Here is a 40,836-nt window from a genome sequence, read left to right as displayed (position 1 = left end):
GTGCAAGTACTCGATCTCTTCAAGCTTCCAGATCCACTCGCGTCTCTCAACGCTCACGAACCCTTCCACCCGCCTCTATCAAGCACCCACACCTATCGGCTGTAGTTTGTTAAAGAGCGTGCAGCGTTGCCGGGGTCCTGCGATGCACTGCTTCGTACTGCCCGGCTTTCGAAGCGATCAGAAACTGGCGTCTCGGGTGCTTCGTGTGCTGCAAAGAAGGTGAAGTATAGCGAGTGAATTCGAGTCGTCAAGCACTTTTCATCACGATGACACACTGATTTTCCAGACTCGTCGGTTCTCAGTTGTATTAATGAGACGAAACGAACGGGCCTGACGCGCTCAACCCAGGCGTATGCGCGCGAAACGACGCTTGCCCACCTGCAACAGCGCACTCGCCCCCTGGGCGAGCACACGGCCCTTGTCCTCGAGGCGTTCGCCGTCGACCTTCACGGCGCCCTGCCCGATCAGGCGGATCGCGTCCGAGGTGCTCGAGACGAGCCCGGCTGCCTTGAGCAGCGTGGGGATGGCCATGCCCGAAGCGCCGGCAGCGATCTCGATCTCGACCAGGTCAGCGGGGACTTCGTCACGACGGAAGCGGGCATCGAAGGCCTCGATCGCTGCTACCGCAGCTGCCTCTCCGTGGAAGCGGGTAACGATCTCGCGCCCCAGCTCGACCTTCACCTCGCGCGGGTTGCGGCCGTCGGCCACCTCGGCGCGCCAGCGTGAAATGACATCGGTGGGCTGCAGCGACAGGAGTTCGAGGTAGCGCCACATCAGTTCGTCCGAGATCGACATCAGCTTGCCGAACATGTCAGCGGGTGCGTCGGTGATCCCGATGTAGTTGCCCAGCGACTTGGACATCTTGTTCACGCCGTCCAGGCCTTCCAGCAACGGCATGGTCAGCACGACCTGCGGCGCCTGCCCATGCTGGCGCTGCAGTTCACGGCCCATCAGAAGGTTGAACGTCTGGTCGGTGCCGCCCAGCTCCACGTCGGCGCGCAACGCCACCGAGTCGTACCCCTGGACCAGCGGATAGAGGAACTCGTGGATCGCGATCGGCTGCTCGCTCCGGTAGCGCTTGCTGAAATCGTCACGCTCGAGCATCCGCGCCACGGTATGGGCGCCGGCCAGCCGGATCATGTCGGCCGCGCTCATCCGGTCGAACCAGGTGGAATTGAACGCCACCTCGGTGCGCGAAGCGTCGAGCACCCGGAACACCTGCTGCCGGTAGGTCTCGGCATTGGCGGCGACCTGCTCGCGGGTCAGCGGGGGCCGGGTCGCCGACTTGCCGGTCGGGTCGCCGATCATTCCGGTGAAGTCACCGATCAGGAAGATGACGTGGTGGCCCAGCTCCTGGAACTGCCGCAGCTTGGTGAGAAGCACGGTGTGGCCGAGGTGCAGATCCGGAGCGGTCGGGTCGAAGCCGGCCTTGACGCGCAACGGACGTCCGGTACGCAGCCGCTCCGCCAGGTCTACGCGCGAAATGAGGTCGACCGCCCCTCGCCCGAGCAGCGCCAGTTGCGACTCGACCGGGGCAGTGATGACTGCGGGCGAACCGACGGCAGCAGGGGAATCGTCGGCCACCAAGGGTGTATTGCTTTTCTGCTGGATATCCACGGCATTCCGCTGGTCGACGCCGACGCTGCGGCCTGGGGCCGGGGCGTCGGCAGGTTTTCTGTTAGTCTTCGGAAAAATTCAGGCGCATCAATGACTAAACCTACAGATCAGCAGTCGCGCTGGCGGATTCTAGCCGAAAAGGTTTTCAACTCCGGCCGTCGGCGCGGGTGGGCGCTCGTTGCCGCCATTCCGTTGTTCGGTGTGGCTGCTGCATTCGGCATAGCCCCCCCGACAGAGACCCGGCCGGTCGAACTGCGTTCGGTGATCGAATCGATCCAGTTGCCGACGCCGCAGGCGATCGACGATGGCCAGCACTTCGTACGCGAAGAACGCGTGGTTCGTGGCGATACGGTGTCCGCGATGCTCCAGCGACTCGACATCCGCGACCAGGCAGCACTCGAGTTCATTCGCAACGATCGCGCGATGCGGCCGCTGCACCAGCTTGCGCCGGGCCGCGCGGTTCGCGCCAGGACCGACATCGAGGGCGATCTGCACTGGCTCGAGTACGCGACCGGCCAGGGCACCGTGCTCCGACTCGAGCGTGGAGAGGGAAATCGCTTTTCCGCCGCAGAGCATCCGCTGGAACTCGAGCGTCGCATCGAGATGAAGTCGGGCCAGATCCGCAGCTCGCTGTTCGCGGCCACCGATGCCGCGAATCTCCCCGATGCGATCGCCACGCAGATGGCCGAGATGTTCTCTTCGGACATCGACTTCCATCGCGACCTGCGCCGCGGCGACACCTTCACCGTGGTCTATGAATCCTTTTACCACCGGGGCGAGCGGGTGCGCGTCGGCCGCGTGGTAGCCGCCGAGTTCCTGAATGGGCGCCGTGTCTTCCAGGGCGTCTGGTTCGAGACCGAGCCAGGCCAGGGCAGCTACTACACGCCGGGCGGCCTGAGCCTGCGGCGCGCATTCCTGCGTTCGCCGCTCGAATTCAGCCGGATCACCTCGGGCTTCAGCAATGCCCGCTACCACCCGATCCTCCAGGAGATGCGCGCGCACCGCGGCATCGACTACGCAGCGCCGATCGGCACACCGATCAAGGCGGTCGCCAGCGGCAGTGTCGATTTCGTCGGCCGACAGGGTGGCTACGGCAACCTCGTGATCCTGGCGCATGCGAACGGCGTGACGACGGTCTACGGCCACCTCAACAACTTCGCGCCGACGATACGCAAGGGCGCCCGCGTGAACCAGGGCGACGTGATCGGTACTGTCGGCATGACCGGCCTCGCCACCGGTCCGCACCTGCACTTCGAATTCCGGATCGCCGGCGTGCACATGGACCCGCTGAAGGTCGCGATGCCGGAGGCCCTGCCCATAACCAATGCCTTGCGTCCGGTGTTCGAACAGACCACCGCGCAGTACTCCGAGCAGCTGCGCGTGCTGCGCGGCTCGAACCTCGCGCGCCTCGAATAGGCGCCGCGCACGCGGGTCGCCTGCCGCAACCATCGACGGACGCATGGCCGGGCGGCTCTTCATAGGACTGATGTCGGGCACCAGCGTCGACGGTGTCGATGCGGTGCTGGCTGATTTCTCGGGTGCGCGGCCGGTCGTACTGGCGACGCACCACCGGCCGTTCGACGGCGAGCTGCGTGCCCGCCTGCTTGCACTGGCGCAACCGTTCGCCGGCGAACTCGATGCGGCGAGCGAGGTCGGACTGGAACTCGCCACGGCCTATGCCGAAGCTTCCCTGGCCGTCGCCGCGAGCGCCGGCGTGATGCCCGCCGCAGTCGCGGCGATCGGCTGCCACGGACAGACGGTGCGCCACCGCCCTGAACGCGGCTATACCTTGCAGATCGGCGCGCCAGCCTTGCTCGCGGAACGCACAGGCATTGCCGTGGTGGCGGATTTCCGCTCGGCAGACATCGCTGCCGGCGGGCAGGGCGCGCCGCTCGCGCCCGGCTTTCACGCCGCCGTGCTGGCCGACCCGATCGCCCCGCGCATCGTGCTGAACCTCGGCGGCATCGCCAACATCACCCGGCTGGTACCTGGCCAGCCGGTGACCGGCTACGACTGCGGACCCGCCAACATCCTGATGGATGGCTGGACGGAGCGCCACCTGGGCCAGCCGTTCGACCGTGATGGCGCATGGGCACGCAGCGGCCGCACACTCGCCCCGCTGCTCGCGCGGATGCTGGACGAGCCGTTCTTCGCGATGCAGCCGCCGAAGAGCACCGGCCGCGACCTGTTCGACCTCGGCTGGATCGACCGCCGGCTCGACGGCAGCGAGTCGCCTGCGGACGTGCAGGCGACACTGCTGGCACTGTCGGCAACCACGATCGCCATGGCCATCCGCTCGACCGTCGACGTACGCTCAACCGCGCTGGAAGTCGTCGCCTGCGGCGGCGGCGCGCGCAATACCGCCTTCATGGAAGCACTCGCGCTCCAGGTCACTCCGGCGCGAGTGCTGTCGTCGAGCGCATTCGGACTCGAGCCCGAATCCATCGAGCCGCTGGCCTTCGCCTGGCTCGCCTGCGCCCGACTGGATGGCAGGCCAGGCAATCTTCCGGATGTCACCGGGGCTTCCGGACCCCGGGTGCTGGGCGCGGTGTATCCCGCGCCGGCCTGAACGCAGGCGCAGTCAGGCGGAGAACGACGAACCGCAGCCGCAGGTGCTGGTGGCGTTGGGATTCTTGATCACGAACTGCGCGCCTTCGACACCCTCGCTGTAGTCGATCTCGGCGCCCTGCAGATACTGGAAGCTCATCGGGTCGACCAGCAGGGTCACGCCGTGCTTCTCGAGTGCGGTGTCATCCTCGGCGACGGCTTCCTCGAACGTGAAGCCGTACTGGAAACCCGAGCAGCCGCCGCCGCTGACGAACACGCGCAGCTTGAGGTCAGGGTTGCCTTCCTCGTCGATCAGCTGCCGCACCTTGTTCGCGGCGTTCTCGGTGAACACCAGCAGGTTGTTCATTTCGGTCACGGCATTCATGTTCGACTCCCGATTCAGGCGCCGCAGCGCCAGTGAATTGCATTATATGCGGCTGGAGTGCGCGACCTGCAACCCCCGCCGACGTCCGGACCTGCCAGGCCGCCTATTCAGCCGCTGCCGACTTGAACGAAACGATCTTTTCCGATCGCGCCTCTTCTGAATGCAGGAGCCGGCCCTGCAGGACGGCACCGAGGTGAATCTCGATCGTGCGGTAACTGACGTCCCCGGTGACCACAGCCTTCGGTTGCAGTTCGAGGTACTCGGCACCGATGATCGGCCCGACCACCGTACCGTTGACCACTACATGCGACACCCGGATCTCGCCCTCGACCCGCGCCTTCTCGGACAGCACGACCGTACTGGGCTTGTCGTCGACGGCAACGATGTCGCCGCGCACGAAGCCGTCGATGCGAAGGCCACCGCTGAACGTGATGTTGCCGTGGATGTTCGTGCCGGCCCCGATCAGGCAGTCGATGCGGGTCTGCGGCTTGCTGGCGGATTTGCTGAAAATCATTGAGGTCTCCCTGCGAAGATGCGGCCACCTGCGCCTTGCACGCCGCCCGACGATCGCACCGGTACCAACCGTGCGCTGAGGGTCAGGACACCAGTGCAGTCTGCGTTGCCTTCGGCTGTGCCGCTCCGTTCTCGAACACGCGCACCTCGAGGCTGCGCAGCAATGCATTGCCCGGGAGGCGAAAGGTGCCCTCCACCGGCTGGAACAGCTTGAAACTCAGTGCGGTCGACGTTGTCGCCCCACCGCTGGCGATCGGCAGCGAGAGCGCCAGCGGCTTGCCGTCCTGGACCACGTTCGCCACCAGTCTCAACTGCCCCTGAAACTCAAGATCGCCGGTCGCATTGTGCACGAGGGTCAGGCGGTAGCGATAGCCGTCCCCGTCGCGCTGCACCCGGAAACGACTGATGCTCACTCCGGGCGCCTTGCCGGCCTGAGCGAGCAGTGCCTTGAGAACGGCAGACTCATCGCGCGCCGACGCAGCCTCTTCGGCGAGCGTCTTCAACTGCCGGGTCATGTCGGTGCGCATGCCGGCATCGATCTTCAGCGCGCTCTCGCTGGCGGCGAGATCGGCGCGCAGCCGCGTGTTCTCCTGTTCGAGCGCTGCCACCCGTTCCTGCAGTTCGGCGAGCGTCTCGCCGCCGCCGCGGGCGGCAGGCGCTCCCAGGGTCAGCGACCAGACGAACCAGCAGCCGACCGAGACCATACCGATCACCGCAGCGATCCGCGCCCAGCGCCAGTACCACGCGAGGTGCATCTGTACCGCGACCTTCCGCGACGAGATGCCGAAATGGCGGCGGAACTTGCGCAGCAGCATCAGCCCGCTCCGGTGCGCCGCTGCCCTGCCCTGGATCCCGTGCAGTACATGGCGGGGTTCAGGGGAGCAGCGCGATCTGGGTGAGGCCTGCGTCTTCCGGCAGGTCGAACATCAGGTTCATGTTCTGCACGGCCTGGCCGGCAGCACCCTTCACCAGGTTGTCGATCACCGACAGCACGGTCAGGGTGTCACCGCCCTGCGGCCGGTGCACCGCGATGCGGCAGGTGTTCGCGCCACGCACCGACCGGGTGTCGGGCATGCTGCCGGCCGGCATCACGTCGACGAATGGTTCGCCGCGGTAGTGGTCTTCGAAAAGTTTCTGGAAATCGGCCTCTTTCGTGATGCGGGCGTAGAGCGTCGAATGGATGCCACGGATCATCGGCGTCAGGTGCGGGGTGAACACCAGCCCGACGTCTCCGCCCGTGACACGGCGCAGACCCTGGACGATCTCGGGATGATGCCGATGCCCGGAAACCCCGTAGGCCTTCAGGCTGTCGGACGCCTCGGAGAACAGCGTACCGACCTCCGCCTTGCGCCCGGCGCCGGAGACCCCGGACTTGCAGTCGGCGATCAGGTGCAACGGGTCGACCAGCCCGGCGGCAAGCAGCGGCTTGTAGCCAAGCTGCACCGAGGTCGGGTAGCAGCCAGGAAGACCGATGATGCGCGCGCTGCGGATCGCCGCGCGGTTGACCTCTGGCAGGCCGTAGACCGCCTCCTCCAGCAGCGCCGGGCACGCATGCGGCATCTTGTACCAGCGCTCGAATTCGGCCGGATCGCGCAGCCGGAAGTCCGCTGCCAGGTCGATCAGGCGCACACCCGCTTCCAGGAGGCCTGGCGCCGCATCCATCGCTACCCCGTGCGGGGTGGCGAAGAACACGACGTCGCAGTCGGTCAGCGCTGCCGAGGCCGGATCCGAGAACGCGATGCCGACCCGTCCGCGCAGGCTCGGGAACATCTCGGCCACCGGCATGCCGGCTTCCTTGCGAGAGGTGATCGCCCTGAGGTCGGCATTCGGATGGGCAGCCAGCAGGCGCAGCAGTTCCACGCCGGTATAGCCCGTGCCACCGACGATTCCGATGCGCAGGCGCCGGCCGGATGCGCCACCAGGCTCAGCCCGGCGGATATCCGTTGTCGTGTTCGCGGTCGTCATGGAAAACCTCCTGAGGTAGTCCTATGAAAAAAGCCGCCCGCAGGCGGCTTTTCCGGTTGACCGCCGTGGCAGCCAGCTACAGCGTCAGCGCTTCGAGAACTGCTTGGCACGCCGCGCCTTGCGCAGACCGACCTTCTTCCGCTCGACCTCGCGCGCGTCGCGTGTCACCAGCCCGGCCTTGCGCAGCGGCGGTTTCAGCTCCGCATCATATTCGATCAGTGCGCGGGTGATGCCATGGCGCACTGCACCGGCCTGCCCGGACTCGCCACCACCGTCGACGTTCACGAGGATGTCGAACGTGCCGATGTGGTTGGTCAGCACCAGGGGCTGACGCACGATCATGCGGCCGGTTTCGCGCGAGAAGAACTCGTCGACCGGCTTGTCATTGACGATGAACTTGCCGGTGCCACTGCTGATGAACACGCGGGCGACCGCGCTCTTGCGTCGGCCGGTGCCATAGAACTGTTTGTTCGCCACGGTGGTGACCTTTACTTGAGATCGATCGGTTTCGGCTGCTGCGCGGCATGCGGATGCGCTTCGCCCTTGTAGGCCTTCAGCTTCTTGATCATCGCGCGGCCGAGCGGACCTTTCGGCAGCATGCCCTTCACCGCCTTCTCGAGCACGCGTGCCGGATGCCTGGCCTGCAGTTTCTCGAAGGTCGTTTCGTAGATGCCGCCGGGAAAGCCGCTGTGGCGATAGTACTTCTTGTCGGTGGTCTTGCTGCCGGTCACGCGCAGCTTGTCGACGTTGACGACGACGAAGTAGTCGCCGGTGTCCACGTGCGGGGTGAAGATCGCCTTGTGCTTGCCGCGCAGGCGCAGTGCGAGCTGGGAGGCGAGGCGGCCGAGCGTCTTGTCGGCGGCATCGACTACATACCAGTCGTGCGTCGTGGTCTCGGCACGGGCGGAAAAGGTCTTCATGCGGGTATCCTGAAATCGGTCAGCGCCCGTGGTTCAAGGGAATCCAGTGACCCGGGTGCGCAGAGGAAAGCCGCGAATGATATGAGTTTCAGGTACGTGCTGTCAAATGTGAGGCTCAGCCACGGGTCCGGCCGGCCAGGCGCCGCGCGATGAGCGTATTCCTGACCGCCCTGCTGGCATCCCTGCTGCTGCCGCCGCTGTGCTTCATCCTGCCCGCGCTGGGCGGGCTGGCGCTGATGCGCCGCCACCGCGCTGCCGGCGCGTTGCTCGTGCTGGCAGCGCTCACGGCGCTGGCGGCCGCGTCGACCCCTTTCGTCGCCGACCGGCTGCTCGCCGCGCTCGAGACGCCACCCCTGCCGGCGCCACCCGCCCGGGCGCCGGAGACAACGCCGGGTGCGTCGGCAACGCAGGCAGCCATCGTGGTGCTCGGCGGCGGCCTCGGCCGGGAGTCGCCGGAGTACGGCACCGACACCGTCAACCCGCCGACGCTGGAGCGGCTACGCTATGCCGCCTGGCTGCACCGGCGCACCGGATTGCCGATACTGGTCAGCGGTGGCCGGCCGCTCGACACCCGGTTGTCCGAGGCCGACACCATGCGCGACGCATTGACGGCAGACTTCAATGCACCGCCACGCTGGGTCGAGGGCGATTCACTGAACACCCGCGAGAACGCGGTACGCGCCCAGGCCCTGCTCGCGGACGGCTCGATCCGCAGGATCTACCTCGTCACCCACGCCTGGCACATGCCGCGCGCGCGCCGGGCATTCGAGGAGGTCGGGCTCGAGGTGATCGCCGCCCCGACCGGATACGCGTCGATCACGCCGTCGCCGATGGCCTGGGTGCCCTCCGGGCAGGCGCTGCGCAACACTCACCTCGCGATGCGCGAATGGCTGGGTCAGGCCTGGTATCGACTAAACTCCGCCGTCCGGGGCTGACGGCGCGGTGGGCCTGGCCCGATCTGCAGCGAGACGGCGATGAAACTCAGGGTAAAGCTGGTCGAAGGCGTCACCTTCCTCGGCGAAAGCGAGTCGGGTCATGCCATCGTGATGGACGGGCCGCCGGACGGCGGTGGCCGCAACCTCGGGCCGCGGCCGATGGAGACCGTGCTGCTGGGCACCGGCGGCTGCACCGCCTATGACGTCGTGCACATCCTGCGCAAGGGGCGGCATGCGATCACCGACTGCGCGGTCGAGATCGAGGCCGACCGTGCGGACGAAGACCCGAAAGTGTTCACCCGCATCCATTTTCACTTCAAGGTGACCGGGCGCGGGCTCCGGCGCGAAGCGGTCGAGCGGGCGATCCACCTGTCGGCCGAAAAGTACTGCTCGGCGTCGATCATGCTGGCGAAGACCGCCTCGATCACCCACGACTTCGAGCTGATCGAGGCGGCGTAGCCGGTTTCAGACCCAGTACGCGCTGCCGGTCATCACCTTCGAGGTGACGCGCATCGCGGTGGCGATCGGCTTCGGGAGCTTCGCCGCACCGTACGCGATCGCCTGCCGCGCATGCTGGATCTCGTCGCGCCGCATCTGTTCCAGGATGACCCGACTGCGGCCGTCGTTCGCCGGCAATGCGCCAAGGTGCTGGTCGAGGTGGGCCTCGACCTGCCGCTCGGTCTCGACGACGAAGCCGAGGCTCCAGCGGTCGCCTGCAAGGCCGGCGACCGCGCCTAGCGTGAACGATCCGGCATACCAGAGCGGGTTCAGGAAGCTCTGATGGGCCCCGAGCTCACGCAACCGGTCGCGCGTCCAGGCCAGATGGTCGCCCTCTTCCCGAGCCGCGTGCAGCAGTGCCTCGCGCCTGGCCGGGTCGCGCGCGGTCAGCGCCTGCCCGGAGTACAGGGCCTGGGCGCAGACTTCGCCGGAATGGTCGACCCGCATCAGCGCGCCGGACTTGCTGCGCTCTTCCGGCAACAGCTCGGTGAGGTCTTCGCCGGCAGCCGGCGATGGCCGCGACGGGTGCGCGACACCGGACAGCGTGCGCAGTGCACGGTCGAATTCCACGATCCAGCGGTCGGCCAGCGACAGCATCGGCAACTCCTCAGTCGAACAGTGCGCGCAGCTGGGTGCCAGGGTCGGGGGCACGCATGAAGGCCTCGCCGACCAGGAAACCGTACACCTCGTGGGCGCGCATCGCATCCACATGCGATCGATCGAGGATACCGCTCTCGGTGACCACCAGCCGGCCGTCGCCGATCTGTCGCAGCAGGCCGTAGGTGGTATCGAGCGAGGTCTCGAAGGTGCGCAGGTCGCGGTTGTTGATGCCGATCAGCGGCGTTGCCAGGCGCAGTGCCCGTTCCAGTTCTGCGGCATCGTGCGACTCGACCAGCACCGCCATGCCGAGCGACTGCGCGATCGCCTCGAACGCCTGCATCCGCGCATCGTCCAGCGCGGCGACGATCAGCAGGATTGCGTCGGCACCGGCTGCACGCGCTTCGTAGACCTGGTACTCGTCGAGGATGAATTCCTTGCGCAGCACCGGCAGCGAGCACGCCGCGCGCGCCTCGGTCATGTATGCCAGCGTGCCCTGGAAGTACTGTTCGTCGGTGAGCACCGACAGGCAGGTTGCGCCACCGCGCTCGTAACTGCGGGCGATCTCGGCCGGGCGGAAGTCTGCCCGGATCACGCCGCGGCTCGGGCTGGCCTTCTTGATCTCGGCGATCACCGCCGGCTGCCGTGCCTCGACCCGCGCGCGGATCGCGCCGGCGAAATCGCGCGCTGGCGCGGCGCCGGAGGCACGCGCCTTCACCTCGGCCAGCGGCACCGCCGCGCGCGCCTGCGCGACCTCGACCGCCTTGGTCTGAAGGATGCGGGCGAGGATGTCGGGAATGTCGGGGGTGTTGTTCATGCTGCGGCCTGGCGCGAGAACGCAACCAGTTGCTCGAGCTTCGCCTTCGCTGCGCCGGAGGCGATCCGTTCCAGCGCGCGCCGGACGCCGGCTTCGAGCGACGGCGCCAGCCCCGAGACGTAGATCGCCGCGCCGGCATTGAGCGCGACGATGTCGCGCGGTGCCCCGGGCCGGTTGTCGAGCACGCCAAGCAGCATCGCCTTCGCCGCCTCGACCGAATCGACCCGGATATCGGCGATCGTAGACACCTCGAAACCGAACTGTACCGGGTTGACCCGGTACTCGATGACCTTGCCGTCGCGCAGCTCGGCGACATCGGTGTTGCCGGTGATGGTGATCTCGTCGAGCCCGTCCGCGCCGTGCACCACCATCACATGCCGACTGCCCAGTGCATGCAGCACACGGGCCTGCAGCCCGACCAGCTCGCGGCGGAATACGCCCATCACCTGGTTCGGCGCGCCGGCGGGATTGGTCAGCGGGCCGAGGATGTTGAACATCGTGCGCACGCCGAGTTCCTTGCGCACCGGGGCGGCGTGCTTCATCGCCGCGTGGTGGCTGGGCGCGAACATGAAGCCGACGCCGACCTCACGGATCGAGCGTGCGACCATCGCCGGATCGAGCCCGAGGTGCACGCCCAGTGCCTCCAGTACGTCTGCACTGCCGCACAGCGAAGACACCGACCGGCCGCCGTGTTTCGCGACATGTGCGCCGGCCGCCGCGGCAACCAGCGCCGAGGCGGTGGACACGTTGAACGTGTGCTGCGCGTCGCCACCGGTGCCGCAGGTATCGACCAGGTTTGCGACGCCGGCGACATCGACCCGGGTCACCAGTTCGCGCATCACCGATGCCGCGCCGGCGATCTCGTCGACCGTCTCGCCCTTGGCGCGCAGCGCGACGACCAGCCCCGCGATCTGCGCCGGCGTCAGTTCTCCCTGCATCACCTGGCGCATCAGCAGCACCATCCGGTCGCGGTCGAGGTCGCGCCGCTCGATCAGCGCGGTCAGTGCTTCGGAATAGGTCATCGCGGTTTTTTCTTGTATGTGCGCCGCGGCGGGCGGCAGGATCAGGCGGTCGTCTTGAGAAAATTGGCCAGCAGCGAGTGGCCGCACTCGGTGAGGATCGACTCCGGATGGAACTGCACGCCCTGGACTGGTAGCGTCCGATGGCGAACTCCCATGATCTCGCCGTCCTCGCTGGTGGCGGTGACCTCGAGCACATCGGGCAGCGACTCGCGTTCGATCACCAGCGAATGGTAGCGCGTCGCCAGGAACGGACTCGGCAACTGCTCGAAGACGCCCAGCCCTTCATGCCGGATCGCCGACGTCTTGCCGTGCATCACCTGCCTGGCATGGACGATCTTTCCGCCGAAGGCCTGCCCGATCGACTGGTGGCCGAGGCACACGCCGAGGATGGGTACCTTCCCGGCGAAATACCGGATGGCCTCGACCGATACACCCGCCTCGTTCGGCGTGCAGGGCCCGGGCGAGACTACCAGGTGTGTCGGCCGCAGCGCCTCGATCCGGTCGACCGTGATCTCGTCGTTGCGGAACACCTCGACCCGCTGTTCCAGTTCCCCGAAGTACTGGACGAGGTTGTAGGTGAACGAGTCGTAGTTGTCGATCATCAGCAGCATGTCCGCTCCATCCCCTTGAATTCACAGCGATCCGTAAGAAGCCATGCGGGTCTGGCCCGCCTCCGGCCGCGTTCAGGCGCGGCGGCAGTCCGGCCGCCATCGGCGGGCAGTGCGGGAAGCAGGGCGGTCCATCGGGGTCGACATTCGCCAAGGTTATCACGCTGATGCATGGGTCCAGACCGCTTGCGGCCAGCCCCCCCTCGCCCGACTCAGCCAAGGGGATGTCCGATGCGCCCGCACGCCAGACCGGGCTTGAGGCATGATCGTCAGCGGACTTCTGCACATGCGGGGATGGCCAGTGAGACTCGAAGACGAACGCGAAAGCAGCAATGTAGAGGACCGGCGCAGCGTGCGCGGCCTCGGCGGTGCCGGCAGGGGCATCGGCATAGGCACGGTCGCCATCGCGCTGATCGCGATGCTGATGGGCGCCGACCCTTCGACGGTGATCTCGCTGCTCACCGGCGGCGGGCAGGGCGCGCCGCAATCGACGCAGCAGTCGACACCGATCGACGACGAGGCCAGCCGCTTCGTGCGGCGCGTGCTGGCGAAGACCGAAGACACCTGGGGCGCGATCTTCAAGGCGAGCGGTGTGCAGTACCGGGAACCCACGCTGGTACTGTTCAGCGGCGCGACGCGCACCGCCTGCGGCGTCGGCGAGACGGCGATGGGTCCTTTCTACTGCCCGGCGGACGAAAAGGTGTACATCGACCTCGCCTTCAACCGTGAACTCGCGACGCGCTTCGGCGCGCCGGGCGAGTTCGCCCAGGCCTACGTGATCGCGCACGAGGTCGGCCACCACGTACAGAACCTGCTCGGCATCGCGGCCAAGGTACAGGAGGTGCGTTCGCGGGCAAGCGCACGCGACGCCAATGCGCTCTCGGTACGGCTGGAACTGCAGGCCGATTGTTTCGCGGGCGTCTGGGCCCGCACGGCCGACGAAATGAAGGCCTTCCTCGATCGCGGCGATATCGACCAGGCCCTGCGCGCCGCCGCGGCCATCGGCGATGACCGCCTGCAGCAGCAGTCGGGCGGCCGCGTGGTACCGGACTCGTTCACACACGGCTCTTCCGAACAGCGCAAGCGATGGTTCAACCGCGGCTTCGAGACCGGCAGCGTGAAGGCCTGCGACACGTTCAGCAGCCGGAGCCTGTAGCGGGCTGGGGATCCGGCGACTGCGGGGGGCTGGGGGTCCGGGGGCTGGGGGTCAGGTCTTGAGTTTTGCAGCAGGGGGCTGGGGGTCAGGTCTTGAGTTTTGCAGTAAATGCAAAATTCAAGACCTGACCCCCAGCCCCGCTGCCGCTAGCGCGGCGTCACGCCAGGGATCGGGCTGTCCAGCCCGCACAGCGCCATCTCGGCGGCTCGCAGCACCGCGCGCGCCTTGTTCTGCGTCTCGCGCCATTCGCTGGCCGGATCGGAGTCGGCGACGATGCCCGCCCCGGCCTGCACATGCAGCATGCCGTCCTTGAGCACCGCGGTGCGGATGGCAATCGCCATGTCCATGTCGCCATGGAAGCCGAGGTAGCCGACCGCGCCACCGTAGATGCCACGCCGTGTCGGCTCGAGTTCGTCGATGATCTCCATCGCGCGCACCTTCGGCGCGCCGGACAGCGTCCCCGCCGGGAAACTCGCGCGCAGCACCGAGAATGCATCGAGCCCAGGCTTCAGCGTGCCCTCGACATTCGACACGATGTGCATCACGTGCGAGTAGCGTTCGATCGCCATGTTCTCGGTGACCTTGACGGTACCGGTTGCGGCGACGCGGCCGACATCGTTCCGGCCGAGGTCGACGAGCATCACGTGTTCGGCACGCTCTTTCGGGTCGGCGAGCAGTTCGGTCGCCAGGGCCTCGTCGCGCTCGCGCGTGTCGCCACGGGGCCGGGTGCCGGCGATCGGGCGCACGGTCACCTGCCCGGACTCGAGGCGTACCAGGATCTCGGGCGATGCGCCGACGACATGGAACCCGCCGAAGTCGAACAGGAACATGTACGGCGAAGGGTTGGTCGCGCGTAGCGCACGATACAACGACAACGGCGATGCATCGTACGGCTGGCTGGTGCGCTGCGACAGCACGACCTGCATGATGTCGCCGTCGACGATGTAGCGTTTCGCACGGTCGACCACCTCGGCGAATGCATCTTCGCTGAACTCGGACGTGGCACGCGTGGGTTCATGCGCGGCGGCCTCGGGGATACGCACGGGCGTACGCAGCTTCGCGAGCAGTTCCGCCAGGCGCTGCTGGCCGCGCATGAACGCGCCGTCGCGCCGCGGATCGACGTAGACGACCAGGAAGATCTTGCCGCGCAGGTTGTCGAACACGGCCACTTCATCCGACAGCAGAAGCAGGATGTCCGGCGTACCGATGGGATCGGGCTTCACCGTACTGGCAAGGCGCTTCTCGACGTAGCGCACCGTGTCGTAGCCGAAATAGCCGACCAGCCCGCCGCAGAAACGCGGCAGCGCCGGCTCGGGCGCGACTTTCAGGTGCGAGAGGTAGGTGCGCACGAACTCGATCGGATCGTCGGTCTCGACCTGCTGGCGCGTCATCGTCCCGCTCAGGTCGCGGCAGATACGACCGATCACCTCTACGCGGTCTTTGGCGGGCAGGCCGATCACCGAGTAGCGGCCGAACCGTTCGCCACCCTGAACCGATTCGAGCAGGTAGCTGTTCGGCGCGTTGGCGAGCTTGAGGTAAGCCGAAAGCGGCGTATCGAGGTCGGCAAAGGTCTCGAGGTACAGCGGGATCCGGTTGTAGCCCTCGGCCGCCAGCCGGTTGAATTCCTGTTCGTTCATCAGGGTCCCTGCACCAGCCCGTCGACTTCCGTCAGGCTGTCCACTATAGCATCGGCATCTATGCTGCGCAGGTCGGCGCCTTCGCGGTAACCGTAGCTGACGCAGATCACCGGACAGCCGGCGCGGCGAGCTGCGAGCGCATCGTTGGCGGAGTCGCCGATCATCACCATCGCGCCCGGTTCGACGCCGATCAGCCCGGCGGCATGCAGCAGCGGCGCCGGGTCGGGCTTCTTCACCGGCAGCGTGTCGCCAGCCACCAGCACGGGGAAATAGGGACGCAGTCCGAGCCGGTCGAGCAGGATGTCGGCGAAGCGGCCGGACTTGTTGGTCACGCAGCCGAGCCTGAAGCCGCGCTCGACCATCCGGTCCAGACCTTCGAACACGCCTGGATAGGGCGCGCAGTTCCACGCGACGGTATCGAAGTAATGCTTCTCGTAGACCGGCATCGCCGTGGCGAACAGGTCGGCATCGGGTTTGCCGTCGGACTTGCGCGTCAGCACCCGCTCGACCAGCTTCGCGATGCCCTTGCCGACATAGGTCTCGACCTCAGACTGCGGCAGCGGCGGCAGGCCGAGTTCGACCATCATCCGGCGCGCAGCCTCGGACAGGCCGGGGATGCTGTCGACCAGCGTGCCGTCGAGGTCGATCAGGATCGCGCTCGCGCGGATCATGGCTGTGTCACCGTCGCGAGTTCGCCGCGCATCGCCGCGATCACCTTCGCATAGTCGCTCGCGCCGAAGATGGCCGAGCCGGCAACGAAGGTGTCGGCGCCGGCGCGCGCGATCTGCGCGATGTTCTCGATCTTCACTCCGCCATCGACCTCGAGCCGGATGTCGCGGCCGCTGCGCGCGATGCGTTCGCGCGCAGCGCGCACCTTCGGCAGCACCGCCGGATTGAACGCCTGCCCGCCGAAGCCGGGATTCACCGACATGATGAGTACCAGGTCGATCTTGTGCATCACATACTCGAGCGCGTCGAGCGAAGAGGCCGGATTGAACACCAGTCCCGCCTTGCAGCCGTGGTCGCGGATCAGGTCGATCGTGCGGTCCACATGGTCCGAAGCCTCGGGATGAAAGGAGATCAGGCTGGCGCCCGCCCTGGCGAAATCGGGTACGATCCGGTCGACCGGGCTGACCATCAGGTGCACGTCGATCGGAGCCTGAGTCAACGGCCTTATCGCCTCGCACACCAGCGGACCGATAGTCAGGTTGGGGACGTAGTGGTTGTCCATCACGTCGAAGTGGATCCAGTCTGCGCCCGCCGCGAGCACGTTGGTGACTTCTTCTCCCAGGCGGGCGAAGTCGGCGGAGAGAATGCTCGGTGCGATCAGATGCATGGTTCAGCCCTGGATGGTCAGCCGACATAGTTTATCCGACAGGACATCGACCGCCTTGAAGAACAATTACGACATCACCGTCGCCGCGAAAAGCGTCTTCATTCCTGAGCAGTCGGACGAGTCGGCATCGCGCTTCGTGTTCGCCTACACCATCACGATCACGAACACCGGCGGCATGCCGGCGCAACTGCTGTCGCGGCACTGGATCATCACCGACGCAAACAGCCAGATACAGGAAGTGCGCGGCCCCGGCGTCGTGGGCGAGCAGCCCACGCTCGAGCCGAAGCAGAGCTTCGAGTACACGAGCGGCACCGCACTTGCGACGTCAGTGGGGACGATGCGGGGCACCTACCAGATGGTCGCCGAGGACGGCACGCGGTTCGATGCCGACATCCCCGAGTTCACGCTGTCGGTACCGCGGGTCCTGCACTGACATCCATCGACTGAGCCGCGGCCGCCGACATTCGCTCACCGTCCCGGCGGCCGCCGGTCGTCGTCGCGCTTCTTGCGGGGCAGTGTCCACCAGACGATGAACACCAGCAGGCCGAGCGCGACCGCAGCTTCGAACAGCAGCAATGCGAATCCAGCATCCATCAGGGTTCCCGAAAACAATGACTGACTGCCGCCGCACCGGCCTGCTGGCTGGCTTTCTCCTGCTGCTCGGTGGTTGCGCGACGCCGCCGACCGCGCCGTCCGCGCCGCCACAGGCCACGGTACAGCCGGCGCCGCTCGACGGCGCGCCGGCGGCCGCACCGCCATCGGCAACCCTGGCGGCGCCGAAGCAGCCCGCCCCATTCTCGCCGATCCGGCATGAGCCGGTGGCGTGGAAGGCGCTGCCCGGATGGCAATCGGACCGCGTGCACGAAGCATGGCCGGCGTTGCGCGAGAGCTGCCGGGCACTGGTCTCCCGCCGTGCGGCAGCGCCCTGGCTCGAAACCTGTCGCGCAGCCGACGCCATGCCACAGGCGGACACCCTCGATACGCCCCGCGTGCGAGCGTTCTTCGAGCGCCACTTCCAGCCGTACCGCCTGATCGCAGTCGATACCGACGGTACCGAGAAGGGCAGTGGCCTGATCACCGGCTACTACGAGCCGCTGCTGCGCGGCAACCGCACTCGCGATGCACGCTACCGCTACCCGTTGTACGGCGTGCCCGACGACCTGGTGACGGTCGACCTCGGCGACCTGTATCCGCAACTCAAGGGGCAGCGTGTACGCGGCCGCCTGGAGGGCCGAAGGCTGCTGCCCTACTTCTCCCGCAGCGACATCGACCGCGGCACCGCGAGCCTCAAGGGCCGCGAACTGCTGTGGGTGGACGATCGCCTGGACGCCTTCTTCCTCGAGATCCAGGGCTCGGGACGCGTGCAGCTGCCCGACGGTACCGTGGTGCGGCTGGGCTATGCCGACCAGAACGGCCATCCGTACCGTGCGATCGGACGCACGCTGGTCGAGCGCGGCGAACTATCGCTCGAGGAGGCGACGATGCAGGGCATCCGCAAGTGGGCGACCGCAAATCCGGACAAGGTCACACCGATCCTGCATTCGAACCCGAGCCGGGTGTTCTTCCGGGAACTGCCGCCGCAGCCCGCCCCCGCAGGCAATCCGAACGGCAGCGGGCAGTCAGCCGCCAGTGGCCCGCCCGGCTCGCTCGGCGTGCCGCTCACCCCGATGCGCAGCATCGCGATCGATCCCCGTTCGGTGATGCTCGGTACGCCAGTCTGGCTGGTCACCCGGGACCCGCTCGATGGCGAGCCGATCGAGCGCCTGACCTTCGCACAGGACACCGGCGGTGCGATCGTCGGCACGATCCGGGCCGACCTGTTCTGGGGCTTCGGGACGGCTGCAGGGGAATCGGCCGGCCGGATGCGCGAGAACGGTTCGATGTGGCTGCTGCTGCCGCGCGGGATGAAGCCAGGGCGGCCCTGAGCCCCGCGCAGGCGGTCAGCGCGGGCCGAGCTCGAACACCACGACCGTCTGGACCTTCGAGTGCACCGGACGGCCGCCCTTGATGCCCGGCGCGAACGGCGCAGACCGGAAAGCCGCCAGCGAAGACTCCTCGAAGAAGCCTGGCGGGTCTGCTCGCACCACCGAAGCATCGACCACCCGCCCGGTAGCGTCGATCGACAGCGCGAGCGTCACCCTTCCGGACACGCCGCGCAACTGCGCGTTGAGCGGGAATACCGGATCGACCGGGCCCAGCGGGCGCGGCAGCACATCGAGGTCACGACCGGTGTACCAGTTGGGGGCGGCCGCTCCGGCGCGTTCGGGACCAGCCTGTGGCGCGGGGTCAGCAGGCCGGGGCGTGGGCTCGACCGGCTCGCGCGGCAGCAGGGCAGGAGAAGTCTCCGGCACCGGTGCCGGAGCCACCATCGGCACCGCACCGGGCGCGCCCTCGGCGGGCATGCTCGAAGTCTCCGGCTGCGCATCGGCCAGCGCGAGCACGCCCTGTACGAGCGGGTCGGACGCCGGTGCCAGCCGTGCGGTGATCGACGCAGGCCCCTGGGCCGGACGCCGTCCGCTGTCGAATCCCCAGTCGAGGCCGAGCAGCAGGTGCAGCAGCAGCGACGCGACGATGAAGGCCGCGAGCCGGCGTTCGCCCTGCGCCAGCGGCCACGCATCGCCGCGCGGATAGCCGGCGCCCGCGAACCCGCTCAGCGCGACCAAGCGCCCGAGGCAGCCGCCATGGCTGCGCCTACTTGCGCGGGGCCTTCGCCGCAGCCGCGATCGCCAGCTCGAGCTGTTCGACCGGCAGCGCCCCACGCAACCGCGTGCCATCGGACAGGAAGATGGTCGGCGTCGACTTCACGTTGTACTTCTGGCCGAGCCTCAGCACCTCGTCGATCGGCGCCTTGCAGTTGGCCGCCGCCGGTGCGATCTTGCCGGTGGTCATCACTTCGTCCCATGCCCGCGAACGATCCTTCGAGCACCAGACCGCACGCGACTTCTCCACCGAATCGGGCGGCGAGATGATCGGATACAGGAAGGTGTAGATCGTCACGTCGTTCAGCTTCGCGAGCTGGCTGTGGAACTGCCGGCAGAAGCCGCAGTTCGGGTCTTCGAAGGTCGCGATCACGCGCCGGCCATTGCCCTTGACGGTCTTCACCGCCTGGGACAGCGGCAACTCGCGGAACGCGATCGGGCCCTGCAGCCGCGCCTCGATCTCGTCGCGCCGGGCCTGGGTGATGTTGCTCCATGTCTTGGTCTCGATCAGACTGCCGTCGACCACGAACGTGAACTTCTCGTCGGTGTAGAACACGGTACCGTCGATCACCATTTCGAGCAGCCCCGGGAACGGGGTCTTCGTGATGCTTTCGACCTTCGCATTCGGGAACTTCTCGCCAATCGCCTTGCGGATCAGCTGCTCCTGGGCTCCTGCCGACAGCGGCAGTGCGGACGACAGCGCAAGGAAGCAGGCGGCGAGCCAGCGACAGGTTCGGAAGAGCTTCATCGATGTTTTTTCCGTAGGTACAGGGGCTGGAAGAGGCGACATGCCCTGAGTATCGTCGCATGCCGCCGCACCTGTGCGGCGCCAGGCCGACATGCGGCGTGCCTGAGCGTGCGAACGGCGGGCGTTCAGTCCATCGCGGCAGCCATCAGCTCCCGCTTGAGCAAGGGCGTCCGGTCGACCCATCCCATGCCGAAGTTGCGCAGGCGGGCCACGCCGGGCAGCGTGGACGAGAACAACCTGAACAGACCGTCCGTTGCGAATCGCATCGTGGCGATCGGTTCGGCGCGCCCGCGCTGGTAGCGCCGCAGCAGACCGAGGTCGCCGGGATCCGACTGCGGACCGCGCGCGGACAGCACGGCGGACAGTTCCCGGCAGTCACCGAAGCCGAGGTTCATCCCCTGCCCGGCCAGCGGATGCACGGTATGCGCGGCATCGCCTACCAGCGCCACCCGCGGACCTACCAGCTGCGACACGCGCTGCAGGCGCAGCGGGAAGCCGCAGGCGGGCGCCAGCGCCTGCAGGCTGCCAGCCTCGCCGCCGGCGACCCGTGCCACCTCGCCGGCCAGCGCCTCGAGCGGCAGGCCGAGCAGCCAGGCCGCATGCGCGTCGGCACACGACCAGACCATCGAGCGCAGGTCGCCGGGCAGCGGCAGCAGCGCCAGCACCGCGTCGCCGAAGAACCACTGTCGGGCCACGCCGTGGTGCGGCACAGCGCACCGGAAGTTCGCGACCACCGCGGTATGGCCGTAGTCGCGCCGGTCGACGGCAATACCGGCCAGCTCGCGCACGGTCGATCCGGCCCCATCGGCTGCGACCACCAGCGGCGTGCGTAACGTCGTACCGCCGGACAGGCCGACCGATGCCGTACGCTCGCCGACACGCAGGTCGACCACCGGACCGGCGATGCGGGTGACCGTATCGCCCCGGGCTGCAACCGCCCTTTCCAGCGCGCACGCGAGGTTGGACGACTCGCAGATCACCGCCAGCCGCGGCATGCGGGCATCGTGGCTGTCGAAGCCGATACCCGAGCGGCCATCGTCGCCACTGACCCGCATCGCGGTCACGTCGCAGGTCCGCGTGCCGTCCACCCCACGCCAGGCACCGACCGAAGACAGCCATTCGATGCTGCCCGGGCTGACCGCGTAGACCCGGCTGTCCCAGCCGGGCGCTGCGCCAGGGGCCGCCGCCGGGCCGGCATCGGCGCCCGGCGCCGCCACCCAGCAGACGCGCAGCCCGGCCTCCGTGAGTCCCAGCACGGCAGCGGCACCGATCAGGCCGGCACCAACGACGACCGCATCGGGTCGGGATGCCGACCCTGCGGCGGAAAAAGAAACAGCCATCATTGCGCCCTCCATTGACTCGATCGGCGGGCGAACCTAAAATCCGCACCCCCGTGGCGAATTAGCTCAGCGGTTAGAGCAGCGGAATCATAATCCGTTGGTCCGGGGTTCAAATCCCTGATTCGCCACCAAGTATTCCGGAGACCCGGTCCATTATCCAGGTCGCTCAGTCCGTCTGCCGCACGGCATGCCGCTCAGGCCGCCGCACGGGCAGCTCCGTTGTCCGGGGGCTGTCCGTCGGCCCTGCCACGTCTTGGCAACGCGCCTTGCATGAGCGGCGCGGCATGCTGTCGCTGCTCGCGCTGCTCCTCTGCGCCGTGGCGTTCTCGCCGGCGGAGGCCAGGGCACAGTTCCAGCGTAACCTGCCTGCGGGCGGCGTGGTCGGCGTCCTGGCTGCGAATCCGACCTTGCCGCTACCGATGGTGCAGATCGACTCAAGGGCGTTCCGCATGGCACCGGGCGGCATCATCGTCGACCAGAACAACCGCACCATCCTGCATGCACAGATTCCCCCCCGAGCTGCCGCCTACATCTTCTTCGACGGCAATGGAGACGTCCAGCGCATGTTCCTGCTGACGCCGGACGAACTCCAGCGGCTGCGTGCGCGCTGACCGCCCCCGCCCGCCAGGCGCCGACGGCACGTCCGCGCCTGAGCCCGGCAGGCCGATGACCCGTCCGCCCTCCAGCGACCGCCCCATGCGCAAGCTCTACATCCGCACCTTCGGCTGCCAGATGAACGAGTACGACTCGGACAAGATGGCCGATATCCTGCACGCCCGCAACGGCCTGGAGCAGGTATCGGACCCCGCCGAGGCCGATGTGATCCTGTTCAATACCTGCTCGGTGCGCGAGAAGGCACAGGAGAAGGTGTTCAACGATCTCGGACGGGTACGCGAACTCAAGGCGGCACGCCCCGGTGTGCTGATCGGCGTCGGCGGCTGCGTGGCCAGCCAGGAAGGCGAGTCGATCATCGGCCGCGCACCCTATGTCGACCTCGTGTTCGGGCCGCAGACCCTGCACCGCCTGCCCGAGATGATCGCGCGGCGACTGTCGAGCGGCCGGCCGCAGGTCGACATCTCGTTTCCCGAGATCGAGAAGTTCGACAACCTGCCGCCGGCGCGTATCGAAGGCGCCTCTGCCTATGTGTCGGTGATGGAAGGCTGCAGCAAGTACTGCAGCTACTGCATTGTTCCCTACACGCGCGGCGAGGAGATTTCGCGTCCGCTCGAAGACGTGCTTGTCGAAGTGGCGGAACTGGCGCAGCGCGGCGTACACGAAATCACCCTGCTCGGGCAGAACGTGAACGCATGGCGCGGCAGCGGTGACGACGCCGACGCCGACTTCGCGGCTCTGCTCGACTGCGTGTGCGAGATCCCGGGCATCGAGCGGATCCGCTACACCACGTCGCACCCGCGCGAGTTCAGCGACCGGCTGGTCGATGCCCATGCCCGACTGCCGAAGCTTGCCGCCCACGTGCACCTGCCGGTGCAGTCCGGCTCAGACCGGGTACTCGCGGCGATGAAACGCGGCTATACCGCCCTCGAGTACAAGTCGATCGTGCGCCGGCTGCGTCGCGCGTGCCCGGATATCTCCATCACATCCGATTTCATCGTCGGTTTTCCCGGAGAGAGCGAGGAAGATTTCATGCACACCCTGAAGCTCGCCGAAACGATGGCGTTCGACGGCAGCTTCTGTTTCGCCTACAGCGCGCGCCCCGGGACACCTGCCGCCGGGATGGCCGACGACGTGCCCGCCGACGTGAAGAACGCACGCGTACGCCGACTGCAGGCGCTGGTCGATGCGACCGCCGCCGCGGTCAGCGAGTCGATGGTCGGCAGCCTGCAGCGCGTGCTGGTGACCGGGCCGTCGCGCCGCGATCCTTCCGAACTCGCGGCCCGCACGTCGAACAACCGGGTAGTGAACTTCGCCGGCGCGGCGCGCCTGATCGGCAGGATCATCGACATCGAGATCACCGAAGCACGCGCGCACACGCTGCGTGGCGTGGTACCGGGCTCGCTGCCGCCGCAGCTGGCAGACGATCCTGCCGGCGCTGCAGCCGGCACCGTACGATGACCGCGCGCAGCCAGGGCCAGGCCCGGCCCAGCACGCTGCAGGTCTCGTTCACGCCGGTCGACAACCCGCGGCTGGCCAACCTGTGCGGCGCGCTCGACGAGAACCTGCGTGCGATCGAGCGCATCCTGTCCGTGAAGATCGCGCGCCGCGGCGCGACCTTCTCGCTCACCGGCGAACTCGACCGCGCGCGCATCGGCCTCTCGGCGCTCAAGCGCTTCTACGCCGGCGCCGATCGCGAGGTGTCGCTGGAAGACGTGCAGCTCGGCCTGGTCGAGGCCGGGCGCCAGGGTGGCACCGAGCCCGGCACGGCGGATGTGCCGGCATCGCCGGCAGCCCCGGCACTGATCACCCGACGGCACGACCTGCACGCGCGCACGCCGGCGCAACAGCAGTACCTCGAACAGATCCGTCAGTTCGACATCACCTTCGGCATCGGTCCGGCGGGCACCGGCAAGACCTACCTCGCGGTGGCGAGCGCGGTCGACGCGATCGAGCGTGACCAGGTCAAGCGCATCGTTCTGGTGAGGCCTGCGGTCGAGGCCGGCGAGCGCCTCGGCTTCCTGCCGGGAGACCTCGCGCAGAAGGTCGACCCGTACCTGCGGCCGCTGTACGACGCGCTCTACGACCTGATGGGGTTCGACAAGGTCGGCCGGCTGTTCGAGCGCAGCGCGATCGAAGTGGCACCGCTTGCCTACATGCGCGGGCGCACGCTCAACCAGTCTTTCATCATTCTCGACGAGGCGCAGAACACCACGCCCGAGCAGATGAAGATGTTCCTCACCCGGATCGGCTTCGGCACGCGGGCGGTGATCACCGGCGACGTCACCCAGATCGACCTGGCGCGCGGCCAGAAGAGTGGCCTGATCGACGCGCGCTCGGTGCTGGCCAGCGTCGAGGGCATCGGCTTCACGTATTTCAGTTCGGCCGACGTGGTCCGCCATCCGATCGTCCAGCGCATCGTCGACGCCTACGAGAAACGTCAGGCCGCCGACGATACGCACTGATCCGGTGCCACCCCCCGTCCACCGCATCGCGGTCCAGAACCCGAGCCGCAGCCGCCGGCTGCCGGATGCCGCACGCATCGAAGGCTGGGCAAGCCATGCGCTCGGCCCCGCCGGCGGGCGTGGCGCGGTGCGTGACGCCGAGGTCACCGTGCGGTTCGTGTCGCGTACCGAGGCCGTTGCCCTGAACGCACGCTTCCGCGGCCGCGACTACGCACCCAATGTACTGGCGTTCCCCTACGATGCCGAGGACGGTGACCCCCGCGTCCACGGGGACATCGCGATCTGTCCGGCGATCGTCGCCCGCGAGGCGCTGGCGCAGCACAAGCCCTTCGACGCACACCTTGCGCACCTGGTGGTACACGGCGTACTTCATCTTCGGGGATACGACCATATCGAGGACCGCGATGCGGCGCGAATGGAGCGACTGGAGTCGAAGCTGGTCGTTGCGCTTGGGTTCGACGACCCCTGGGCTGCGGAACGCCCGCCGCATGCGACAATCCGGGTTGCCATTTCTCCATCCACTGCATGAACGACGACAGTAAACCCGGTTGGCTGACAAGGCTCGGCACGCTTCTGCTGCGCGAGCCGGAAGACCGCGATCAGCTGGTCGAACTGCTGCGCAGCGCCTCCGAGCGCGAGTTGCTCGACGAAGAAGCGCTGGCGATGATCGAAGGCGTGCTCGAGGTCTCGGAACTGGATGCAGGCGGCGTGATGCTGCCGCGCGCGCAGATCGAATTCATCGACATCGGACACGATCCGGCACAGATCATCCGCCAGGTGGTCGCGGCCGGCCATTCGCGCTTCCCGGTGATCGACGGTGGCAAGGACGAGGTGATCGGCATCCTCCATGCAAAGGACCTGCTGCGCTTCTATGCCGAAGGCGAGGGCAACCTGCGCGGGATGCTGCGCCCGGCGGTGTTCGTGCCCGAGGCCAAGCGCCTGAACGTGCTGCTGCGCGACTTCCGCCGCAGCCGCAACCACATGGCGGTGGTGGTGGACGAATACGGCGGTGTCGCCGGGCTGGTGACCATCGAGGACGTGATCGAACAGATCGTCGGCGACATCGAGGACGAGTACGACTTCGATGACGCCGAGGGCGACATCATCGAGGTCGACGGCGTGCGCCGCATCTACCGCGTCAAGGCGGCCACTGCCATCGAAGACCTCAACGAACGCATCGGCTCGTCGTTCGCCACGGAAGACTACGACACGATCGGCGGGCTGGTCGTCAACGCGTTCGGGCGCGTGCCCCGCCGCAACGACCGCATCGAACTGGGCGACTGCGAGTTCCTGGTGCTGCGCGCCGACCGCCGCCGGCTGCACCTGGTGCAGGTGATCCGCACGCCGGTCGTAGAAGGACAGTGAACCCGCGGCTCAAGCGGCAGGCCGCGGTGACGGGTGCGTGCTTCTTCGCAGGCGCGCTGGCCACGCTGGCCTTCGCGCCCTTCCACCTGCACTGGTTCGCGCCGTTTCCGCTCGTCGCCGTGCTCTTTCTCTCGGCGAATGCACCCGGCAGCCGGGCAGCAGCCGCGTGCGGCTTCGCATTCGGGCTGGGCTGTTTCCTGGGCGGGGTGTCATGGGTACATGTGAGCCTCAACGTGTACGGTGCGATGCCGGCGCCGATGGCCGCGATCGCGACGCTGGGCTTCTGCGGCTACCTCGCGCTGTTCCCCGCCCTGTGCTTCTGGCTGCTGTACCGGATCCGCACCGGGGCGGCCTGGCTCGCGGCCTTCCCGGCGCTCTGGGTGCTGACCGAATGGCTGCGCGGCTGGCTGTTGACCGGCTTCGGCTGGCAGGCGATCGGCTATTCGCAGGCAGCAGATGCCAGCCCGCTGGCCGGTTATGCACCGGTCGGTGGCGTACTTGCGGTATCGCTGGCTGTCGCATTCACCGCGGCCGCCCTCTGGTACTGCATGCCCCGGATGCCCGGACGGCCAGACGCGCCAGGCCTGCGCCGGCGCGCAGCGGCACTGCTCGCGGTCGCAGCCACCTGGGGTACCGGCGAACTGCTGTCGCGGATCGAATGGACGAAGCCCGCGGGCACGCCGATCGACGTCGCGCTGCTGCAGGGAAACATCCCGCAGGACATCAAGTGGCAGGAATCGAAGGTAGTCGAGACGCTCGATACCTACTGGCGACTGATCCGCGCGAGCGGCGATGCGCAACTGATCGTGCTGCCCGAGACCGCGCTGCCACTGTTCTCGGACCGCCTGCCGAACGAGTATCTCGCGCGCCTGCTCGACCATGCGCGCGCGCACCGCGGCGACATCCTGCTGGGCATGGTCGAACGGTCGCACGACGGACGCGAGTACTACAACAGCCTGTTCAGCATCGGCACAGCACCGGTGCAGGTGTACCGGAAACAGCACCTGGTGCCGTTCGGCGAGTTCGTGCCGCCGCTGTTCGGCTGGGTGATCCGATGGCTGCATATCCCCATGCAGGACTTCAGCAGCGGCGGCAGCGACCAGCGCCCGATGGACCTGTCCGGCCAGAAGGTCGCGATCAACATCTGCTACGAGGACGCGTTCGGGCGCGAGGTGATCCGCCAGCTGCCCGAGGCGACGATCCTGGTGAACGTGTCCAACACCGCATGGTTCGGCCGCTCGCTGGCCCAGCCGCAGCACCTGCAGATCGCGCGCATGCGCGCGCTGGAGACCGGCCGCCCGATGCTGCGCGCCACCAACACCGGGATGACCGCGGTGATCGACCCGCGCGGGCGCGTGCTGGCCGTGGCCGATCCGTTCAGCGAAGCGGTACTGCGCGCGCGGGTTCAGGGCCATGAAGGAGTGACACCGTTTGTCCGCGTCGGCGACGGCCTCGCGGTCGGACTTGCAATGCTGCTGGCGGTGGCAGCCTTCGGTCTGGCGCGCCGGGCACGCTAGGCGCTGACGTTCAACGTTCGGCGTCCACGGTATCGCCGGCTGCCCGGTCGAGCGCCGGCAGCAGGTCCTGACGGTCGTAGCTTGCCAGCAGGGCGTCGGAGCGCGACACGCGCTTGCCGCGTACCAGGTCGACCAGCACGTCGTTGAGCAGCCGCGACTGCCGGTCCTCGGACCGACGCATGAAGTCGCGCAGCGTGGACAGCCGCGCCGGATCCTCGATCGCGCGCGCCACCTGCGGGCTGTTGATCAGGATCTCGGCGGCCAGCGCAAAGCCGTCGCGCTGCAGCCTCGGCAGCAGCACCTGGCAGACCACGCCGATCAGCACGTTCTTGAGCACATGGCGGGTCTGTGCCTGCTCGTCGGGGTGGAAGAGCGAGACGATCTTGCTGATCACACCGTCGGCCGAACTCGAATGCACGGTCGCCAGCACCAGGTGGCCGGACTCGGCCGCGCGCAGCATCGTGTCGGCGGTATCGCGGTCACGCACCTCGCCCACCATGATCACGTCCGGGCCCTGGCGCAGCGCCTCGCGCAGCCCGTGCGAGAAGCTCGCGGTGTCGACCCCGACTTCGCGCTGGGTGACCACGCCGCGCGGCCTGCGCAGGACGTACTCGATCGGCTCCTCGATCGTGATGATGTGCGGCGGTGCTTCGCGCTGCTCCATGATATGACGCAGCGCGGCGAACAGCGTGGTGGTCTTGCCGGCACCAGTCGCGCCGGTGACGATCACGAGCCCCTTGCCGCTTTCCAGGAGCAGCCGGGGCAGGAACGGCGGCAGCCCGGTGTCCTTCAGGGTCAGCGGGTCGCGCGGGATCCGGCGCATCACCAGTCGCAGGCTCTGGCCGGAATTCGCCCAGTGGACGTTCACCCGCAGGCGCGTCTCGGAGGGCAGTTCGACCGCGCTGTCGATCGACCGGCAACCGGCAAGCGCAGGCTGCCAGCCGGGCAGCACGCGATCGAGGAACTGCTCGATCGCCACTCGCGGCACCGAGCCTTCGTCGCCAAGATCGCGCAGACCCCCCGGCAGCTTCAGCGCGACCGGCGCGCCCTCGACGAGATGGATCTCGCTGAACGGCAGTTCATCGTGCGCCAGGTCGGCGATCAGTTCGAACAGGTCCTTGGCCATCGGGCGATTCCTGTGCGGGCGGATGGGATTGGGCAGTGGGTGAAGCAATCAACAACGACGGCGAAGCTGCAAGCAGGCGCCGCGGACGGCCGAATACCGGCCCGGACAGGTGCAGAGCACCAGCGGCCATGGCCGCGGACACCATCGTGCGATCCGCCAGGCCTGGTACCAGTACCGAGAGACCGCTGGCGCGTGCGCGCGCCAGCAGGTCGGCCAGGCGGTCTCCGGCGAAGGATCGCTCACCGAGCTCGCGCACCAGCGAACGATGCAGCCGCAAGCCGCCGATGCCAGCCTGCGCCAGCGGTTGCACAGGCAGCAGCCCGCGGTAGTCGTCGATACCGACCACGGCTCCGAGTGCAGCCACCTCCGTGGCCGCATCGATCACCAGATAGGCATCCCGGTGCACTGCAGCCTCGGGCAGCAGCAGGCAGGGCACGCCGCCGCCGGCCTCACACAGCGCGGCAACCACGCCGGCGAGCGAATCGAGCCGGCGCAACTGGGCCGGTGCGATGCGAAGCTGCAGCATCTGGGGTACATCCTGCCGGGCGGGCAGTCCCGCGTTGCGGATTGCTGCAGCCAGCCATATGTTGAGCGCATCGGCTGCGACGTCGTCGTCGACGATGTCCGGGAGGTAATCGAGCAGCTCGGCGACCGCGAACAGCGAGCGGAACTCGGCGCGCAGGTGCAGGCCGGCGACCACGCCGGTCGGCGCATCGACGATCGGCTCACCCACCAGCCGGGCACGCCCGGAGGCCACCAGTTCGACCAGCGTCCCGGTCAGGGCATCGCGCCGCTCGTCGATGTCGCGCTCGCGCGCGACACTGCTCACCGGGATGGGCGGACGCCGCGGACGCGGATCTGCCGGGTCGTACACGGCGTCCAGTGCGTCCAGCAGATGCCCGAGTACTGTCCCGTCGGCCGGCATCACGCACCAACCGGCCGCGGGCCCGACCACGAGCCGGCAACGGCTGCCAACCAGCGGGCTTGCGGTCATGGCAGTCAGCCAGTGCTCACACAGCGTCTCGCAGCCTGTGCCATCGCGGACCCAGACGGTGAGTTCGCGCGTGCCGGTGCGCGCTGCAACGGCCTCGACGCCGAGCTGCGCAGCGCTGGCAGCGAGGCGGGCGAGCGCAACGCCCAGCCAGGGATCGACGTCAGCCACGGCCACGATACGAGGCAGTGGCACCGGATGAAGGGCGAATCGGATCAGTCCCGCCGGCCGCATGGCGGAGGGCGCCACGGTAGCTGCATAAAGCGCACTACCCAGACGCCAGAGGTCCGCCGCCTCGACGCTGGCGGTGGCAATGGGCAGGGGTGCCAGCAGCGTCGACGCCGGACGCGCGGCCAGCCGATCGCGCGATAGCTCGCGGTGGAACTCCGCCGCGATGCGTACCGGGCCGGATGGCGGATACGCACGGCGCAGCAGCAGTTCGACTGCAGGTACGTCATCCACAGGCCGGGCCATGCCGCCCTCCGGCACGGCCCAGTGCAGCCGGCATCGCAGCTGCCGTCCCGGGTCGATGCTGCCGGACGTGCCAGCCTCGGCAATGAATCGATCGAGTTCCGCAGGTTCGCGCAAGGCGTCGGCCAGCCGCAGGCCGACCCTGACCCCTTCGTGCAGCCGGTCCGCCCTTCCACCGAGCGACACGATCCGGCCCGCCGTATCGAGGCCGGCCCACCCCAGCAGCGGATCGTGCGGCGCCCCGCCCGCAGTGTCTTCGTTCACGTCAGTTCAATCAACATGGTCTCTATTCTCTCCAGCCACCGCGGTTCGGGCAACGTGGGAAACGACCGGGGGACTCGCGTCCCCCGGCCTTGCTGCACGGACGTGCAACCGATGCAAGCGCTGCGACGGCCGTCATTGCTTCATCGAGCGTTTCCTGCCGGACTCACCGCTCGCGCGGATCCCCAGAGCCTGGCGGACGGCTGCCCGGGCATTCGCGCTCAACCAGCCAGGCCAGCAGCCTGACAATCCAGAAGCACACGATGCCGGCCAGCGCGCGCAACGCCGCAATGCAGCGCCGGCGCCGCGCACTGTCCACCTTCCACAGCCACCACCAGACCCATAGCTGCCGCAACCACCAGCGATCGTGCGGACAAGCATCGTCCCGCCGGCGCCGGTGCGAGTCGTCGAGGCCGCCCATCAGGCCACCTCGTCGCCATCGTCCGCCACAACGGCAGGCTTCAGCCTGACCGCCTCCCGCCGGCGCCGCACACGGCGCATGCGCGCCACCTGCTCGCGGGCATCGACTTCTTCGTTGAGCAGGTGGAACAGCGCCCGACTCAGCTCGCAGTCGATACCGGCCTGCAGCAACGCGATCGCCACCGCATCCTTACGGTCGATCAGCTCCGCGTCACTCGCCTGCCCCAGCCACCGCAGATACGACTCCATGAACCACTGATCCATGCGCCCTCCAGACGAACCGGGGACGCACGGATCCCCCGCCGGGGACGTGAACGTCCCCGAGGGGTGAACACCGCGCGACCGGATCGGCACCGGACAGCAGCCGGCATCGACGAGACAACGCGGTTTTCGCGCGGAATGCGCGAGGCACCAGGGGCAATCCCCGGTGGCGAGCGAGGCCAATCCCCGCATACGCAGCGCTCAGGTTAGGCGCTGCGGGGCTGGCAGTCTCAGGCGGGAAACGGCCGATGGCGAGCGATAGTCGGAACCCGCGCTGGCGACAATGGCGGTCGGCACACCGCCAGCCGCGCCCGGCTCAGAAATGCTTGCGCAGGTCCATCCCGGTGTACAGCGACGCGACCTGTTCGGCATAACCGTTGAACATCAGCGTCTCGCGCTTGAGGAACTCGCCGATGCGCCGCTCGCGCGCCTGGCTCCAGCGCGGGTGGTCGACCTTGGGATTCACGTTCGAGTAGAAGCCGTACTCGTTCGGTGCAGAGCGCATCCAGGCAGTGGTCGGCATCTTCTCCACGAAGCGGATACGCACGATCGACTTGCCGCTCTTGAAGCCGTACTTCCACGGTACCACCAGCCGCACCGGCGCGCCGTTCGGGTTGGGCAGCAGTTCGCCGTACAGCCCGAGCCCGAGCAGCGTCAGCGGGTGCATCGCCTCGTCGATGCGCAGGCCTTCGACATAGGGCCACTGCAGCACCGGATCCTTCTGTCCGGGCATCTGTTTCGGATCGTGCAGCGTATGGAACTCGACGAACTTCGCGTTCGCGGTCGGCTCGACCTGCCTGATCAGCTCCGACAGGGAGTAGCCGGCCCAAGGCACGATCATCGACCATGCCTCGACGCAGCGCAGCCGGTAGATACGTTCCTCGACCGGGGCAAGCTTCAGCAGGTCGTCGATGCCGAAGGTGCGGGGCTTGCGTACTTCGCCGTCCACCTCGACCGTCCACGGCCGGGTACGGAAATTCTTCGAGTTGCGCAGAGGATCGGACTTGTCGGTGCCGAACTCGTAGAAGTTCGTGTAGGAGGTGATCTGCTCGTAGGTGTTGAGCGGATCCTTCACCGTGTAGGCAGCCGGCGCCGGACGCAACCCGGCGATCTTCTCGCGCGCCTGCGCATGGGCTTCGCCCGGCAGCGTACCGCTGCCAGCCAGCGCCAGCGCACCGGCGGCGCCGAACAGGAACTGGCGGCGGTCCTCGTACACCGATCGGGGGGTGATCTCTGACGGGCGAATATCGTCGGGGCGCTTGATCAGCATGGGAGTCTCCGGGGGACGCTCTGCGAGAGGGACACCCCATTCTACGGGATGGTTACCCGCGCACGAGCGTTCCCGCACGGCAGCGCCTGGAGGCCGTCCGCGGTCAGGGACGAGCGAGGGTCCAGGCCTTGTCGAAGGCGTCGCCGGTGCGGTCGCCGGGCTTCTTGTCCTTGATCCAGGCGTACAGCGGCCTGCCCTTGTAGGCCCACTGCAGGCTGCCGTCGTCGCGCGTGATGATCGTGTAGTCGCCGGCTGCGCGATTCGATGCGGTCGCGACCAGCGGCAGCCAGTTCCGGGCGCAAACGGCCACGCACACGCTCTTGCCGTCGGCGTCCTTGTCGTAGGTGTACAGACTCATGCCGCGCGAATCGACCAGCGCGTCATTGCTCACCCTGGCGGGCGCGGCGCTGCCGGGCGTGGCGCAACCAGTCAGGGTAGCGACAAGCGCCGCGACGGCGACGGCGCATATCGCGGTGCGGGCGTACAGACTGGGCGCGGTGGCGGTTCCGTTCATCGCTTGCGGCTCCGGGAGGTATGGGTCAGACCAGGAACAGCGTCGCCAGTCCGAGAAAGATGAAGAAACCACCGCTGTCGGTCAGCGCCGTGATCAGCACCGACGAGCCCACCGCCGGGTCGCGCTGGAGCCAGCGCCGGCCGAGCGGGATCAGCACGCCGGCCAGGGCGGCCAGCAGCAGGTTGAGCGTCATCGCCGCCATCATCACCAGCGACAGTTCGACGTTGCGGTAGAACACCCATGCGACCAGGCCGACGATGCTGCCCCAGACCAGGCCGTTGATCAGCGCGATCGTGATCTCCTTCACGAACAGCTTGCGCGCACCGTCGCGGCTTATCTGCCCGAGCGCGAGCGCGCGCACGATCATCGTGATGGTCTGGTTTCCTGCATTGCCACCGATGCCAGCCACGATCGGCATCAGTGCAGCGAGCGCGACCAGCTTCTCGATCGATCCCTCGAAGGCGCCGATCACGCGCGAGGCAATGAATGCCGTCACCAGGTTGATCGCCAGCCAGGTCCAGCGGTTCTTCAGGCTGTCCCAGACCGGGGCGAAGATGTCCTCCTCCTCGCGCAGGCCGCTCGCCTTCAGCTTCTCGGCCTCGGACGCCTCGCGGATGTAATCGACCACCACGTCGACGGTCAGCCGGCCGAGCACTTCCCCGTGATCGTCGACCACCGGTGCGGAGATCAGATCGTAGCGTTCGAACGCAGTCGCCGCGTCTCGCGCATCGTCGTCCGGATGGAAGCTGACCACGTTACGGTCGACCAGCGTCGAGACTTCGATCTCCGGCTCATTCACCAGCAGCTTCTTCAGGGGCAGCACGCCGCGCAGCAGGCCCTTGCGATCGACCACGAACAGCTTGTCGGTGTTGCTCGGCAGCTCGTCGAGGCGGCGCAGGTAGCGCAGCACGACCTCGATCGTCACGTCCTCGCGGATGGTGACCATCTCGAAGTCCATCAGCCCGCCGATGCTGTCCTCGGGATAGGACAGCGCCTCGCGCAACTGCTCGCGCTCTTCCGCCGACAGCGACTTGAACAGGTCGGCGATGACCTCGTCCGGCAGGTCGGGGGCAAGGTCGGCGATCTCGTCGGTGTCGAGCTGCTCGGTCGCGGCCACCAGTTCGCCGCGGTCCATGTCCGCGATCAGCGTTTCCCGGACCGCGTCGGACACCTCGAGCAGGATCTCGCCGTCGCGATCGGCCTTGACCAGCTGCCAGACGCGCAGGCGCTCGTCGAGCGGCAGTGCCTCGAGGATCAGTGCGACGTCTGCCGGGTGCAGCGCATCGAGGCGCGACTGCAGCTCGGCCTCATTCTGCTTGTGCACCAGCGAATCGACCAGGGGCTGTCGATCGGTCAGGCCGCCGCTGCGCCCCTCCCCCTCGCGATGCGCCAGCGACTCGACCACGCGCTGGCGCCGCAGGAGATCCATGATCTCCTGCAGGGACTCCTGCACGCTGCGCGGTTCGTCGACATCGGGCATGGCATCGGCTCGCGGCCCAGTTCAATGGTGGCGCGATTGTATGCGCCTGAGCGCAACATGGCGCCCCGATGTTCAGGGTCTGACCCCGGGGTCTGACCCCGGGGTCAGACCCCAAGGTTCAGGGCAATGCGTTGGCCTGGCCTGTCGGACCTGTTACGGACGATGAATGGTGCTGCCGGTATCTGCGGAGAAGACGCGTTCTTCCTGCTGGCACTCGCTGCGAGCGCGAACGATTCTCCACCCATGGCCAGACGCCACCGACTCTACCTTCCTTCGACGCCTCAGCATGTCGTCAAGCGAGGCAACAACCGGGCACCGTGCTTCAGGTCCGCCGACGACCATCGTCACTTCCTGCGCTGGCTGACAGAGGCTGCGATCCGCTGCGAGTGCCTGGTCCACTCCTACGTCCTGATGACCAATCATGTCCACCTTCTGGTGACCGGAAGCGCGGCAGAGTCCATCCCGAGCATGATGCAGTCGCTCGGGACGCGCTTTGCGCGCTATGTCAACTGGCGGTATGGACGCAGCGGGACGCTATGGGAAGGGCGGTATCACGCGAGCCTGATCGATACCGAAACGTATCTTCTCAGGTGCATGCGGTACATCGAAGCGAATCCCGTACGGGCCTCGATGGTCGACTCGCCAGGCGCATATCCATGGTCGAGTTTTCGCTGCAACGCACTCGGTGTTCCGGATGAACTGATCACCCCACACGCCGTCTACCAGGGTCTTGGGGATCGTCGCGAGACGCGCCTTTCCGCCTACACGCGTCTGTTCGAACAACCGCTGTCGGCAGACGAACTCGCGTGCATTCGTGATGCCACGCAGGGCGGGCTGCCTGCCGGAAGCGACGCCTTCCGGCAGGACGTGGCGAGCCGTCTGGGAATAGAGGTCATGCCACACATCCGCACGCTCCCATTCGCTCAGGCTCCGAGGACGAAGCATGGTAATGCAAAAGACACTGGGGTCTGACCCCGGGGTCAGACCCGGGTTTTCAGGGGACGACGGCGCGCGGCATGCGGGACTGGATGATCTCGGTGTAGCGGGCGAGCCAGCGCGAGCCGCGGTTACGGTCGTAGAAGCGCGGGTTGGGGACCATCGCGGCAAGGCGGGCGGCCTGCGCGGGTGTCAGTTGGGAGGCCGAGACACCGAAGTAGTGGCGGGCGGCGGCTTCGGCGCCGAATACGCCGTTGCCCCATTCGATCACGTTCAGGTAGATCTCGAGGATGCGGCGCTTGTCCATCGTCTGCTCGAGCATCAGCGTGATGGCCGCCTCCTGCACCTTGCGCGTCCGCGTGCGGGCGTCGGACAGAAACAGGTTCTTGGCCAGTTGCTGGCTGATCGTCGAGCCGCCGCGCACCACCCGCCCCTGCTTGCGGTTCTGTTCGAGCGCCTTCTGGATCGCCTCCCAGTCGAAGCCCTCGTGATCGACGAACTTGTCGTCCTCGGCGACGATGATCGCCCGCTTGAGGTGGATCGAAATGCGGTCGTACGGCACCCACTGCTGCCGCAACCGGGCCTTCTCGTCCTTCTGCTGCAGCTGGTCGAGCCGCATGCGCATGAACGACGTCTCGACCGGGTTCTGGTACTTCCAGTAGACGACATGACCGAACAACCAGAGCTGCCAGGCCAGCAGCGCGCCCAGCGCGAGCAGCAGCAGTCGGGAGATCCAGCGGAAAAGCGTGCGCATGGACAGGAGCGGCGGGGGGCGACGCCGGGGTCAGCCGGCCAAACGGCTGCCGCGCCAGGGCTGACCCATGCTCGTGAGCAACGCCTGGGTGCCGGGGCGCACGCCTCGCCAGAGGAAAAAGGATTCGGCGGCCTGCTCGAGCAGCATGCCGATGCCGTCTGCGATGCGCGCGCCGCTGCGCGCCGCCTCGGCAAGGAACGCACTCGGCTCGGTCGAATACATCATGTCGTAGCACAGCCCGCCCGGTACCAGCCGCGCCCGCCCGGTCGACGGCGCATCAGCGCCGAGGCTCGCCGAAGTGGCATTGACGATCAGGTCGAACTCGTCTTCGATCGTATCCAGCCCCCCGCCGGACACTACCGATCCAGGCTGCCGTGCGGCCAGCGCCTCGGCGCGCGCAGCCGTCCGGTTGGCCACATGCAGCCGCCGGACCCCGGCGTCGAGCAGCGGCAGCACGACCCCGGCCGCGGCGCCGCCGGCCCCGAGCATCAGCACGCGGGCGCCCGCGAGCGGCTGGCCGAGGTTGACCTCGATGTCGCGCACCAGTCCGATCCCGTCGGTGTTGTCGCCGAACACGCTGCCGTCGGCCTCGAAGCGCAGCGTGTTCACCGCCTCGGCCGACGCGGCGCGCGCGCTGCAGGCATCGGCCAGCTGCCAGGCCTCGCGCTTGAACGGCAGCGTGACATTGGCTCCGCGGCCGCCTTCGCCTCGGAACGCGTCCACCGCGGCACGGAATGCGTCCAGCGGCGCAAGGATGCGTTCGTAGACCATGTCCTGCCCGGTCTCGCGCGCGAAGGCGGCGTGGATCGCCGGCGAGCGGCTGTGCGCAACCGGGTTTCCGAAGACGGCGTAACGGTCGGTCATCGCACGTGCCGCCTCACTGTCCCTGGAACTGCTCTGCGGTGGTGAAGCTCCAGGTGCGCGTGATCGCCAGGATGTCGGTGTCCTTCGAGATATCCGCCGGAAACGCGGCGAACGGCGCGGCCAGTTCGACGATGCGGATGGCCGCCTGGTCGAGCAGCTTGAAGCCGGAGGAGCGGTTGATCTCGATGCTGTACACCGTGCCGTCGCGGCGCACCGAGACGGTCAGCTGCAGCGTACCGTAGAGCCTCTGCCGGCGGGCTTCGTCCGGATAGTTCAGGTTGCCGACCCGCTCGATCTTCGATCGCCAGTCCTCGACATAGCGCGCGAACCGGTACTCGGCTGCGCGCGCGCCGACGAAGGCCTTGCGCGGCCGCTCCTGGTAGGCGCTGAACTCCTTCGACAGCTCCGCGCGCAGCCGTGCCATCTCGAGGCTGCGCGCCGCGAGGTCGGCCGAGCTCTGGGCAGGCACCGGCTGCGACTGCGGCAGCGGTTGCGGTCCCGGGTTCGGCTCCCGGCTGTCGATCGGCACCGCCGACTTGATCCGGGCCATCACGCGCTGGGTTTCCGCCTCGAGCTGCTCCACCCGCGCGCGCGCGGCGGCAGCGGGGTCGGGTACGTCGACACCGGTCGCGGATTGCGGCAACGGGGTCTTCAACCGACGCGACGCATCGGTATTGCCGCCACCGTCGAGGTTCGACTGCGCGCGCACATCGGCCTTGACGGGCGCCTTGACGGTGCGTGCGTTGACCAGCACCACCTCGAGCGCTGCCGGCGCAGCGGCACGATCGGTGCTGCCGGGCAGCGTGAAGCGCGCCGCGAGCAGCATCGCATGCAGGAGCACCGAGGCGATCACCGCGAGCATCAGCGTACGATTGGCCGGTGCCACGTACGAGAACGGTGGCGCGAGGAACAGCGCCGCGGGCGCCGGATAGCGGTTGGGCAACCGGATCAGCGAAGCCACGGCATCGGCTGCGAAAGCGGGCAGGTCACCATGGCAAGGATTCTAGGCGAGCCGCCCTGGGCTGTCATGCCCTGTCGACCCGGTGCCCGCAGCACCGGGGCGACCGGACGCCGGCCACTGCGCATGGTCACGCCAGCGCTTCCCCGAACGTCAGGTCGAGCAGAAGGTCATACAGATCGATGCGTTCGACGGCCAGCCGTACCCGCGTACCCGCCGGCAGCTCCGGCACAGACGGCACGCGGGCGACCACCGGCACGCCGGACAGGCGGATCAGGTTGTCGCGGATCACCTCGCCGTCGATCGAGGCCAGTGCCTGCTGCTGGATCCAGACCAGCGACCAGTAACGCTCGAGCGTACGCTGCGCCTCGGCATAGGCTTCATAGGCCAGCTCGAACGACCGCATCGCGGCCAGCATCGACTCGCTGCCAGGCGGATACGGCGCCGGCTCGCTGCGTATCCAGCTCGCGATCTGCCGCTGGTTGATCAGGTCGACCATACGACGCAGCGGCGAACTGGCCCAGGTGTAATGGGCGACACCCAGCCCCTGGTGCGGCGACGGAACGGTGGTCATGAACACCTTGCCGCCGGACTGCGCGCGGTAGATCGCAGGCACCTGCGCCCGCGCCAGTTCCCCACCCCACTGGCTGTTGGCGAAGATCATCATTTCCGCAACCAGCGTGTCGAGCGGAGCGCCGCGCGCACGCGGCCGCAGCGTGATCCGGTCGCCCTCGACGATGAACGTGTACTCGACCCGGCCACTGCCGGTCTCCGCCTGCTTGCCGCGCATGGCCTGCAGCTTCTGCGCGAAGCCCCAAAGCGTCCACAGTTCGCGCCCGCAGGCATGGTCGAGGCGCGGATCGGGCAACGCAGCGGCGGCGGCCAGCGCCTCGGCGGTGAAGCAGGGCTCCAGGTGCTCCAGGCGGAGGTTGTCCGCGATCCGCACCGATTCGACTGCAGAGCGCGTCGAGCGCACGGTGAAATCGGCATCCACGTCGACATACAGCGATACCGCAGGCACGGTGCGCCCCTCGGCCAGGGTGAACCGCTCGACCAGCGCGTCGGGCAGCATCGTGATCTTGCGCCCGGGGAAGTAGGCGGTCGACAGACGGGACAGGGCCACCTCGTCCAGCGTCGAGCCGGCCGCGATACCCAGCGATGGCGCGGCGATATGGATGCCGATGCGCCAGCCGCTGCCGAGCGGCTGCACGGAGAACGCATCGTCGATCTCGGTGGTGGTGGTGTCGTCGATCGAGAAGGCTGCCACCGCCGCAGTCTCGAGCGCCGGCAGCGGCGCGAGCAGCGTATCGAGCATGCCCGCGCCTGCACCATCCACGGCGAAGCCGGTACCGGCGCGGAAGTGCTCGAACAGAAAACGACCGTAATGGAAGTCGTGCGCCGAGGCGATCGCCCCGCAGTGCTGCATCAGGTGCGGCACGCTGGATCCGGACGCAGCGCATGCGGCCTCGACCGCCTTCCAGGCTATCGTCTGCTTCTCGGGGGCGTAGAGCAGCGTCGGCACCATCGGGCGCATCGCCTCGGGCAACTCGCCGGCCACCAGCGCCGCGGTCCACTGCGCCTGCTGCTCCGCCTCGCGCTTGCGGCGCTCGACGCCGGCCAGCGCAGCCTTCAGCGATTCGGCGGGCGCTCGCTTGTACAGGCCCTTGCCTCGCTTGTAGAAGTACATCGGGCTCGCATGCAGACGCACCAGCATGGCCGCGCGCTCGACCGGCGACGCAGACTTGCCGGTGGCCACGCCGAAGTATTCGCGAGCCGCGTCGTCGAACCCGAACTCCTCGGCGGTGATCGCCTCCCAGAGAAAATCCGGGTCGAGCGTATCGGCGAGCACCCTTGCGTCGTCGACCAGCGCCTTCGGTGCCGGCACCTCGAAGCGGAACAGCACGTTGGACGCCTTCACCTTCGAGCGCTTGCCATGCGGCGCTTCGACCTGCAGCGAGGTGGTGTTGTCGGCCAGCACGCTGCCAGCCCGCAACTCGCCTTCTTCCTCGTAAAAAACGTTCATCAGGGCCGCAGTCGGTGAAGCGCGCATGAAGGGCGCATTGCAAACTTACGGCAGCGGGCAGGCAAAGCTGCCCGGACGGACGCGCAGTGCGTCCATGCGCCGGGCGCGCAGTATACCGGAGCGGTCTGCTTCCAAACCCCGGACGACCAGGCCGCGGCCAGCCGCGTTCAGCCGGCGCGCGAACGCGGGCGCCGGGCACGCGCCATCGGATCCGGCGGCGCCAGCATGCCGGCAAAGCGCAGCACGTCGTCGATATGGTCGGTGAAGCTCGAGAAGCCATGGTCGCCGCCCTCGACGACCACCTGCCGCGCGCCGGCGTACCTGGCGACGGCCTGGCGCCAGTCGAGCACCTCGTCGCCGGTCTCGACCAGCAGCAGGTAGCGTTCGGGACGGGTGACCGGATCGACCTCGAGCGCCGCGAGTTCCTCGATGTGGGCAGGCGTCAACGTCCAGCGTTCGCCGGAATGCAGGTTGGCCTGCTCGCCGACGAACGGCGCCAGCAGTACATGCGGCTGCACCGCCGGGTTCACCAGCACTGCCTTCGCGCCATGCTTCTCCGCCAGATGGGTCGCATAGAAGCCGCCGAGCGAGCTACCGATGAAGGTCACGCCCGAGGCTTCGGCCGGCAGCAGGATGTCGATGGCCGCAATCGCCTCCTTCGGCGAGTGCGGCAGCGCGGGGCAGGCCAGCTGGTCGAGCAGGTCGAGGTCGGCCATCCGCGCCTCGACCAGGCGGGCCTTCAGCGACTGCGGTGAACTGTTGAATCCGTGCAGGTAGACGATCATTTCCGATGCCGTTGCGAGACACCCGCGGGAGGATACGCGCTCGCGCCGCGGCCCGCCTGGCATAGAATCTGCATCCGCTCTGGACACGCCAGCACGCCTTTTCAGGGAAGCCATGAGCATACCGATCCACAGGGGCGTCCACCTCGCCGCCCCGCTCGAACAGTACATGCAGGTGTGGATGCTGGGCACTGGCAGCCCTTCGCTGTCCGTGGCACGCCATGGCATCTCGACGCTGGTGAAGGCGAACGGCCGCTGGCTGCTGTTCGATACCGGTCGCGCCACGCTGCAGCGCATGTACGAGTGCGGCATCCCCGTTCCGGAGGTGACCGACATCTTCTACACGCACCTGCACTCCGATCATGTCTGCGGGTTGCCCGACCTGTGGATGACCGGCTGGTTCGTCCTGCACCGCCGCCGGCCGTT

At 67.8% G+C, this 40,836-nt stretch carries 43 protein-coding genes, 1 tRNA gene and 1 pseudogene; 16 read left to right on the top strand and 29 right to left on the bottom strand.

The window, feature by feature from the left end:
• Positions 1-339 precede the first annotated feature (339 nt).
• Positions 340-1,542 (bottom strand): tyrosine--tRNA ligase, encoded by a 1,203-nt coding sequence (locus ING98_21260; protein MCA3104402.1) that lies wholly within the window; start codon positions 1,540-1,542, stop codon positions 340-342.
• Between the two features lie 165 nt (positions 1,543-1,707).
• Here ING98_21260 and ING98_21255 point away from each other — a divergent pair, with 165 nt between their 5' ends.
• Positions 1,708-3,033, top strand: coding sequence for a M23 family metallopeptidase (locus ING98_21255; protein MCA3104401.1), 1,326 nt, complete (start codon positions 1,708-1,710; stop codon positions 3,031-3,033).
• Between the two features lie 43 nt (positions 3,034-3,076).
• A complete protein-coding gene (locus ING98_21250; GenBank protein ID MCA3104400.1) occupies positions 3,077-4,186 on the top strand; it encodes an anhydro-N-acetylmuramic acid kinase in 1,110 nt (369 codons plus the stop codon).
• Between the two features lie 12 nt (positions 4,187-4,198).
• On the opposite strand, the gene erpA is transcribed toward ING98_21250, so the two are convergent.
• The 6 genes from erpA to rplM form a co-directional block, all read right to left on the bottom strand.
• On the bottom strand, positions 4,199-4,549 hold the full coding sequence (gene erpA, locus ING98_21245; protein MCA3104399.1) for an iron-sulfur cluster insertion protein ErpA: 351 nt from the start codon (positions 4,547-4,549) through the stop codon (positions 4,199-4,201).
• Positions 4,550-4,652: 103 nt separating this feature from the next.
• Entirely contained in the window at positions 4,653-5,063 is a 411-nt protein-coding gene (locus ING98_21240) for a polymer-forming cytoskeletal protein (GenBank protein ID MCA3104398.1), read from the bottom strand.
• An 82-nt stretch (positions 5,064-5,145) separates the two neighbouring features.
• A complete protein-coding gene (locus tag ING98_21235) occupies positions 5,146-5,877 on the bottom strand; it encodes a hypothetical protein (protein MCA3104397.1) in 732 nt (243 codons plus the stop codon).
• A gap of 58 nt (positions 5,878-5,935) precedes the next feature.
• Positions 5,936-7,027 (bottom strand): N-acetyl-gamma-glutamyl-phosphate reductase, encoded by a 1,092-nt coding sequence (locus ING98_21230; GenBank protein MCA3104396.1) that lies wholly within the window; start codon positions 7,025-7,027, stop codon positions 5,936-5,938.
• A gap of 84 nt (positions 7,028-7,111) precedes the next feature.
• Positions 7,112-7,504, bottom strand: coding sequence for a 30S ribosomal protein S9 (gene rpsI, locus ING98_21225; protein MCA3104395.1), 393 nt, complete (start codon positions 7,502-7,504; stop codon positions 7,112-7,114).
• 11 nt (positions 7,505-7,515) lie between these two features.
• Positions 7,516-7,947: a 50S ribosomal protein L13 gene (gene rplM, locus ING98_21220; protein MCA3104394.1), complete on the bottom strand. Its 432-nt coding sequence runs from the start codon at positions 7,945-7,947 to the stop codon at positions 7,516-7,518.
• A gap of 149 nt (positions 7,948-8,096) precedes the next feature.
• Between rplM and ING98_21215 the strand changes: the two genes are divergently transcribed.
• Together ING98_21215 and ING98_21210 are read left to right on the top strand one after the other, a co-directional pair.
• Positions 8,097-8,882 carry a YdcF family protein gene (locus ING98_21215; protein ID MCA3104393.1) on the top strand — a complete coding sequence of 262 codons (786 nt, stop codon included), beginning with the start codon at positions 8,097-8,099 and terminating at the stop codon, positions 8,880-8,882.
• A gap of 39 nt (positions 8,883-8,921) precedes the next feature.
• The gene (locus ING98_21210; GenBank protein ID MCA3104392.1) at positions 8,922-9,341 is read left to right on the top strand and encodes an OsmC family protein; all 420 of its coding nucleotides are present in this window, start codon (positions 8,922-8,924) and stop codon (positions 9,339-9,341) included.
• A gap of 6 nt (positions 9,342-9,347) precedes the next feature.
• Here ING98_21210 and coq7 read toward each other — a convergent pair whose 3' ends face one another.
• From coq7 to ING98_21190, 4 genes are read right to left on the bottom strand one after another with little or no spacing between them, the layout of a single operon-like run.
• On the bottom strand, positions 9,348-9,977 hold the full coding sequence (gene coq7, locus ING98_21205; GenBank protein MCA3104391.1) for a 2-polyprenyl-3-methyl-6-methoxy-1,4-benzoquinone monooxygenase: 630 nt from the start codon (positions 9,975-9,977) through the stop codon (positions 9,348-9,350).
• A 10-nt stretch (positions 9,978-9,987) separates the two neighbouring features.
• The gene (gene trpC / locus ING98_21200; protein MCA3104390.1) at positions 9,988-10,776 is read right to left on the bottom strand and encodes an indole-3-glycerol phosphate synthase TrpC; all 789 of its coding nucleotides are present in this window, start codon (positions 10,774-10,776) and stop codon (positions 9,988-9,990) included.
• A 14-nt stretch (positions 10,777-10,790) separates the two neighbouring features.
• Complete coding sequence (gene trpD / locus ING98_21195; GenBank protein MCA3104389.1) at positions 10,791-11,816, bottom strand: anthranilate phosphoribosyltransferase; 1,026 nt, start codon at positions 11,814-11,816, stop codon at positions 10,791-10,793.
• A gap of 41 nt (positions 11,817-11,857) precedes the next feature.
• Positions 11,858-12,427, bottom strand: a complete 570-nt coding sequence (locus ING98_21190; GenBank protein ID MCA3104388.1) for an aminodeoxychorismate/anthranilate synthase component II — start codon at positions 12,425-12,427, stop codon at positions 11,858-11,860.
• Positions 12,428-12,725: 298 nt separating this feature from the next.
• On the opposite strand from ING98_21190, the gene ING98_21185 reads away from it, so the two are divergent.
• On the top strand, positions 12,726-13,580 hold the full coding sequence (locus ING98_21185) for a neutral zinc metallopeptidase (protein ID MCA3104387.1): 855 nt from the start codon (positions 12,726-12,728) through the stop codon (positions 13,578-13,580).
• Positions 13,581-13,726: 146 nt separating this feature from the next.
• Here ING98_21185 and ING98_21180 read toward each other — a convergent pair whose 3' ends face one another.
• Genes ING98_21180 through rpe form a run of 3 tightly spaced genes read right to left on the bottom strand, consistent with a single transcriptional unit; the run spans position 13,727 to position 16,553 of the window.
• Positions 13,727-15,217 carry an anthranilate synthase component I gene (locus ING98_21180; GenBank protein MCA3104386.1) on the bottom strand — a complete coding sequence of 497 codons (1,491 nt, stop codon included), beginning with the start codon at positions 15,215-15,217 and terminating at the stop codon, positions 13,727-13,729.
• Positions 15,217-15,888: a phosphoglycolate phosphatase gene (locus tag ING98_21175; GenBank protein MCA3104385.1), complete on the bottom strand. Its 672-nt coding sequence runs from the start codon at positions 15,886-15,888 to the stop codon at positions 15,217-15,219. Before ING98_21175 ends, ING98_21180 begins: the two co-directional genes overlap by 1 nt.
• Positions 15,885-16,553 (bottom strand): ribulose-phosphate 3-epimerase, encoded by a 669-nt coding sequence (gene rpe, locus ING98_21170; protein MCA3104384.1) that lies wholly within the window; start codon positions 16,551-16,553, stop codon positions 15,885-15,887. Before rpe ends, ING98_21175 begins: the two co-directional genes overlap by 4 nt.
• A 13-nt stretch (positions 16,554-16,566) precedes the next feature.
• Here rpe and apaG point away from each other — a divergent pair, with 13 nt between their 5' ends.
• Both apaG and ING98_21160 read left to right on the top strand, forming a co-directional pair.
• Positions 16,567-16,986, top strand: coding sequence for a Co2+/Mg2+ efflux protein ApaG (gene apaG / locus ING98_21165; GenBank protein MCA3104383.1), 420 nt, complete (start codon positions 16,567-16,569; stop codon positions 16,984-16,986).
• Between the two features lie 178 nt (positions 16,987-17,164).
• Positions 17,165-18,478: a murein transglycosylase A gene (locus ING98_21160; protein ID MCA3104382.1), complete on the top strand. Its 1,314-nt coding sequence runs from the start codon at positions 17,165-17,167 to the stop codon at positions 18,476-18,478.
• A 15-nt stretch (positions 18,479-18,493) separates the two neighbouring features.
• On the opposite strand, the gene ING98_21155 is transcribed toward ING98_21160, so the two are convergent.
• The 3 genes from ING98_21155 to ING98_21145 all read right to left on the bottom strand — a co-directional run bounded on the left by ING98_21155 (position 18,494) and on the right by ING98_21145 (position 21,343).
• Positions 18,494-19,216: a TonB family protein gene (locus ING98_21155; protein MCA3104381.1), complete on the bottom strand. Its 723-nt coding sequence runs from the start codon at positions 19,214-19,216 to the stop codon at positions 18,494-18,496.
• Between the two features lie 28 nt (positions 19,217-19,244).
• Complete coding sequence (locus tag ING98_21150) at positions 19,245-20,000, bottom strand: DsbC family protein (protein MCA3104380.1); 756 nt, start codon at positions 19,998-20,000, stop codon at positions 19,245-19,247.
• 125 nt (positions 20,001-20,125) lie between these two features.
• A complete protein-coding gene (locus ING98_21145) occupies positions 20,126-21,343 on the bottom strand; it encodes an FAD-dependent monooxygenase (GenBank protein ID MCA3104379.1) in 1,218 nt (405 codons plus the stop codon).
• 52 nt (positions 21,344-21,395) lie between these two features.
• Here ING98_21145 and ING98_21140 point away from each other — a divergent pair.
• From ING98_21140 to lnt, 7 genes are all read left to right on the top strand, one after another.
• A tRNA-Met gene (locus ING98_21140) sits at positions 21,396-21,471 on the top strand.
• A gap of 153 nt (positions 21,472-21,624) precedes the next feature.
• Entirely contained in the window at positions 21,625-21,951 is a 327-nt protein-coding gene (locus tag ING98_21135; protein ID MCA3104378.1) for a hypothetical protein, read from the top strand.
• A gap of 85 nt (positions 21,952-22,036) precedes the next feature.
• Positions 22,037-23,413, top strand: coding sequence for a tRNA (N6-isopentenyl adenosine(37)-C2)-methylthiotransferase MiaB (miaB, locus tag ING98_21130; protein MCA3104377.1), 1,377 nt, complete (start codon positions 22,037-22,039; stop codon positions 23,411-23,413).
• Positions 23,410-24,417, top strand: coding sequence for a PhoH family protein (locus ING98_21125; protein ID MCA3104376.1), 1,008 nt, complete (start codon positions 23,410-23,412; stop codon positions 24,415-24,417). Before miaB ends, ING98_21125 begins: the two co-directional genes overlap by 4 nt.
• Positions 24,418-24,442: 25 nt before the next feature.
• Positions 24,443-24,946 (top strand): rRNA maturation RNase YbeY, encoded by a 504-nt coding sequence (ybeY, locus tag ING98_21120; protein ID MCA3104375.1) that lies wholly within the window; start codon positions 24,443-24,445, stop codon positions 24,944-24,946.
• The gene (locus ING98_21115) at positions 24,943-25,782 is read left to right on the top strand and encodes a CBS domain-containing protein (GenBank protein ID MCA3104374.1); all 840 of its coding nucleotides are present in this window, start codon (positions 24,943-24,945) and stop codon (positions 25,780-25,782) included. The genes ybeY and ING98_21115 overlap by 4 nt, the downstream gene beginning before the upstream one ends.
• Positions 25,783-25,808: 26 nt before the next feature.
• Positions 25,809-27,299, top strand: coding sequence for an apolipoprotein N-acyltransferase (lnt, locus tag ING98_21110; GenBank protein MCA3104373.1), 1,491 nt, complete (start codon positions 25,809-25,811; stop codon positions 27,297-27,299).
• Positions 27,300-27,309: 10 nt separating this feature from the next.
• On the opposite strand, the gene tadA is transcribed toward lnt, so the two are convergent.
• From tadA to mgtE, 7 genes are all read right to left on the bottom strand, one after another.
• Entirely contained in the window at positions 27,310-28,425 is a 1,116-nt protein-coding gene (tadA, locus tag ING98_21105; GenBank protein ID MCA3104372.1) for a Flp pilus assembly complex ATPase component TadA, read from the bottom strand.
• Complete coding sequence (locus tag ING98_21100; GenBank protein ID MCA3104371.1) at positions 28,379-30,151, bottom strand: EAL domain-containing protein; 1,773 nt, start codon at positions 30,149-30,151, stop codon at positions 28,379-28,381. Before ING98_21100 ends, tadA begins: the two co-directional genes overlap by 47 nt.
• 163 nt (positions 30,152-30,314) lie before the next feature.
• Positions 30,315-30,569: a hypothetical protein gene (locus ING98_21095; protein ID MCA3104370.1), complete on the bottom strand. Its 255-nt coding sequence runs from the start codon at positions 30,567-30,569 to the stop codon at positions 30,315-30,317.
• On the bottom strand, positions 30,569-30,832 hold the full coding sequence (locus tag ING98_21090; GenBank protein MCA3104369.1) for a hypothetical protein: 264 nt from the start codon (positions 30,830-30,832) through the stop codon (positions 30,569-30,571). The genes ING98_21095 and ING98_21090 overlap by 1 nt, the downstream gene beginning before the upstream one ends.
• 313 nt (positions 30,833-31,145) lie before the next feature.
• Positions 31,146-32,099, bottom strand: coding sequence for a protein-methionine-sulfoxide reductase catalytic subunit MsrP (gene msrP, locus ING98_21085; protein MCA3104368.1), 954 nt, complete (start codon positions 32,097-32,099; stop codon positions 31,146-31,148).
• Positions 32,100-32,202: 103 nt separating this feature from the next.
• The gene (locus ING98_21080) at positions 32,203-32,613 is read right to left on the bottom strand and encodes a hypothetical protein (protein MCA3104367.1); all 411 of its coding nucleotides are present in this window, start codon (positions 32,611-32,613) and stop codon (positions 32,203-32,205) included.
• A 25-nt stretch (positions 32,614-32,638) separates the two neighbouring features.
• Entirely contained in the window at positions 32,639-34,093 is a 1,455-nt protein-coding gene (gene mgtE, locus ING98_21075) for a magnesium transporter (GenBank protein MCA3104366.1), read from the bottom strand.
• 243 nt (positions 34,094-34,336) lie between these two features.
• Here mgtE and ING98_21070 point away from each other — a divergent pair.
• Positions 34,337-34,978 (top strand): annotated as a pseudogene (locus ING98_21070) (transposase).
• Positions 34,979-35,087: 109 nt separating this feature from the next.
• On the opposite strand, the gene mtgA reads toward ING98_21070, so the two are convergent.
• The 5 genes from mtgA to ING98_21045 all read right to left on the bottom strand — a co-directional run bounded on the left by mtgA (position 35,088) and on the right by ING98_21045 (position 40,413).
• A complete protein-coding gene (mtgA, locus tag ING98_21065; GenBank protein ID MCA3104365.1) occupies positions 35,088-35,783 on the bottom strand; it encodes a monofunctional biosynthetic peptidoglycan transglycosylase in 696 nt (231 codons plus the stop codon).
• Between the two features lie 30 nt (positions 35,784-35,813).
• The gene (gene aroE, locus ING98_21060) at positions 35,814-36,647 is read right to left on the bottom strand and encodes a shikimate dehydrogenase (protein ID MCA3104364.1); all 834 of its coding nucleotides are present in this window, start codon (positions 36,645-36,647) and stop codon (positions 35,814-35,816) included.
• A 13-nt stretch (positions 36,648-36,660) separates the two neighbouring features.
• On the bottom strand, positions 36,661-37,509 hold the full coding sequence (locus ING98_21055) for an energy transducer TonB (GenBank protein ID MCA3104363.1): 849 nt from the start codon (positions 37,507-37,509) through the stop codon (positions 36,661-36,663).
• 226 nt (positions 37,510-37,735) lie between these two features.
• Positions 37,736-39,628, bottom strand: a complete 1,893-nt coding sequence (locus ING98_21050; GenBank protein ID MCA3104362.1) for an RNB domain-containing ribonuclease — start codon at positions 39,626-39,628, stop codon at positions 37,736-37,738.
• Between the two features lie 167 nt (positions 39,629-39,795).
• The gene (locus ING98_21045; GenBank protein MCA3104361.1) at positions 39,796-40,413 is read right to left on the bottom strand and encodes an esterase; all 618 of its coding nucleotides are present in this window, start codon (positions 40,411-40,413) and stop codon (positions 39,796-39,798) included.
• 112 nt (positions 40,414-40,525) lie between these two features.
• On the opposite strand from ING98_21045, the gene ING98_21040 reads away from it, so the two are divergent.
• Positions 40,526-40,836: MBL fold metallo-hydrolase (locus tag ING98_21040; protein MCA3104360.1), on the top strand; the 311-nt coding region annotated here is incomplete at its 3' end.

Source organism: Rhodocyclaceae bacterium (genome assembly GCA_020248265.1).
Taxonomy (GTDB): Bacteria; Pseudomonadota; Gammaproteobacteria; order Burkholderiales; family CAIKXV01; genus CAIKXV01.
The sequence above is the reverse complement of the archived record's forward strand: the minus strand, read 5'-3'. Positions and strand labels throughout refer to the sequence as shown.

Excerpts from the sequence above, each read along its gene's own strand:
- ING98_21255 (MCA3104401.1), top strand. The coding sequence starts at position 1,708 with ATGACTAAACCTACAGATCAGCAGTCGCGCTGGCGGATTCTAGCCGAA.
- ING98_21250 (MCA3104400.1), top strand. The coding sequence starts at position 3,077 with ATGGCCGGGCGGCTCTTCATAGGACTGATGTCGGGCACCAGCGTCGAC.
- erpA (MCA3104399.1), bottom strand. The coding sequence starts at position 4,549 with ATGAATGCCGTGACCGAAATGAACAACCTGCTGGTGTTCACCGAGAAC.
- ING98_21240 (MCA3104398.1), bottom strand. The coding sequence starts at position 5,063 with ATGATTTTCAGCAAATCCGCCAGCAAGCCGCAGACCCGCATCGACTGC.
- ING98_21235 (MCA3104397.1), bottom strand. The coding sequence starts at position 5,877 with ATGCTGCTGCGCAAGTTCCGCCGCCATTTCGGCATCTCGTCGCGGAAG.
- ING98_21230 (MCA3104396.1), bottom strand. The coding sequence starts at position 7,027 with ATGACGACCGCGAACACGACAACGGATATCCGCCGGGCTGAGCCTGGT.
- rplM (MCA3104394.1), bottom strand. The coding sequence starts at position 7,947 with ATGAAGACCTTTTCCGCCCGTGCCGAGACCACGACGCACGACTGGTAT.
- ING98_21215 (MCA3104393.1), top strand. The coding sequence starts at position 8,097 with ATGAGCGTATTCCTGACCGCCCTGCTGGCATCCCTGCTGCTGCCGCCG.
- ING98_21210 (MCA3104392.1), top strand. The coding sequence starts at position 8,922 with ATGAAACTCAGGGTAAAGCTGGTCGAAGGCGTCACCTTCCTCGGCGAA.
- coq7 (MCA3104391.1), bottom strand. The coding sequence starts at position 9,977 with ATGCTGTCGCTGGCCGACCGCTGGATCGTGGAATTCGACCGTGCACTG.
- trpD (MCA3104389.1), bottom strand. The coding sequence starts at position 11,816 with ATGACCTATTCCGAAGCACTGACCGCGCTGATCGAGCGGCGCGACCTC.
- ING98_21190 (MCA3104388.1), bottom strand. The coding sequence starts at position 12,427 with ATGCTGCTGATGATCGACAACTACGACTCGTTCACCTACAACCTCGTC.
- ING98_21180 (MCA3104386.1), bottom strand. The coding sequence starts at position 15,217 with ATGAACGAACAGGAATTCAACCGGCTGGCGGCCGAGGGCTACAACCGG.
- ING98_21175 (MCA3104385.1), bottom strand. The coding sequence starts at position 15,888 with ATGATCCGCGCGAGCGCGATCCTGATCGACCTCGACGGCACGCTGGTC.
- rpe (MCA3104384.1), bottom strand. The coding sequence starts at position 16,553 with ATGCATCTGATCGCACCGAGCATTCTCTCCGCCGACTTCGCCCGCCTG.
- apaG (MCA3104383.1), top strand. The coding sequence starts at position 16,567 with ATGGTCAGCCGACATAGTTTATCCGACAGGACATCGACCGCCTTGAAG.
- ING98_21160 (MCA3104382.1), top strand. The coding sequence starts at position 17,165 with ATGACTGACTGCCGCCGCACCGGCCTGCTGGCTGGCTTTCTCCTGCTG.
- ING98_21150 (MCA3104380.1), bottom strand. The coding sequence starts at position 20,000 with ATGAAGCTCTTCCGAACCTGTCGCTGGCTCGCCGCCTGCTTCCTTGCG.
- ING98_21145 (MCA3104379.1), bottom strand. The coding sequence starts at position 21,343 with ATGATGGCTGTTTCTTTTTCCGCCGCAGGGTCGGCATCCCGACCCGAT.
- ING98_21135 (MCA3104378.1), top strand. The coding sequence starts at position 21,625 with ATGCTGTCGCTGCTCGCGCTGCTCCTCTGCGCCGTGGCGTTCTCGCCG.
- miaB (MCA3104377.1), top strand. The coding sequence starts at position 22,037 with ATGCGCAAGCTCTACATCCGCACCTTCGGCTGCCAGATGAACGAGTAC.
- ING98_21125 (MCA3104376.1), top strand. The coding sequence starts at position 23,410 with ATGACCGCGCGCAGCCAGGGCCAGGCCCGGCCCAGCACGCTGCAGGTC.
- ING98_21115 (MCA3104374.1), top strand. The coding sequence starts at position 24,943 with ATGAACGACGACAGTAAACCCGGTTGGCTGACAAGGCTCGGCACGCTT.
- tadA (MCA3104372.1), bottom strand. The coding sequence starts at position 28,425 with ATGGCCAAGGACCTGTTCGAACTGATCGCCGACCTGGCGCACGATGAA.
- ING98_21095 (MCA3104370.1), bottom strand. The coding sequence starts at position 30,569 with ATGGGCGGCCTCGACGACTCGCACCGGCGCCGGCGGGACGATGCTTGT.
- ING98_21090 (MCA3104369.1), bottom strand. The coding sequence starts at position 30,832 with ATGGATCAGTGGTTCATGGAGTCGTATCTGCGGTGGCTGGGGCAGGCG.
- msrP (MCA3104368.1), bottom strand. The coding sequence starts at position 32,099 with ATGCTGATCAAGCGCCCCGACGATATTCGCCCGTCAGAGATCACCCCC.
- ING98_21080 (MCA3104367.1), bottom strand. The coding sequence starts at position 32,613 with ATGAACGGAACCGCCACCGCGCCCAGTCTGTACGCCCGCACCGCGATA.
- mgtE (MCA3104366.1), bottom strand. The coding sequence starts at position 34,093 with ATGCCCGATGTCGACGAACCGCGCAGCGTGCAGGAGTCCCTGCAGGAG.
- mtgA (MCA3104365.1), bottom strand. The coding sequence starts at position 35,783 with ATGCGCACGCTTTTCCGCTGGATCTCCCGACTGCTGCTGCTCGCGCTG.
- aroE (MCA3104364.1), bottom strand. The coding sequence starts at position 36,647 with ATGACCGACCGTTACGCCGTCTTCGGAAACCCGGTTGCGCACAGCCGC.
- ING98_21055 (MCA3104363.1), bottom strand. The coding sequence starts at position 37,509 with ATGCTCGCGGTGATCGCCTCGGTGCTCCTGCATGCGATGCTGCTCGCG.
- ING98_21050 (MCA3104362.1), bottom strand. The coding sequence starts at position 39,628 with ATGAACGTTTTTTACGAGGAAGAAGGCGAGTTGCGGGCTGGCAGCGTG.
- ING98_21045 (MCA3104361.1), bottom strand. The coding sequence starts at position 40,413 with ATGATCGTCTACCTGCACGGATTCAACAGTTCACCGCAGTCGCTGAAG.